Genomic DNA, 57671 nt, shown 5'->3' with positions numbered 1-57671 from the left:
TTGGTCATAAAGACATTCATATCACCGATAAGATATTCCGGATATTTTTCATGTGCTAATTTTACTGCTTTTGCGCTGGCAACAAACTGATGATGCAATGCCTGGAAACGAACCTTCGGGTCATCCGGAATCTCAGTAATTTTTCCCTCATAGCCTTTTACAGTTCCAAGGGAAAGCAGGTTGCCAAGCGGTGTGGTTCCACCATTGATTTCATTGAAAGTCAGCCAGTATTTTACTTTGCCCTGATATCTTTCGAAAATTGCCTTGCAGTAATTCAAGAAATAATCAATACATTCTCTGGCTTCCCAGCCATTGTATTTTTCAATCAGTGCATATGGCATTTCATAATGGGAAATGGTTACCAGCGGCTCAATGCCATATTTTAAACATTCATCAAATACTTTATCGTAGAATGCCAGTCCTGCTTCGTTTGGTTCATTCTCCATTCCGGTCGGGAAAATTCTTGTCCATGCAATGGATAAACGGAATACTTTAAATCCCATTTCTGCAAATAATGCAATATCCTCTTTGTAATGATGATAGAAATCAATTGCTTCGTGGCTCGGATAGAGATATTCCGGATGAATGGTTCTTGTTACCTTTTTCGGCTCGGTATGGGAACCATTCGTACACATATCAGAAACAGATGCTCCTTTTCCATCTACATCCCATGCTCCCTCAAACTGATTGGCTGCGGTTGCACCGCCCCAGAGAAAATCTTTACGAAATGTCTTCATTGCTTTTTCCTCCTGCTTCTTATTATTTTTATTTGTAAAAATTTATAATTTCTGTTTTTATATTTTTCTTTTCTCATTCTGCCCTGCAATAAGGCTTCTGATTTTGCTGGATAGAGCACGAGCCCTTTATCAGAGCCCGCACCCTTAGGTATAAAAAACTATGGAAAACTAATTTATAAAACGGTAATCAATGCGTCCAACGCTGCAACTTTCTTTGCATCTGTCGGAACTACATCTGCGTAATCTGCTGTGTTGCTGATGATAACCGGAGTCAGAACGGAATATCCTGCTCCTGTAATCTTTGCAATATCAAATTCCAATAAAAGGTCACCTTTCTTTACTTTGGCTCCCTGTGCTACCTTCGGTGTAAATCCTTCTCCATCTAATTTCACGGTATCCATGCCCACATGAATCAGGATTTCTGCTCCGCCATCGGATACTATTCCAATGGCATGACCGGTTGGGAAGAAGGTTACTACTTCGCCATCACATGGTGCATATAATTTGCCTTCGGACGGGAGAATAGCAACACCCTGACCTAATGCTCCGCTTGAAAATGCTTCATCTTCTACTTCTTCCAAGGCTTTTACTTCTCCGGTAAGAGGAGATGCAATTACCTGGTTTGCTGCGGTTTTTGTGTCTTTCTTTGCTATTTTTGCTTCATCATTCTGTGGAGCATCATCATGATAGGTAATGTAAGTTGCTACGAATGCAACTACCATAGCTACTGCCATACCGATTAATACCCAGATCAAACTGTAAACGCTCTTTGACTCACCATCGATGAATGCCGGAAGTCCGAAGAATCCAAGACCACCCATCATATAAGTTTTAACTCCGGCAAATCCTATGATTCCACCACCAATAGCGGATGCAATACAGGAAATCACGAATGGTTTTTTCTTTGGAAGTGTTATACCGTAAATACATGGCTCTGTTACACCAAAGAGTCCGGAGATAAATGCCGGTAATGCAATATTTCTAAGTTTCTTATCTTTTGTCTTTAATACAATTGCCAGTACAACCATGGACTGTGCAAAAGATGCTGCGAAATATGGAGAAAGGATGAAGTCATATCCTAAAGTTCCATAATTAATCATTGCCAGTGGAACAAGTCCCCAATGTAATCCGAAGATTACCAGTACCTGCCAGAATGCTCCGACTAAGATACCTGCTACAAGACCTCCTACAACCGGAAGGTTATAGATTGCTCCGAAAATAATACCGATAATGTTGCAAAGGAAAGTAGATACCGGTCCGATTACCAGATAGGTAAGTGGAACCATTACTGCCAAAGTTACAACCGGAACGATAAATGTTTTAATAACGTCCGGAATTACTTTCTTTAATCTCTTTTCCAGCCAGGCAGCACAAGCCACTGCAATAACAATTGGTACTACCGAAGAAGTATAACCACTGGATGGCATAATAACAGGAATTCCAAAAAAGGTTGTATAATAATTCATTTCAAAGGAAGTTCCTGCAAACAGGGAACCTATCAGTTCTCCTGAAGTCAGATTAACCAGTGCCGGATAGGTAAGTGATATACCAAGTGCCATTCCGATAAATTCATTCATCTTAAATTTCTTTGCTGCAGTATATCCTAAGATAATCGGCAGGAAATAGAAGAATCCATCTCCAATGGAATACCAGAGCTGATATGCTCCGCTTGTGGTAACATCAATTCCTGACTGACTTGCGATAAAAGACCACAGCGCCAAAAGACCTTTGATAATACCTGCTGCACAAAGCACACCAAGGAATGGCTGGAATACACCGGAAATCAAATCAATGAGTCTTGCACCAAGCCCCATCTTCTCTCCGCTGTCTTCTGCATCCTCGGAAACAGCTCCGTTTCCGGCCAGATGTGCATGTTCACAAACCACATCATAGACATCCGGTACATGATTTCCGATTACTATCTGATACTGTCCGCCGGATTTCATTACTGTCACAATTCCTTCCGTTGCTTTTAATACTTCGGTGTTAGCCTTGGACTCGTCTTTTAATTTAAAACGAAGTCTGGTAACACAGTGCGCAAGGCTTATAATATTCTCCCTGCCGCCTACGTTCTGGATAATAATTCTTGCCAGTCCATCATACTTACTTGCCATAACAATCCCTCCATTTTTATTTTTTTATAGCATGTTCATTTTTATCTAAAACACTCTTGTGTTTTATTCATTTTGTAAAAAACAACGAATGTGCCTTGGCACATTCTCGCACCTGCGGCGATCGCTTGCGACATCTACCTTATACGCCGCAGTGTGCATCCTCGCGGAGCGTTTTTTAATTTACAGGAAAGCAATTTCCTGTAAATTAAAAAAGCCCAAACAAATAAAACTCTTCCTATGAGTCTTATTCGTCTGGGTTTTGCCGTCTTAACGTAACAATCCCTTGCCGAAAGGGTATTTACTTATTCATACTGTGAATCACACGATGAATGTGTACTGCCAGATAGGAAATCTCTACATCCGAGACTTCATAATCAAGCTTCTTCTTCATGTAACTCTTTATCTTCTGTGCACATTCGTAGGAACGCGGGAAACGATCCGCAATCAACTGGTCAAATTCTTCATCATTACGTTCACTGTCTTCCCGACTGATTACCCGCTGTACAAAGAATCTTAAATGCGTTACAAAACGCTCATAGGACAGGCTCTTTTCATCCAATTCCACCTGAAAGGTATATCTGACTATATTGAGTATATCCTTTATCATTGCCGGCATGTTCCTGGACTGATTCATCTGACCGCCCATCTGTGCATTTACCAGATGCATCGCAATAAATCCAGCTTCATCCTCCGGCAGCTCCACGTCTAGTTCCTGTTTTACAATATCTAAGGCTTTCAATCCCACCTGAAATTCTGCATTGTAGAATTTCTTCATCTCCCAGGAAAGCTCATTCGCAACAACGATGCCCTGCTGCTTTCTCTCTATGGCGTATCCCAAGTGGTCTGTTAATGTCACATAAATATTTTTACTTAAATGATAACCTAATGTTTCTCTGGCATATGCGATAACCAGCTCGGCTGTCCGGATATATTCATACGGCATGTCCTTTACCACCTGCATGAACTGGCTGGTACTTTCGTCCGGAAGGGAGAATACTTTTTCTATCTTTGTCTCATCTATTTCTTCTCCGGCTTTCTTTCCGAAGCCTATGCCCTTTCCCATAACGATGATTTCTTTACCTTTATCGTCCTCGGAACTGATCACATTATTGTTAATTACTTTGATAATCTGCATTACGTTTCACCTGTTTATGATATAAAAAAAGCTGCATTACACTCTAAATAATCCGACCAAACAATTATCTTAAAGTGCAATCCAGTCTTGCCTATCTCTAGTAACAATCCGGTTTGCGTCCCTGCTTATTACATTACAAATGTACTATATTTTATCAGAAACGTCAAGTCCGGAATGTAAACTTCGTATATAATATATAATTTTATCATTTCATTTTTGTGCACAATTCACTATTTTCCTATAATGATTCCACCGCCTGCGACAAATTCCCCATCATAAAATACCACCGCCTGACCCGGTGTCACAGCACGGACCGGTTCTTCAAAATGACAGCGGATCCTGCCCTCTCCGATATTTTCCACGGTACACATGGCTCCTGCATGTCCATAACGGATTTTACCTAAGAGACGTCTGCCATCAAAATCGGTAAGTCCCATATAATTGACATGGTCTGCAACCAGTGTATCCGTAAATACATCCTCTGGCGAACCTACCACTACTTCATTGGTTTCCGGTCTGATCTCTGTTACAAAAATCCGTTTGCCATATGGTATATTCAAACCACGGCGCTGTCCTACGGTATAGTGGGTAATTCCTTTGTGCCGTCCGATAATTTCACCATCTTTTGTCACAAAGTTTCCCTCTCCCGGAACTGCATCTCCAACCTCACGGTCAATAAAACCTGCATAGTCATTATCCGGGATAAAGCAGATTTCCTGGCTGTCTCTCTTATGAGCCACCGGAAGTCCCACCTCTTCTGCAATTTTGCGGATTTCATCTTTATGATAAGCACCTACCGGCATCAATGTATGGGATAACTGCTCCTGTGTCAGGTTATATAATGCATAGGTCTGATCCTTGGCTGCTGTTACAGATTTTGCCACTGCGAAACGTCCGTTGTCACATTTTGCAATTCTTGCATAATGTCCGGTTGCAATATAATCTGCTCCGATGCTTAAGCTTCTGGCAAGAAGTGACTCCCATTTCACATAACGGTTACAGGCAATACATGGATTCGGCGTTCTTCCTGCCAAATATTCTGCCACAAAATAATCCATTACATACTGTTTAAATTCCTGCTTAAAGTTCATCACATAATATGGTATTTCCAACCGGTCAGCCACTCTTCTGGCATCATCCACGGCACTTAGACCACAGCAGCCACCATTTTCCTGCTGCTGTGTCTCTTCCTCATCCTGCCAGATCTGCATGGTTACACCAATCACATCATAGCCCTGTTCCTTTAAAAGATATGCCGCAACGGAAGAATCCACTCCGCCGGACATTCCAACTACTACTTTTTCCTTCATATATTTAATCCTATCCTACAGGTAAATTTTTAGCTGCACTCACAGTTTACCCACACTGTCAGCATCCGTCAAGTGAATTTTACGGTTTCCTTCTGTCCCCTTAGGATTGTGACATTCTTTTTGATGCAGGCAGTCACATAATCAATCTGCTCTGCCGTAATTTTTTCATTTAAAGTAAGCCGCAATGCTCCCCTTGCAATTTCCGGCGGTACACCGATGGCTGTTAACACATGGGATGGCTCATGTTCTCCGGAAGAACACGCTGAACCTGCCGATGCACAGATTCCATCCATATCCAGCATAACCAAAAGATTCCCACCTTCTAACTCATCAAAACAAAAGTCCACATTATTCGGAAGGCGGTTGTTCCATTCCCCATTCAGCCTTACCTTCGGCACCTGCTTTAATACTGAATAAATCAAGTAATCCCGCATCCTTGTCTCGATTTCCATCCGCTCTTTTAAGCTTTCCATTGCCATGGCTGCCGCTTTTCCCATGCCTACAATTCCCGGCACATTCTCAGTTCCCGCCCGGACACCGCTTTCCTGGCCTCCTCCATGGATAAAAGGAGGTATCCTCTTTTTCTTTCGTACATATAAAAATCCGGTTCCCTTAGGTCCGTTGAATTTATGTGCGCTGGCACTCATCATATCAATATTCATTCTGTTGACATCAATGGGAATATGTCCATATGCCTGTACGGCATCCGTATGAAAACAGATTCCATATCTCCTGGCAAGCATACCGATTCCTGCTATAGGTTCTATGGTACCAATCTCATTATTTGCCATCATAACAGAAATCAATATGGTATCCGGCCGGATTGCCCGCCGCACCTGCTCCAAGGAAACCGTTCCCTTGTCATTTACCGGAAGGTAAGTAATCTCATAACCATTCTGTTCCAGATATCCGCAGGTTCTTAAAATGGCATGATGCTCTATTTTCGTGGTAATGATATGCCGGCCTCGCATAACCATACTTTCTGCGGTACATTTCAATGCCCAGTTATCAGATTCACTTCCTCCGGCTGTGAAATATATTTCCTCCGGCTGCGCCCCGATGCTCTGCGCAATGATCTGCCGGCTTTCTTCTATGGCATCATGACTTTTTTGCCCCAGATCATACAGGGCAGATGGGTTTCCATAACGACGCTCATAAAAGGGCAGCATTGCTTCGATTACTTCCGGTGCTGTCGGTGTTGTTGCTGCATTATCAAGATAAATCATTTTCTTCATGCTTCTTTCCCTCTGAGAATAGTTCTTTCTGCCTCTGATTTATCATATACTTTTGACAAATCTGGTTTTTCATGGAGGCTCCAATTGAAACCGTTGAAATCCATTTCAAATCCACTGATTACCGGTACTCTCCTGCTTACTGTGACCGGACTTTCCAGCAGAGTAATCGGTTTCTTCTATAGAATATTCCTCTCCCGCATAATTGGTGCAGAAGGTCTTGGAATTTATCAGCTTATTTTTCCGGTTTTTGCCCTCTGTATTGCCTTAAGTTCCTCAGGCATCCAGACCGCTGTCTCCCGCTTTGTTGCTGCAGCCGACCATAAAAATACCGGCATGAGTTACCTCTATGCCGGTCTGGTTCTTTCTGTGGGAATTGCACTCTCACTTACTGTTATTCTGATTTCTTATTCTGATTTTATTGCCATTCATATTTTAGATGAAGCCCGTTGTGCTCCACTCCTTGTTATTCTTTCCTACTGCCTGATTCCTGCTAGTGTCCATGCCTGTATCAATGGTTATTATTATGGGAAGAAGAAAACTCTGGTGCCATCCGTAAGCCAGCTTATGGAGCAGGTTGTCCGGGTCTTAAGTGTCTATACACTTTATCTTATCTGCCTGGAAAAAAGTTATCCCATCACGCCATCCATTGCTGTCTGGGGTATTGTCTGCGGTGAACTGGCTTCTTCACTCTTTTCCGTAAGCTGCCTTCATTTCAAAAAGTGCAGCAGGCATATAAAAAGAATTTTTAAGGAACTTTCCCTCTTTGCGCTGCCCCTTACCACCAATCATGTAGCATACCACTTATTTTCCAGTATCGAAGCCATTCTGATTCCCATCTGCTTAAAAAAATATGGCTACAGCAATCAGGATGCCTTGAGCGTCTTCGGCATTTTTACCGGAATGGCAATGCCAATGATTCTTTTTCCCAATGTCCTTGTAAATTCTGTCTCGGTGCTGCTGATGCCTGCTATTTCAGAAGCCTATGCAAGAAAGGATTTTCACTTAATCCGCCTTACTATTAAAAAAACGGTGTTTTATTGTCTGCTTCTTGGCTTTTCCTGTACCTTCGGTTTTCTTCTGACCGGAAAATGGATTGGACAATTCATTTTCCAGAACACATTAGCCGGCAGTTTCATACTCATATTAAGCTGGATCTGCCCTTTCCTCTATCTGTCCACCACCCTTACTTCCGTTCTTCACGGTCTAGGGAAACCGGGGCGTGCGTTCTACATTAATATGAGCGGCTGCACTTTACGCATTTTCTTTATCTATGCACTGATTCCAACATATGGCATCCGCTGCTACCTCTATGGCATGCTTGCAGGCGAACTGCTGACTACTTTTTTATCCTTTCTTGCGCTCCTTCGGTTTGCCAGAAAAAAATCGCAAAAAAACAGTCTGCTTTAGTCTATTGATTTTAAGGATTCTGCCATGTTGATACGTTCTAATTTGCCTGTCATCATACAGTTTACAATCCATGCAAAGCCCATCGTCAGCAAAACACTAAAGAGATAACTTACTGCATTAATCTGTACATTAAAGGATACCATATCAATCTGTATCTCACCCATTACAAAACGATGGAACCATTTTCCTAAAATCAGTCCCAGTCCGCAGCCGATAGCAGTTAAGACCATATTCTCCCGAAACACATAAGATGCCGTTTCCTTTGGATAGAAGCCTAATACTTTAATGGTAGCTATCTCCCTCACCCGTTCCGTAATATTGATATTATTAAGATTATATAATACGATAAATGCCAGTGCTCCGGCACAGATAATAATGATAATGACAATATAATTCATACAGGACATCATCTGTGAAATCCGGCTTAACATATCGGAATTAACGGTTACTGCCGTCACACCATCTGCTTTCATCAGTGCCGCACTCACTTCATGAATATCTGACGCATCCGGCAGTCTCACATACACGTTTTTAAATACCACATCCCCAATCTGTTTTTCATAGGATTCCGGTGCAATGTATACATAATTATAAATATGATTCTCACAGATTCCGGTGACTTTTAAGTGCATCTCATTGTTGTCACTGTCACGCAGCAGAATCGTATCGCCTTTTTTGACTGCATAGGTTTCTGCTACTTTCTTTGAAAGTACTGCTTCTCCTTCTTTTGGATAAGCAATCGGCTCCTGTTTCTTTGTATGCAGTGAAATAAAGTCTCCTACTTCATCCGGATTTTCCACTGCCACCATATGAATCGACTTAGTTCCTTTATCTGTCACCAGGTCAATGGTCTTTTCCATGGCATACATGCCTGCTGCATTTTCCTTTTCCAATACAGAATCTAAAGATTTAAGACCGGTCTCTCCCGGCATCTTTCCATCTTTTAATGTAACTCCGATGTCGTAAAGCTGGATTTCTTCATACTGCTGGTCTGCCACTGCCACTACAGAATCCCTTACACCAAAGCCCATCACCAACAATGCCGTACAGCCGCTGATTCCGATTACCATCATAAAGAAACGCTTCTTATAGCGGACAATATTTCTTACGGATACCTTCTGCAAGAATTTAAGTCTCTTCCAGATAAATGGTACATGCTCTAAGAATACACGTTTTCCGGCTTTTGGTGCTTTCGGCCGCATCAAATCTGCCGCCACTTCTTTTAACTCTTTATGGCAGGACAGCCAGGTCGTCCCAACGGAGCAAAGTACTGCAACGGTAAGTGAAACCAGTGCCAGTGGCAGGTCAGACACATAATAAATCCCACCCATTTTATAGACAATTCCATAGGCGGTTATGATGACTAACGGGAAGAAATGGATTCCCAGCACATAGCCGATTAACGTTCCGCTGATGGCTGCAGAGCCGGAATAGAAAAGATATTTTTCCATTATCTTTCCTTCACTAAAACCCAGTGCCTTTAATACTCCAATCTGTGTCCGCTGTTCTTCTACCATACGATTCATGGTCGTCATGCAGATTAACGCTGCCACCAGAAAGAAGAATACAGGAAATACATTGGCAATTCCTTTTACTACACCGGAATCATTTTTCAGGCACACATAACCCACATTGGTATTCCGGTCCAGTACATAAGTCTCTGGTTTCTCGATTTCATCTATCTTACTCTGTGCATCTGCTATCTGGTCATCCGCATCCTGCATCTGCTCATCAAATTCACTCTGATTCTCCTGATACTGCAATAAGCCGTCTGCCAGCTCTGTTTCTGCAGCCTCAAGCTGATCTTCTTTTTCTTCTATCTGTTCTTTTGCTGCCGCAAGCTGCTTCTCCCCATCCGTAAGCTCTGCCTCGGCAGCTGCCAGTGCATTTTTTCCATCTTCTATCTGCTGCTTTGCGGCTGCCAGCTGGCTTTCCGCAGAAGAAAGCTGACCTGCGGCTGCTTCTAATTCCGCATTCTTTGCATTTAATTCTGCTTCTGCACCGGCAACCTCCGTTAAACCGGCTTCAATCTGTGCCAGCATCTCTTCATAGCCCGGAGTATTTTCCGTCAACTGTGCTTTTGCAGCCTCAAGGCTGTTTCTCTGATCTGTCACCTGCTGCTTTGCTGCCAAATAAGCATTCAATCCCTGCTCATACTCTGCCTTTTTTGCTGCCAGTGCACTTTCCTGCCCGGAAATCTGCTGCGATGCGCTCTCTAATTCTGCCGCCTTAGAAGACAATGCATCCTTCCCGGACTGCAGCTCCGATGCTTTAGCAGAAAGCTCGGTCTTTGCAGAAGCAATCTGATTTTTTCCATCGGAGATCTCTGTTTCTCCATCCGTAAGCTGCTGCTTTGCCGATTCTAATTCCGCTTCCGCTTCTGCCCGCTTTTCCTCTAACTCTTCCTTCTTCTCATCCAGTTCGTCCTGTGCGTCTTTTACAATCTTTTCATAACGGATATCTGCCTGTTCCTTTGTATAGGCCTCCCAGTCTGCTTCCTTTGCGTCCATATAGGAATCATACTCATCGGAATAGATGTCATAATCTTCATCAAATTTAATATAGATTTCTGTGTCATAATCTACTGCAAATCCATCTTTTAATATATAGGCAAATCCGCTGATTCTGCCATTTCCAATGGATGTATTGCCACGTTCAAACTGGATATAGCACGGTGACTGTACCAGTCCGGTAATCGTATATTCTTTGTATGCAAATTTATCTAAATCATCTGTTGTATTATTTTCCGAAAGAACCAGCTTGCTTCCAATGGCATCCTCTGAAAAAAGTGCGGAATCTACCACACATTCATCAGCAGACTGCGGCATTTCTCCGGCAATCAGCTTCAGTTTATTGACCTTCTCTGTGATGGAATGCATCTTGATAACGCGCTCATTTTCTCCGGCATCCTTATAAAGAACCTCTGCCGATATGGCACCCTCTGCCGCCCGGACATCTTCTTTTTCTGCCAGTGCTTCTACATTTTCTTCTGTAAAGCCAAGTGTGGATACCAGACGATAATCATAAAATTGCAAATCCTTTAAATAGACATCCGCAGAATGCACCATGACCGACTGGGTAATCTTAAGGCCGGAAAAAAATGCAACACCCAGTGCAATAATGGCAAGGATAGCAAAATATCTTCCAAAGCTTTTCTTTATCTCACGAAATGTATTTCTCTTCATCATGGATTTCATATTTCAAACCCTTTCTTTTCCACATGGACTACCATTCAATCTCATCGACATCCACGATATGTTCATTTTTCTCTATCTTTTGAATGGTTCCGCTCTTTACGGTAATGACACGGTCTGCCATTGCAGTCAGTGCCTGATTATGTGTAATTACAATGACGGTTTTGCCCTGTTTTCTGCAGGTGTTCTGCAGCAGTTTTAAAACGGCTTTTCCGGTATTATAATCCAGTGCGCCTGTCGGTTCATCACAAAGCAGCACCTTCGGATTCTTTGCCAGTGCTCTCGCAATTGCCACTCTCTGCTGTTCTCCACCGGATAGCTGTGCCGGGAAATTGGCTTTCCGTTCACTTAAGCCCACCTCATCTAAAACTGTTGCTGCATCTAACGGTTCCTTGCAAATCTGTGCTGCAAGTTCAACATTTTCCAATGCTGTAAGATTCTGCACCAGATTATAAAACTGGAATACAAATCCCACATCATATCTCCGGTAACTGGTAAGCTGCCGCTTATTATATGCAGAGACTTCTTCTCCATCCAGATATACTTTTCCGGTGGTCAGATAATCCATTCCTCCCAATATATTTAATATTGTTGTCTTTCCCGCTCCGGACGCTCCTACGATAACGCAGAATTCTCCCTTTTCTATCTCAAAATTCACATCATGTAATGCTTCTATCGTAACTTCTCCGGTTTTATATACTTTACTTACATTCTGAAAGGATACAAATGCCATTTGATAGCTTCCTCCTTTTATTCTGGTTATTCAGGTGATTGTGCAAACGGAAAGTTATAAAAACCGTCTTTCCGGTTGCTTTGGCTGAATCGCTGCACTGTCCGTCGAAGACAGATGCCACATAATGCCTGCAAGGGACACTGGGAATTTCGCTATCATATTAATTTCATCCGGCAACCGGCACAAATTCACATCCATGTTCAGTTGTGCCTCGCTGGTACATCCCTGTACCAGCGTTGCCTGTTTCCTGATGAAATTCCCAGTGTCCCTAACAGCCTTTATCAGGCATCTGTACTTCGACGAACCATGCAGCAATTCTTACAAACATCAGAAAGATAGTCCTGATAACAAAATCTATCTCCTTCACAATCACCTGTTACATGCTTATTGTAATGGTAGCACAATCTTTTCACTTTTTGAAATTAAATTTTTCTAAAGTCAGGAAGTACGCTTTCCAAATTACACCTACAAAACCTGCCACCAGCATTTTCTTATGAATGCCTGACAACGAAAAAATCCACTTTCTTAGAATCACAGTCAGAATCTGCTATTCTAAAAAAGTGGATTATACATTCAAATATCCGAAAAATTTTTTCTTATAACAACGGAGCTATCACTGCATCAAACATACAATTTAAACTCTCTTCATATATCTCCTGATACGTGCGGTGAAAAGTTTCAGTAATTGCCATTGCCTGCTTTGGTACTTCTTCGTAAAGTCCAAATGCCGCCTCATATACTTCCGGATTCTTATCGTAAAATGCTTCTGTCATGGCATTTTCAAATTCAAATCGTGCGCCCTTGGAAAGATGCTCTTTAAAATCCTCTTTCCGTACATTTTTCACATAATCATCCTGAAATATATTTAATCCTTCTGCCTTGACTAATTCCTCTAAGCCTTCTTTTACATCTTCGTAAGTCATGGTCTTGAAATTCTCTACAAAGAATTTGTCAAAGGTCTCCTTATCCGGAAACTGCTTTGTTAAGCTCTCCATCTCTTTTTCCTCCTGTCTTATACCGCATGCAAAATCATGCGTTCCCGATATACCACTTCCATATGGTCTAATACTCTTCTCGCCCGCTGATACTGGTTATAATGTGTGCTGATAACGCAGACTTCCTTCGCCCCATTATAAGCAACTCTCTTATAAAATGGAACTCTCACCCAGTTCTGTGTAAATGGAATCTCATGGCTTACCAGTGTCCGCATCATCTGACTGCTGACTCTGGCATTGGTAGTTCTGCATAATTCCACATCCCGGTCAATATTTTTCCCCATGGTCTTCGGTTTGTTCTTCTTCATAATAATACCCTGTCTCCTTCTATTTGTCCATAATCTGAATCTCTACGGTCTTCCCCAGACAGCCTGCTACCTTCACTAGAAAATCCAGACTTGGATTATATCTTCCGCTCTCCAATCTGGAAATATTGGATTTCTTCGTGCCTGCCCGCTCTGCAAGCACTTCCTGGGTAATATGCTGTTCCTTGCGCACCGCCTTCAACTGACGCACCACATCCGAACGCGTCGACTGCTCCCTGCTCTTATTCTTCTCCATTTCTCACCTCAACAACTGTCTCTATGTTATCATATATGATAACTTATTGTCAACGAAAAAGAGCCTCAAAAAGGCTCTTTTTGAACTATTCTTCTATCTGACGCAGCACCTTGCGGAACTGGAAATAGAACAGTACAGACGTAAAGCTTACCGCCAGCACATCCGCTACCGGCTCTGCCATATAAACTGCCATTGCCTGATTGCCGGTAAAAATGTGCGGCATAATATAAATAAGCGGCAGTAATAATACGAATTTACGCATGACCGCTACAATAATGGAAGATACTGCTTTTCCCAGTGATGTAAATGCCATCTGACACGCCATCTGGATTCCGAATATCATAATTGCCATAAGATAAATCCGGAGTGCATTTCCCGTATATGCAATCAGTGCCTCATCCGAGGTAAACATGGCTGCAAATGCTCTTGGAAATGCCATCACCAATGCCCACAAAACAAAGGAAAATCCAACATCAATTTTCAATAATAAAAAATAGGCTTCTTTTACCCTGTCTGCTCTTTTGGCTCCATAATTATAGCTGATAATCGGCTGCGCTCCCTGACCCAATCCCTGTAACGGAAGTAGTGCAAACTGCATGACACTGGTTAATATGGTCATGGCTCCTACTGCCATATCTCCGCCATATCGTAATAACGAAGAATTAAAGCAGACTGAAATCACGCTCTCGCTTGCCTGCATAATAAACATTGCTGTTCCAAGTGCAATACTCGGCCAAATAATATTTGCCTGCAAAACCATATTTTTTCCTTTCAGGCGAAGATGCGTTTTCTTTCCGCATAAGAAAGCCAGCACCCAGATACAGGAACATGCCTGGGAAAGAACCGTTGCCAGCGCTGCTCCTTTTACACCCATTCCAAATCCAAAGATAAATACCGGATCCAGCACAATGTTAATCACTGCACCAATCAGTACCGACAGCATACTGGTTCTGGCAAATCCCTGCGCCGTAATAAATGCATTCATCCCCAGGGTCAACTGCACAAAAATCGTTCCTATAGCATAAATATTCATATAATCAGCAGCAAAAGAAATCGTATTTTCGCTGGCTCCAAATGCCAGAAGAAAGCCTCTGTTTCCAGCCAGCAGAAATGCAGTCAGTATCAGCGATACAATAATCTGAGTGCAAAAACAGTTCCCCAGCGTTTTTTCCGCCTTGTCCTTCTCTCCTTTTCCCATAAATATGGTTGCCCGTGGAGCACCGCCATTGCTAATCAGTGCTGCAAACGCAGATACTACCATAATAAGCGGCATGCATACACCAACTCCGGTCAGTGCCATTGCACCATCCCCCGGAATATGGCCGATGTACATACGGTCTACTATGTTATACATCATATTAATCAACTGGGCTGCAACGGTAGGCAATGCCAGTTTTAATAACAGCTTTCCTACCGGTTCTGTTTCTAAAAATGTTCTGTCATTGGTCTGTTCCATGTAATCCTCCTTACCTTCTACTCGCGTGACTACGGGAAACACGCTTAGCGAGTTTCTCGAGTTATCGCGGTGCTCGCCAAATCTGAACAGAAAAGAAGTTCGCCAAAGCGAGCTTGGCTCCTCCTTTTCTCCCAGATTTTTCTCGCTACTCGCGTAAAAAAAGAACCGACCAGTAGTCGATTCTTTTTCAAAATATTAATGCCGGCAGCGGGACTTGAACCCGCACGTGGTTGCCCACAACAGATTTTGAGTCTGCCTCGTCTGCCATTCCGACACGCCGGCATTTATTCGGTTCAGTCGAACCGAACAAATGAAAGTTTATCATATTTTCTAATAGATTGCAAGTTTATTTTTCCGGGTCTTTCATATTTTTCAAAATATCAAAGCAGTCAAATGTTGCAAAATAATCCTTCGGTGTCTCTGCACGACGGATAAGCTGTACGGAACCATCTTCCTTCAGAAGTAACTCAGCGGATTTTAATTTACCATTGTAGTTATAACCCATGGAATAACCATGTGCTCCGGTATCATGAATTACCAGATAATCGCCCATGTCAATCTTCGGCAACATACGGTCCACGGCAAATTTATCATTGTTCTCACAAAGAGAACCGGTTACATCATATTTGTGGTCGCATACGTTGTTGTCCTTGCCCAGCACGGTAATGTGATGATATGCTCCATACATTGCAGGACGCATCAGGTTTACTGCACAGGCATCCACACCAATGTATTCCTTGTGTGTATGTTTCTCATGAATTGCCTGCGTCACAAGGCATCCATAAGGTGCTAACATAAAACGGCCCATCTCAGTATAGATAGCTACATCGCCCATACCTGCCGGAACTAAAATTTCATCATAAACCTTGTGTACGCCTTCGCCGATAACACGGATGTCGTTTGGTTCCTGGTCTGGTGTATAGTTCACACCAACTCCACCGGAAAGGTTGATAAAGCTGATATGGCAGCCTACTTCTTCTTTTAATTTAACAGCTACTTCAAAAAGCTGTTTTGCAAGCATCGGATAATACTCGTTGGTTACGGTATTACTTGCTAAGAATGCATGAATACCAAAATTCTTTGCACCTTTTTCTTTTAAAATCTTAAAGCCTTCAAATAACTGCTCTGTTGTAAATCCGTATTTTGCATCTCCCGGGTTATCCATGATACCGTTGCTCATTTTGAACACTCCGCCCGGATTATATCTGCAGCTGATGGTCTCCGGAATCTTACCGATTGTCTTCTCTAAGAAGTCGATATGGGTAAAGTCATCCAGGTTGATGATTGCGCCAATCTTGTCTGCAAATTTATATTCATATGCAGGGGTATCATTGGAAGAAAACATAATATGCTTTCCGTCAAATCCCTGGGAATCAGCTAACATCAGCTCTGTCTGGGATGCACAGTCGCAGCCGCAGTCATACTCTTTTAAAATATTTAAGATAAATGGGTTAGGGGTTGCCTTTACTGCAAAATACTCACGAAATCCCGGATTCCATGCAAATGCTTCTTTTACTGCCTTTGCATTTTCACGGATGCCTTTTTCATCATAAAGGTGAAACGGGGTTGGATATGTCTTTACAATTTCTTCAATCTGTTCTTTTGTCACAAATGGTTCTTTCTTCATAATAGTTAGTCTCCTTCTCGCCTGCAGGCTTCCCGCCGCAGACCTCTTGCCTCAGCTAAGTAGTATTCTAAAATTCCCATTGTGACTTGTCAACCCGTCATTATCATTTTTATATTGTATCTTAAGACTTTTTCTCAATTATGATTCATTTCCCACATGATGTGGAAATGTCAGCGTCACTTTAAAGAAATCCCCATCGATAAGCAGCCCGAACGTTCCATTCATAAGTTCTGTCAGGCTCCGTGCGATAGATAATCCAAGTCCGCTTCCTTCCGTATTTCTTGAGCTGTCTCCCCGGACAAAGCGTTCCTGTAATTCCTCTCCGCTCATATGCAAAGGATTCTTAGAAACATTACGGAATATGATGGAAACATTTTTCTCATCCTGCTCCAGGTCAAGATATACTCTGGTTCCCGGCTGTGCATATTTATAAATATTGCTCAGCAGATTATCAAAAACCCTCCACAGATGTCTTCCATCTGCCAGAACAACAAGCTCTTCCTGCGGATGATGAATCACCAGTTCCAGATTCTTTTGTTCCAGCCGTTCTTCATATTCGCCTGCTGCCTGTGTCAGCAATACCTCCGGTACACATTTCTCCCAGTTCACCTTCAGCACTCCGGATGAAGCTTTGGATGCCTCAATCAGATCTTCAATCAATTTCTTCAGGCGGGCAGACTGTCGTGTCAGCACTTCTAAGTATTCCTGCACCTTCGGATTTTCCACATCCTCTTTGGTCAGCAAATCCACATAATTAATAATAGAAGTAAGCGGTGTTTTAATGTCATGGGATACATTGGTAATCAGCTCTGTTTTAAAATGCTCGCTCTTCATCCGCTCATCCAGTGCTGTCTGCATTCCGCTTCCAATCTGATTCAGATGCTCTGCATAATTTTTAAATTCTCCACGCATATGGCTGGTGTCCATCTGATAATCATAGTCACCCTCTGCAATCTTCTCACCACCCTGCTTCAACTGATTGAGATTTGCCAGTATGATGCAGAATATCAGGAAAAGTGCTGCCTTTTCTACCAGAAATACCAGAAAAATCCACTCCCAGTTGTAACTGTCTTCCAGCATCAGAATACCGATAAATTCTATGAAAGTAATGCCCAGTGCAATCACTACACCTTTATAAATAAACGGCATATGCTTTTTAATATAAGACAATGCCTGTTTCAGCCATTTTACAAACCGGCATAACAGCGTGTTGCTCCACAGCGTCTTTGTCTTATGCCTTACTGAGCAGCTCATGAGAAATACTAAAAGCAGGGTTGCTGTCAATACTGCCAGTATCACAATGGCAGCAAAGGAGCCTATGTCCGTTCCGTAAAATCCCCATATGTTTCCAAAAAATCCTGCCACACAGGCTGCAACGATATAAAGCATCAGTCCATAGAGTTCCAGCGGAATCTTATCGATAAAACTTCTCTGTATTCTGCCCTCTTCATCCTTCTTTCCGGCAGTCCGTACCAGCGTAACTAGTAAAATAACTGCTCCAATTGTACTTACTGCAAGTACCGCAAAGATTGCATAGCGGGTCTTATATGCAAAATCAATATATTTCATTTTAAAATACAAATCATCATGATAAGTCAAATCCCCCAGCGGGAAGAATGCCACTGCATAAATATCACCTCTTGAAAGATTTGCATCCTGTTCTTCTACTTCCGTAAATATCTGCTCCGGACTGTTTAAAACATCTATGGTAATTCCCGGATAACAATAACTGTCATAATTTCCCACGATTGCCATGTATTCCGGAATGACGCTTGCCAGATTTCCGTTTTCTATGGTACAGATTCGTTCCACGGAAGTATCTACACTCTTTTTAAATACATAAAAATTAAAGTTCGTCTCATCAGCCAGGCTGTATGCACAAGACCGCGCATCCTCTATATCATAATTTACAAAGTCTGAAAAAATTTCTGCTGCCAGATAGGAACCAACCTGCTCCTGAAAGTCTGCCGCTGTTTCCTCCTGGCTGTTTCGATAGATCTGGCTGTCTATCATTTCCAGCGTAAATACTGCAGATAAAAATGCAATTGAAGTCAGTAAAATAAATGCAATGACTGCGCTTGCTCTTTTGATGCTTCTTTTTTTCTTTTTCATGGTGTGTTTCCTCTTTCCATCTTATAGCCCTGTCCCCACACCACTTTTAAATATCGTGGATTTGCAGGGTCATACTCTAATTTTTCCCGAAGATGGCGAATATGCACTGCCACTGTACTTTCTGAACCAAACGGCGCATCTTTCCATACTTTGCGATAGATATCCTTTGGAGAAAATACAACTCCGGGCTGTTCCATAAACAGTTTCAAAATATCATACTCTGTAGGGGTAAGACTCACCGCATCTCCGTCCAGCGTCACAACCTTGGCACTGTCATCTAATTCAATGCCACCGATGGCAAGATTCTTCTTTGTCATGTTTCCACCTCCCAGCTGCATATAACGGCGCAGCTGGGATTTTACTCTTGCCTGGACCTCCACCGGATTAAATGGCTTAGTAATATAATCATCTGCTCCCACCATAAGTCCTAAAACCTTATCGTTGTCTTCACTTTTTGCAGTCAGGAAAATCACAGGGACATTGCTGTTCTCACGAATCTTCACCATGGTCTGGATGCCGTCCATTTCCGGCATCATAATATCCATGAGCACAAGATGTATCTCTGTTTTCTGCATCATTTCAATTGCTTCCCGACCGTTATAAGCCTCGTAAATTCCATAGCCATCCGATGCAAGATAGATTTTTAACGCGGACACGATATCCGGTTCATCATCACATATCAATATGTTATACATTTTCTTTTCCCCTTTCCAAGTACACCATTATTGTATCGAATGAACCTTTAAGAACCAAGGCACCAAGTCTTTAAGATTTCTTTAACATCACGCAAATACTGTCTGTATTAACACCATATAAAGCACGGTTCCCACACCGATGCTCAGTAAATTATTTCTTTTCCACACATGTAAAACGATAACTACGAAAACTGCAATAAATTCTGGCAGACCAAATGGAAACTTCACTACATTTACTGCCTTTAAGCAATAAATAACAAGCATTCCCACAACTGCAGGCGGCAGCACTTTTCCAAGATATTTTACGATTTCCGGGATTTCTTTTTTCCCACTGAATAATACAAACGGAATTGCCCTTGTTGTAAATACAACCAATCCGCAAACCACAATAATTAATAATGACCGTTCCACGCTAATCGGCATTTTCCGCTACCTCCTTTTCTTCCATCACCTTACGACCGGATAACAGAATTATCATAATACAAATCATGGATGGCAGAATGAAATTATCACTGCCAAAGATAAGCAGGCAGATAAGGGATGCTGCAATTCCGGTCAGCGCCGGCAAATGATTCCTGCTGGTCAGCCACTGCTCCACAAAAATTACGACAAACAATGCTGTCATGGCAAAATCAATACCCGTTGTGTCAAACGGAATCAGCGTTCCGGCAATGGCTCCGATGGCAGAGCCAATAATCCAGTAAAGCTGGTCTAACAACGCAATGGAAAATAGGAATTTGTGTTCATCCACGCCCTCCGGCACTTTTGTAATAAAGAATAAGGAATAGGTCTCATCTGTCAGGGAAAAAATCATATATAATTTCTTTTTTCCCATATCACGGAATTTTTCTATTAAAGACAGTCCATAAAAGACATGCCGGATATTTACCATAAATTCTAAGAATATAATCTGCAGGAAACTGACTCCCGGTGCAAAGAAATTAACCGCCAGATACTGTCCGCTTCCGGCGTACACCAAGATACTCATCAGGATTGCCCAAAGAAAATTGTAGCCTTTTTCCTGATACATCACGCCAAATGCAATTCCTATAAAAAGATAACCTGTCAATACCGGTATCGTATACGGAAATGCTGCTTTCACTGCTTTGACATAGCCATTTTGTTTCATTCTGTAATCCTTCTTTCTAATTCGCCCTTTCTACATCAAACACAATAACTCTACAATATGAGACTTCAAAAAACAAGTTTTTTATGCTATACTAGAATAAATTGTAATTTTAATACACAGCCTGGAATTCGCATCTTAATGAGAAAGAAGAATTTCAGATTATGAAAGGAGTTCTATCCATGCAGATTGATCCGATTACCGCTGCGCTTGGAAGTACCGCTGCTTCCACAACCTCTGTAAACGGTGTAAATAATTTTGAATCCTATTTAAATAATGCAGGCAACAATTCCCTTGCATCTATCTTTCAAAAAGCCTCCGATACCTATGGTGTCTCTGTTTCTCTTCTGACCGCCATGGCAAAGCAGGAATCCAATTTTCAGGCAAATGCCACTTCCAAATCAGGAGCCATGGGCATCATGCAGCTAATGCCTTCCACTGCTTCTTATTTTGGCTGTACCGACCCTTATGACCCGGAACAGAATATTATGGCAGGTGCCAAATATATCAGCGAGCTTTTAAATAAATACAACGGAGATACCTCCCTTGCTCTTGCCGCCTACAATGCAGGCAGCGGCAACGTAGCAAAATACGGTGGAATTCCTCCATTTAAAGAAACCCAGAATTATGTAGCCAAGATTACCGGCTATATGCAGGAAGGTGTCACTCTTCCGGACGGAACAGCCGTTGCTGCAAGTGCAAACAGCAATACTGCCTACAATGCAGGCACTGCAGATAATTCCCTTTCTGTTGACCAGTGGGATTCCCTTGAACAGGATGCCCTGCAGGATATTCTTGACCGCTTCTTTAATTATGATGACTATTTACGGTTTTTGAATATGTTTATGAAATTTATGTAAGATGACTGCAAAAATGCAACCCGGATATTTGTTGCTTCCTAAAAAGCATAGTTTTAGGGGCATTACAAATATCCGGGTTGTATTTTTTTTGCGGATTCCTGGAGGAGCTGGGAATTCTGGCTTCGCTGACTCTTGTCAGGGTAAAAGGCTGGCATTTCTGCGGTTTTTTACCCAATTCAAAGATTCTTACAGCTCCTTCATCATTTCCTGTACTAACTTTGCACAATGCTCTGCTGCTTTCTTTTCAAAAGTTGGATAATCCTCCTGTGCAGAGCCATCTGCTTTATCTGAAATTGCACGAATGACTACATATGGGATGTTATTTAAAGTTGCTGCCTGCGCGATGGAAGCTCCCTCCATTTCCGTGCAGTCCGGATGAAATTCTGCAATCAATGCATCCTTTATCTCTTTGCTGGAAATAAACTGGTCTCCACTTACTACGCGGCCTTCTGTTACATGAATATCCGGATTTACTTTTTTACATACCTCTACAGCAGTCTTACACAACTTTTCATCTGCCACAAAAGCAAGCTGCTCTAATCCCGGAATCTGTCCTTTTGCATAGCCTAATGGTGTCACATCCATGTCATGCTGAATAGCATCCTTAGATACTAAAATATCTCCGATATCCAATGCAGGATTCAAAGAGCCTGCTACACCGGTATTGATAATATGTGTTACATCATATAAATCTGCAAGGATCTGCACGCACATTCCTGCATTTACTTTTCCTACACCGCACTGTACCACTACTACCGGCATTCCGTTTAAATTACCCTCATGAAATTCCATGCCGGCTTTTTTTGTAATCTGGTCTGTATCCATATTTTTCTTTAATGTTGCTACTTCTAATTCCATCGCTCCGATAATTCCGATTTTACTCATGTTTTCTTTCCTCTTTCTGCTGATTTCCTACTTATGCATTACGCAATACATTTTTCATATCTGCTTTAAAGCAAATTTTCCAAGCATCCTCTACGCCGGATAATTCAGGTGTGCATCATCAATATGATAAAGCACATTGTTTAAATAGCGGTCTGCCAGATAGTTTGCCATACCAAGGTTCATATCAAGATAGTTGCCGCAGTCTTTTGGACTTGCGCCCGGTACCTCGCCTTTAAAGTCACGGATGAACTCAAACATGCGAATCATCAGTGGCACGATATCTTTGGATGTATAGTCTCCCGCCAGCAATAAATAAAAGCCTGTCCGGCAGCCCATTGGTCCAAAGTATACGGTCTTGCTGGCATACTCTGTGTCATTTCTTAAAAAGGTTGCGCCAAGATGCTCTATGGTATGCACCTCTGCGGTATTCATAACCGGTTCATCATTTGGTGATGTCATTCTTAAATCAAAGGTTGTTACTGTACTGTCTCCTACTGCATCCTTTCTTGATACATAGACACCCGGCTGCAGTTTAATATGGTCAATTGTAAAGCTTGCGATTTTCTCCATGTGCTTCTTCCTTCTTTCTCTTTTTTCAGAGTAAATTTATCATGCATTTTCTATTGTGTCAAATTTTCTAACAGTCCCCCCAGATTTCTCGCTACTCACCTGCAGAACCTGCCACCGGCAGCTTCTTACGGATGCGTTGCAGCGTAAAAAAGTAAGATGCATACCCAATACCCGCTGTACGCATCTTACTTTTTATCTCCACAATCCTTTATGCGGTAATATTTTTTCCGTTTTCCTGAATGCACTTTGCATACCAGTAATAGCTGTCTTTTGGGATTCGCTTAAAATCTCCGCTGCCATCATCATGTCTGTCCACATAGATGAGTCCGTAACGCTTCTTCATTTCGCCGGTTCCGGCACTGACAAGATCCATGGCTGACCAGATGGTATAGCCGAACAGGTCTACACCGTCCTTGATTGCCTCGCCCATTGCTGCGATATGGTCATTGAGATAGGAAATACGGTAATCATCGTGGATGCTTCCATCTGCATCGACTTCATCCGGTGCCCCAAATCCATTTTCCACTACCATCATCGGAAGATGATATCGGTCCCACAGCTCATTTAGTGTATAACGCAGTCCCTTCGGGTCTATCTGCCAGCCCCATTCACTGGCGGTCAGATACGGATTCCTGGCTCCCTCCAAAAGATTTCCATCGGTCTGCTCTGCTGCGACATCTATCGTAGCGCAGTTTGTCATATAATAACTGAAGGTGTAGAAGTCCACGCAGCCGGCTTTTAATATTGCATCATCCTCCGGCTCCTTCTGAAGCGTAATTTGATGTTCTTTAAAATAACGGTTCATATAAGACGGATAACTGCCGAACACGGCTACATCTCCGGCAAATTTATTTAATAGCCGGTCTTTGTGCTGGCACTCTAACATATCTTCCGGCCGGCAGGTCAGCGGATACTGCGTAATGTGTCCAATCATACAGCCCACTTTTATTTCCGGGCTGATTTTCCTTGCTTCTATCACCGTTTTTGCTCCGGCAACAAACTGGTGATGTAATGCCTGGAATCTTACTTTTTCGTCTACGGTCATGGATTTAAGAGAAATAAATGCTTCCCCGCCGAGATATTTTCCATCAAGCAGCCCCAGCGACTTATAAGCACCCATTGGCATTACGCCAAAGTTAATCTCGTTAAATAAAAGCCAGTAATGTACCTCCTCTTTAAAATAATTCATTACACAACAGGCATAACGAACAAAATCATCAATTACTTCCCGGTTTGCAAAACCGCCCTTTTCTTTTACCAGATACCATGGCATTTCAAAGTGGCTTAAGGTCACCACCGGCTCTATGCCATGGGATTTGCACAGGGTAAAGATGTTTTTATAAAAAGAAAGTCCTTCCTGATTTGGCTCCTCTTCGCATCCGGTTGGAAAAATTCTTGCCCAGCTGATACTCATGCGATAACATTTGCAGCCCATCTCCGCCAAAAGGCGGATATCTTCCTCATAATGATGATAATGGTCTACCGCATCATGGCTCGGATAGAATGCTCCTTCTTCCATGGTACTGCGAAACATCCGTGGCTTTCCGATTCCACCACCTTTGACATAGTCCTGTATGGTAAGTCCTTTTCCTCCTTCTAAATATCCTCCCTCGCACTGGTTCGCAGCCGTCGCCACGCCCCACAAAAAATTGTCTGGAAATTCCACTTACACTCCCCCTATCGCTCTATTTTCCTTCCGAGGAATTCACCCAGCCGCTCATCAGAATATATGAGATTTACAGTCTGATAAAAATGCTGATAGCCGTCTCCTGCAAAAGAATGGAATGGTGCATCCTTTTTATAATTCTCCTGCAGTTCCCATTCGAAACAGTCTATCAAATCTGTCAGATAATTTTTCTGAATCGGAATAATGTCATGTGCCGGATAAATTTTATAATCCTCTGTTACTTTTAATGCCAGCTCCTTCAAACTGTGAAGTGTACTCCGGAAGGGAGCCTGCACATCATTTCCCTGAAAATGCCAGATGTTGTGTGCAGATATCTGATCTCCGGAAAAGAGCCATTTTTTCTCCTCTTCCAGAAGCATAATATGTCCATAGCTATGTCCCGGCGTATGTAATACCGTAAATTCAATATCTCCCAGCGAAATCTTGTCTCCATGACAGAGAAAATGAGGTTTCGTCTTACTGCTGATTCTCCACTCTGGGAACTCTTCCGGTATCAGTTCTTTTGTCCAGGGCATTTTATTTACCCTGTAATCCATTGCTTTTTTACGCATCTCTGTAGTGTCATTCCAAAGAAGCTTTCCCCAGTCCAGCGGATGTATCCACACTTCATCAAACCATTTGCTTCCAAGACCATGATCCGGATCACCGTGGCTTAACACCAGCATAACCGGCAAATCTGTAATTGTACGAACCAGTGGCATGATATTTTCATAGCCATATCCGATGTCAAAGAGCATTGCCTTATCACTTCCTATAACAAGATAACAATGCACACTCTCTGTCTCCGTAATCACATAAAGCTGATCCGATATTTTTTCCACTACATTCAGACTTTTTTCCATTAAGCTGCTTCCTCTCCATAAATGCTGTCATCAAATCCTAACACCCAGGTTGATACAAAGCTTACTACAATGGTAATTGCTGCTGCTGCAATTGCAAAATAGAAGTTACTCATCGTTCCATCCGGATTTAAGAAAATCGGCATTGTAAAGAAGGATGGAGCGCCGAAGCTGTATACTCTTACGCTGAAGATCGCACAGAAGATTGCGTTTACGATACATGCAATCCAGGTAGCAATCAAAGGTTTCTTCATTCGTACACAGATTCCATAAAGGGTAGGCTCTGTAACTCCTGCCAAGAATGCTGTAATTGCACAGGAAGATGCCAGTGTACGAAGGTTTTTATTTTTAGTTTTTAACATACAAGCTAATGCTACACCGAACTGTGAGAAGTTCATTCCGATAAATGCAACGAATAACATATTATCATATCCTGCTGTTGCAAACATGGACATTACAAGCGGAATCAATGCAAGATGCATTCCGGTTAATACTAAAAGTGGTGCAAGACAGCCAACAATTAATACAGAAGACCAAGGTGCTACGTTATTGATTGCGGTCAGTGCTTTGCATAAAAGGTCTCCACAATAGCTTCCGATTGGTCCGGTAATACATAACATAACTGGAATCATGATAATAACAGACAGTAACGGTTTAAATACAAATTTAACTGCTGCTGGAACAATTTTAACTACCAGCTTCTCTACATAGCTGAAGATCCAGATGGTTAAAATAATTGGAATTACGGTAGAGCTGTAATTTACTGTTTTCACCGGCAGTCCGAAAAGTGATACAAAGCTTCCCTGCTCCGTTAATCCAATCAATGTCGGACTAATCATAATTGCGCCAAGGAAAACACTGGTCATAATATCACAGCCGAATTTCTTGGCAGAAGTATATGCCAGTAATACCGGCAGGAAATATAATGCTGCATTTCCAACCATGCTGATGATGGTATAGGTTGTGCCTTCTGTACTCAGTCCGCACTTGGTTAAAATAATCAGTAATGCTGAAATCAATCCACTACACATAATCAGTGGAATTGCCGGTCCTAAAATGGCAGAAAGCACATTGAGAATTTTTGATACAATTCCATTTTTCTCCGGTGCTGCATCTGCTTTTTCAACCATCTTGCCATCACCGCTGTTTTCAATCTTATGCTTTGCTACAATTGCAGCATAAGCGGATGCTACATCATTTCCAATGATAACCTGAACACCGCCAACACTTTCTACTACGCCCATGACATCCGGCAGCTTCTTGATTCCTTCCAGGTCTGCCTTAGACATATCTGCAAGCTGAAAACGAAGTCTTGTAGCACAGTGAAACAGCTTGGTAATATTTTGTTCTCCTCCCAGCCGGGTAATAATTTCATCTCCCAGCTTCTCATAATTTTTTCCCATAAACATTCTCCTTTCATAAATGACCCGCATTTATTTTGTTAAGCTTATTATACCGTGCTTTTATGTTTCAGGAAATTTATACTTTTGCGTCACTAATAGCGAAATCCTCTGCCTAGCTCTGTCCACCTAACAGCTCTTTTACATAGTCAAAGAATTCTATCATATCCCCTTCTCCGCCATAATGTGCTGCAATAACTTCTGTAATCTGCTTACCACCATAAGAAAATGGCTTTTTAAGATAAATGCGATAAATCTTATTTCTGCCATCCTGCTCATGGTCAATCATAGAAAGACGGTTGCTTCCGATGGTCTCCTTCGACACCTTCTGTTCCTGATATTCATAGCCGATTCTTTTCTTTAAATCATCAAAGTCTGCCACTTCTTCTATCAGATACAGACTGTCCTTTGTGCCATATTTTTTCCGGAGCTTTTCTTCCGTTTCCTTCCAGTAGTTATTTTCAAGCTTATCAACATTTCTCCCCAGCCGCATAATCTGCTCATTGTCTGCAAAGAGGTCGAGATAAGTAAAGGAAGCATCCTTTAATACCAGCTCCTTTTCCGATGTAATCCGAAGCTGGTAATTCCGGCAATACCACTCCTTTCTCTGTTCAAATAAATATTCCGGGATAACTGTTATCTCACTGATTCGCTCCCCTAAGAAGCCTTTTAATTTATTCTGCACATTATAAATGCTGCTGGCACTCTGGTCACTGATAAATAAAATATCCGGCTTTCTTCTGTTCCGTTCAATGGCAGATGCAAAATAAAGCACCAGATAGCCCATTTCCGCATCCGGAATCTCTGTATTTAAAACAGGACTTAAACAGGTTCTTAAAAGATGCATTTCCAGCGGATACCGCTTCGCCATTTCTTTGGTATGATTACCGATATTATTACGTCCATTCTGAATCCGGAGTTCCATTCTTGACACATGGTCTGATAAAACCTCTAAAAGGTCCCGCTCCACCTGCAATTTAAGTCCGGTTTCCTCCTGCACCCGCTGGATAAATTCTTCCAATTTCTGCAGCATATCCAGTTGAATGTCCGTCTCCTTACAGACCATATTCAATTCCTTTAAGCGTGCCTCTACATTCTGCATTTCCATTTCCTGAAAATGATATCCGCAGACTTTCTCTATCTCTTCCACCAGCTCCATTGCCAGTCTGCCCGGGCAGTTGCTGCCGTCCTCCCCTTCTGTTACTAAAAATCCCATCCGGCTTCGCATCATGCACACTGCCAGATAACGTGCAAAATCATGATAAGCTTCTCCTGATACGATAAACTGATTTCTGGTAAATATTTCTGCCAGCACTGCCTGTAACTTCTTCTGATTTTCTGCAAACTGCTCCATCTCTTCTTCCGAAAACAACATATGATAATCCTGTCTGCTCTGCATGGTCTTCATGCACATGATTCTCTTTACATTCTCCGATGCCTGAATCTTAAGTCCATATTGTCCGGATACCAAAAGATTTGCCCCCGGCGTGCGGCTTATAATCCGCTTTACCTGCGGCAGGTCAGAAGTTACAGATGACCGGGAAAAAAATAATCGCTCAGAAATCGTTCCAATACTGGTATACTCCTTTTCAAACAGCAGCAAAGTAATAATCTGCTTGGAATGCACATAGTTCTCCTGTCCGTAACTTTTCTGTTCCTGCTCTAATGCAATCTTATTTTTCAAAAGATACCCCAGCCGGTTATTAGACTGTATCAGAGGCTCTCCTGACTGTTTCTCATTGATTGCCCTAATATCCATCTGCAGTGTCCTGCTGCTCACCCCGATATTTTCCCGCAGAAGGGAACCGCTCATCCAGTCATCTGCGCTTTTTAAGATCGCTATAATCTTTAACTGTCTGTCTGTATACATTTCATCCTATCTCCTGATTTTCTTCCATTCTTCTATCAGCCGCTCCAGACTCCATGCAGCATTGGCAGGACTGGTGGACGGCAGCTTGCAGATTTCTGCCTTATCCTTACAGGAACAGTATTTCATAAATAATTCGTAGGCTTTTGCGCCATTTAGGAAAACAGCCTCGATGGGAGCCTCCGTTAACAGCCGTTCAATATCATTTGCCACAACATTTGTTATGCTGCTGTCTGAAGATCCTGCTATGTCGCAGGATGCAATAACATCCCAGATAGCAATATGATTTTCAAGAAGAAATGCCTTCTTTTCTTCTATCGTCTCTGGGACCTCACAGCCGCATACTGCCGCCGTTACTTTCCAGAAGCGGTTTCTCGGATGGCCGTAGTAAAACCGCTTCTCTCTTGACTTGACCGACGGGAACGTGCCTAAGATTAATACTCTGGATTTTTTATCGTATACCGGGGCAAAAGTATGCATAACATGTTCTGTCTCCATCTTGTTTTCTCCTTTATAAAATGCTACACTAAAAAAGTTGAATTACCTTTACTATAAAATAGAATGACAAAATAATCAATTTTAAAGGACGATAATCATTATGTATATTCAATTAAATGGTCAGATTCTCTATTATGAAAAATATGGCGAAGGGCAGCCTTTCCTGCTGGTGCATGGAAATGGCGAAACCCACGAAATTTTTGATGTACTGATTCCGGAGCTTGCCGAACATTACACCGTTTATGCCATCGATTCCAGAGGTCACGGTCTTTCTGCTTCTCCAAAAGAACTTCATTACATGGATATGGCAGATGACATGGCAGCTTTTATTGATGCCTTAGAATTAAAGGCCCCTCTCTTTTATGGCTTCAGTGACGGCGGTATCGTCGGACTTCTCTTAGCTTCGAAATACCCGGATAAGCTCTCCAAGCTTATGATCAGCGGTGCAAACCTGACGCCAAAGGACATCAAAGGAAGAGACTACCGCCGCATCCGCAGGGAATGCAAAAAGAATCCGAATCCTTTTTCCACAATGATGCTCAATGAGCCAGATATCCAGCCGGTGGACTTACATAAAATCAAGATTCCAACCCTTGTCTTAGCCGGCGAAAAAGATTTAATCAAGAAAAAGGTTACAAAAAAGATTGCAGAAAATATTGAGCATGCCACTCTGGTTATTGTTCCGGGAGAAGGTCATGGAAGTTATATTGAACACAGTGATAAATTATATCCGCTTCTGTACTCTTTTTTAAACAAATAATCCATTGCAAACTCGAATTGCTGTGCTATAATAATTGCAGACTAAAATGAAAAAGGAGCTATTATGGAACATCTGATTATACCAAAAAATTATCAGTCTCAACTTAACCTGCATGATACACAGATTGCGATTAAAACAGTGAAAGATTTCTTCCAGAATCTGCTTTCCCTGCGTTTAAACCTTTCCCGTGTTTCAGCACCACTTTTCGTTGACCCTGATTCCGGATTAAATGATAACTTAAATGGTGTGGAGCGTCCGGTTACGTTCACCATCAAAGAACAGAATGAGCGTAAAGCAGAAGTTGTTCACTCTCTTGCTAAATGGAAACGTTATGCCTTAAAGCATTATGATTTCAAAGAGGGCGAAGGTCTTTACACCGATATGAATGCTATCCGCCGCGATGAAATCGCAGATAATATCCACTCTATCTTCGTAGACCAGTGGGACTGGGAAAAAGTCATTGCAAAGAAAGACCGCAGCATGGAAACTTTAAAAGATACTGTCCGTACTGTATACAAATGTCTTCGTAAAACAGAAAAATATATGGCTATCCAGTACGATTATATTGAAGAGATTCTTCCGCATGATATCTTCTTCATTACCACTCAGGAATTAGAGGATATGTTCCCTGAAAATACTCCAAAGGAGCGTGAATATTACATAACCAAGGCAAAGGGTGCTGTCTGCATCTTACAGATTGGTGATGTCTTAGAATCCGGCGAGCGTCATGACGGACGTGCCCCGGACTACGATGACTGGTCTTTAAATGCCGACATCTTAGTATACTATCCTGTCCTTGATATTGCACTGGAATTATCTTCCATGGGAATCCGTGTAGACAAGGCTGCACTGCTCTCACAGCTTGATAAAGCAGGCTGCCCGGAACGTGCTAAGCTTCCTTTCCAGAAAGCAATCATTGATGGCAAACTTCCATATACCATCGGTGGAGGAATCGGACAGTCCCGTATCTGTATGTTCTTCCTTCGTAAGGCCCATATCGGAGAAGTCCAGTCTTCTCTCTGGCCGGAAGACATGTGCAAGGCTGCAGCAGATGCAGGTATCCAGTTATTGTAAAACGAACTATGCGTAAATATTAAATCCCCGGTATCATATCTTTTTCGGATATGATACCGGGGATTTCTTATTTTGTAATTATATGCGTGCCCAACTCTACTCTGCACGGATTACATCATGCATATCATACATTCCGGCAGGTTTTCCCTTTAAGAACTTTGCTGCTTCTACAGCTCCTTTCCCAAAGATTGCCTTAGAATATGCCGTATGCTTAAATTCAATCACTTCATCAGTTCCTGCGAAGATTACTTCATGTTCACCAACAATGCTTCCTCCACGGACTGCCTGAATACCGATTTCTTTTGCATCTCTCTTCTTCCGTTCACTGCTCCTGTCTAATTTATAGGAATAGGTATTGTCCATAGCTTCATTCATGGCATCTGCTAATGCAAGAGCAGTTCCACTCGGCGCATCCAGCTTCTGGTTATGATGTTTCTCTACGATTTCCACATCAAAGCCGGCAGGTGCAAGCTTCTTTATAGCAGTCTGCAATAAATCCATTAAGGTATTGATTCCAAGTGACATATTGGCAGATTTTAAAATTGCAGTCTCTTTGCTGGTCTCAGTAACTTTCGCCAGCTGGTCTTCGGATAAACCAGTGGTGCAAAGTACCAGCGGAAGCTTCTTCTCGCCACAGTAATTTAACAGTTCATCTACTGCCTTCGCATTTGAAAAATCAATCACAACATCTGCTGCAATCTGGCATTCCCGGATGGTCTTATATACCGGATAATCATTTTTCTTTTCATCATAGGTATCAATTCCGGCTACAATTTTCACATCTTCGTCCTGCGCAATCAGGCCGGTTATTACCTGACCCATTTTTCCATTACAGCCATGCATGATTACTTTTGTCATCTCTATCATCTCCAGTTTCTTATACTAATTTTAATCCATATGTACGCATTGCCTGAATCAGTCTCTCTTTATTGGCTGGCTCCATCTCGCAAAGCGGGGAACGAAGCGGTCCGACGTTCTTGCCCATAAGATTTAATGCTTCTTTTACCGGAATCGGGTTTACTTCACAGAATAATGCATCAATCAATGGAAGGGCTTCTCTCTGTAACTGATTTGCTGTTGCAAGGTCTCCTTTGAAGAAGCTTTCACACATATTATGCACTTTTGTCGGAGCAAGGTTTGCCCACACGGAAATTACTCCGATTCCACCAATGGACATAAGCGGTACAACCAGTCCGTCTTCTCCGGAATATAAATCAAGCTTTCCATCGGTTAAGTACATGGTCTTAGATGCCTGTGCAAGGTTACCGGTTGCTTCTTTTAATCCAACAATATTTTCCTGGGTGCGGAATAATTCTGCAACTGTCTCCGGCAGAAGGTTACATCCGGTTCTTCCCGGTACATTATACATAATAATCGGAAGTCTTGTTTCCTGTGCAATCTTAGAATAATGTCCGATTAAACCTTTCTGTGTTGCCTTATTATAATATGGAGTTACGATAAGTGCTCCGTCTGCTCCTGCTTCTTCTGCTTCTTGGGTCAACTGGATTGCTGTCTCCGTTGAGTTAGAACCGGTTCCTGCTACTACTGGAACTCTGTGTTTTGCAAATTCTACTGCTGCACAGATTACTTTGTGATGTTCTTCCATGGATAAGGTAGAACTCTCTCCGGTTGTTCCTGCGATTACGATACAGTCTGTACCTTCAGAAATCTGTTCTTCAATTAATTCTGCTAATTTGTCATAGTTAACTTCTTCATTTGCTTTCATTGGGGTTACAATTGCAACTCCGGAACCTTTGTAAATAGACATGTTCTTTTTCCTCCACTTTATAAGTATCTTATTTATTGTATGAAGATATCGTTTGTTTTGCTTTTATTACCAGCATAACAAAGAATGTGCCTTGGCACATTCCCGCGCCTGCGGCGGTCGCTTGCGACATCTACCTTATACGCCGCAGTGCGCATCCTCGCGGAGCGTTTTTTTCTTTACAGGAAAGCAATTTCCTGTAAAGTAAAAAAACCGGCTCACAGGGAGCCGGTTGATATTCCACTTAAATTATTATGGATCATACCGATAGCGCCCCATCTTATTACAAGATGACAGTCATGAACTTCTTCAATCCATGCCCAAGATTATTCTTTGCAGGAAAAATAACCTTTCGGCGTGTTCCCCTTTCCTTATGTCTTCTTCTATGTCTGCCATATCCGACCAAGTACTCTTGTCTCACGCAACCTCTACCTTCATATATTAAATTTCTTACCTCAATATAGCACCGCTGCTACTATCTGTCAACGTCCTATGCAGACATTTTACATTTTCTTTCTTATTTTTCCGCAGTAATCTTATAAATCTCATCTGCATAACTGCGAATGGATTCTTCTAATACCCTTCCGGTCATAATAACCTCTGTTTCATCCATCTTTGCTTTTAAAACAGCTTCTAATTCTTCCGACGAAATTACTCCGGCATCTATAAGGCCCAGAACTTCATCCAGAATCAGTACATTGCATTCACCGGTAACCAGCACTTTCTTGGCAAAATTCAGTCCGTTTTTCATATTGAGTTTCTCTTCTGCCTGTCTTTCTTCCGGCAGTTCATCATAATTCTCTTCTGATTTTTCAAAACGGAATACCTTGATTTCCGGTTCTAACTGCTTCATATAAGCAATCTGATCATCTGTTTTTCCTTTTAAAAACTGGATAATAATTACACTCTTATTCTCTCCGGCTGCCCGCAACGCATTGCCCAGTGCAGCATTGGTCTTTCCACGACCTGCACCATAATAAATCTGTACGAAACCCTTTTCCATGACAAACCTCCATGCCAATTCTTACAGGGACTCTTAATCCCAGATTTACTTACGATACCACAATTTCCAATAAAAAGCAATGTCTGTATGTTTCATGCTTTCTCAATTATTCTTTATTTCTACTATTTTATTCCATATATTCAATTTTGCTCACGGATACTTCATAGGCGGTACGCTTCTCTACCTCATCCTCATTTAAGCGTTTGACATACTCCCTGCTCTGGATTCTGCCCCAGATCTGCACATGCACACCCACCTCAAATCTTGCGGCAAATCTTGCATTTCTTCCCCAGCAGATGCATGGGATATAATCAGATTTTCCATAGGAACGGTTTACCGCCACCAACAGGTCTGCAATTTCTCTTCCAAGAGGAGTCTTACGGTAAATCGGGTCTTTACAGATATAGCCATCAAGAAGAATCTGGTTGCTCTTCATCTCCTCCGTCTCTTCTTCAATAAACTCAATCTCCCGGACGAATACGGAGAGAACCAGCCGGTTCTTAAGTTCCTCATGTCTGTTATAGGAACGGAACTGTCCGGTCACATATACCTTCTGTCCTATGTAACTCTGTGAAGTGTCAATCAGACGCTCTGAAATCATCAATGGAATGTAGTCGGAAAAATTACTTAATCTGCTGACCGCTACCTCTACCATATAAAAGCCTTCCCCATACACTTCATGACTGTATTGGAAATCGGAAATAATCTCCCCTACAATGGATACCTGGTTGTTTTCTAAAATCTTATCTGCCATGAATCTTTCTCCTTTATTTAGTGTGTTTTCGAACGTTTTTACAGTACCATTCCAATGAGATGAAACTCATCAAAATCTGTCGATAACATTTTGGATATATTATGCATAAAGCCACTTTTCCATGCATATGCGCTGTGTCCTTGAACAAAGAATGTGCCTTGGCACATTCTCGCGCCTGCGGCGGTCGCTTGCGACATCTACCTTATACGCCGCAGTGCGCATCCTCGCGGAGCGTTTTTTTCTTTACAGGAAAGCAATTTTCTGTAAAGAAAGAAATACTTGCGTATTTTTCAATATGTGATAGAATAAAAACGCCGGTCATTTATAGACAGGCATATATATAAGAAGAAACTGAATTTTATGCACTGATAGAAGGAAGGATTTTATATGAAAACAACAAGAGACGATATTAGAAACATAGCTATCATCGCCCACGTTGACCACGGTAAAACTACTCTGGTCGATGAGCTGTTGAAACAGAGTGGTGTATTCCGTGCCAATCAGGAAGTCCAGGAACGTGTCATGGATTCCAATGATATTGAGCGTGAACGTGGTATTACCATTCTTTCTAAGAATACCGCTGTATTCTACAAAGATGTAAAAATTAATATCATTGATACTCCTGGCCACGCCGACTTCGGTGGTGAGGTTGAGCGAGTTCTGAAAATGGTAAACGGTGTTATTCTTGTAGTAGATGCATTTGAAGGTGCTATGCCACAGACCAAATTCGTTCTTATGAAAGCACTGGAACTGAATCTGCCGGTTATCGTATGTATCAATAAAATTGACCGTCCGGAAGCAAGACCAGAAGAAGTTATTGATGAAGTATTAGAGCTTTTCATGGATTTAGACGCTTCTGAAGAACAGTTAGACTGCCCCTTCATCTTCGCTTCTGCAAGAGATGGATACGCCATGAGAGATTTAAACGATGAGCGCAAGGATATGACTCCTTTATTCGAAACCATTATCGACTACATCCCGGCTCCTACCGGTGACCCGGATGCAAACACCCAGGTTCTTATCAGTACCATTGATTACAATGAATACGTTGGACGAATCGGTGTTGGTAAAGTAGACAACGGTGTCTTAAAGGTAAACCAGGATGCTATCGTTGTAAACCACCACGAGCCTGATAAACAGAAAAAAGTCAAAATCAGCAAATTATACGAATTTGATGGTCTGAATAAAGTAGAAGTAAAGGAAGCAAAAATCGGTTCCATCGTTGCTATTTCCGGTATTGCAGACATCCATATCGGTGATACCATCTGTGCAACAGACGACCCGGTTGCCATTCCTTTCCAAAAGATTTCCGAGCCTACGCTTTCCATGAACTTCATGGTTAACGACAGTCCGCTTGCCGGACAGGAAGGTAAATTCATCACTTCCCGTCACTTAAGAGACCGGCTGTTCCGTGAGTTAAATACGGATGTCAGTCTTCGTGTAGAAGAAACTGACAGTGCAGACTGCTTCAAGGTTTCCGGACGTGGTGAGTTACATCTTTCCGTATTAATCGAAAATATGCGTCGTGAAGGTTATGAATTTGCAGTCAGCAAGGCTGAAGTTCTTTACCACACCGATGAAAACGGCAAGAAATTAGAGCCTATGGAATTAGCTTATGTTGACGTTCCGGATGAATTCACCGGTACTGTTATTGATAAATTAAGCCAGCGTAAAGGTGAAATGGTAGATATGCGTCCAATCAGCGGCGGCTATACCCGTATGGAATTTAACATTCCATCCCGTGGTCTTATCGGTTACCGTGGAGACTTCTTAACCGACACCAAGGGAAATGGTATCATCAATACCATTTTCAATGGCTATGCTCCATACAAGGGAGATATTGCTTATCGTAAACTTGGTTCCCTGATTGCTTTCGAATCCGGCGAATCCGTAACTTACGGTCTGTTCTCCGCTCAGGAACGTGGTACTCTCTTCATCGGAGCTGGTGTAAAGGTTTACTCCGGTATGGTCATCGGTTCTTCCTCTAAACCGGAAGACATTGAATTAAACGTATGCAAGAAGAAACACTTAACCAATACACGTTCTTCTTCCGCAGACGAAGCTCTGACCCTGGTTCCACCGAAGATACTTTCCTTAGAGCAGGCATTAGACTTTATCGATGTTGACGAGCTCTTAGAGGTTACTCCGGAATCCTTACGTATCCGTAAACGTATTCTTGACCCGACCTTAAGAAAGAGAGCTAACTTCAAGAAATAAAAGTATCTCATGATATAGCATAAGAACTCCCCCGGATATTGAAATTTCTTCCAATATCCGGGGGAGTTTTCGATTACTATAAATGCCTAGTACGCACCATCTTTGCCATATTATTGCAGATATCCGTCCTTTATAATATCAGAAACCACACTGGTCGGAATCGTAAATTCTACAATTCCCATATAACCCGGTGCTACTTCATATTTATCAAAAACAATGGTCAACTCTCCTTCTTTGTTGACATAGAAATTTACATCATTCTTAATTCCATCAAAGCTGTAGCCATCTACATCCCTGTCTAAGAAGTATTGCAGGTTACTGTCTTTTTCCATATTTTCCTTCATCTGCTTTTCTATTTCCTCTGAAATCCGGTCCAGATAATCGGAATCCTTCTGAAATAAATCATTTAATGTAATGGTATTTCCGGTTTTCTTATCTATATTATAGATTTTCGTATACTGGTTCGATCCTGCCATTACAATGGAAGTATCAATTCTTAAAGCAAACAGCCGGTCGTTATCTGTCACTACCTGATAAGACGAATTCACTGCCTCATTACCATTCTCACCATCTTCAATGGAAGCTACATCAGACTGATAAGACTTAATAATACCACCGGCATACTTTTTCACTTCCTGATTCAGCTCGTCCGTCTCATCCGATAATACTTCCCCATCCTGATTTGTCACTGCCACCTGGGGAATGTCTACATTTGCTTCCATATTCTTATCATCCTGTACATCAGAATATGTAGAAAAGTTCACTACCTTTACAATTGTGCCAAGTAATGGAACCTCTTCCATGGCATGGGCTATTGTCGGGCTTACATTTACCGAAATCACCAGTGCAACCATAGCTGCCGCTACCGTTGCTGCTCCTTTTAAAAAGCGGATACTGCCTTTCGTGTTATCCCTCTTTCCTTTTCTGATTCCGGCTTCCACCTGCGTTTTCAATGCTTCCGGGACTTCTATCTGCTCATATTCCTGCTTCATCCTGTCTATTTTCTCATGGTTCATGCTATTTCCTCCCTGGACATCTTTATCTTTAATTTCTTTAAGCTGCGATACAGGATTGATTTTACGGTGTTTGGATTTTCTTTCAGAAGATCTGCAATATCATCTATTTTCCATTCTTCAAAATATTTTAATATCACAATGGTTCTTTCCCGTTCTTCTAATTCTTCCAACGCTGCCAGCATATCCCAGTCTTTGTATACATCTTCTTTTGCTTCTTCCGGGATAAATACTCCACTTACGATACGCTTCTGTTTCTTGCACATATCCAGTGACGTATTTATAACAATCCGCCAGAGCCAGGTCTTAATATAGGTTTCTTCCTTCACCTGACCGGCATTTTTCATTGCCTTATATGCACTTTCCTGCACTACATCCATTGCGTCCTGTTCGTTCTTTACATAGGTAATTGCCAGCCGGTAAAGCTGTTCATAGGATGCAAGGATTTCCTGCTCCACCGCTTTTGCGATTCCTCTCTTCTTCATTCCTGTTTCCTCTTCTCTTTCCGAAAACCTGCATATGCAAAGAAAGCCTTTCAACCTTTGCTTTCTGTAAATTAGACGTTCCAGCCGGAAAAATAGTTTCATCTTTTTTATTATAACCCGCACAACTTACTGCCGGCAACTCCTTACCTGTGCTTTGCACCTAGAAAATGCTTCCTATCTTTCATAAATCTCTCTTCTTTTTTGTACTTTTTATTTAGGGAAATGCATAGATTACTACAAAAAATGAATTGAGAATTGCTATGTGCGGTATTTCCGGTTTTTGTAATTTACATACTGATTTTTTAGAAAGGGAGCCTTATTATCGTAACATTCTATCTGATATGAGTGACGCACTTTATCACCGCGGGCCGGACTCCCATGGTATTTATTTAACCTCTCATACAGGGTTTTCCCACACCCGGCTTGCCATTATTGATCCTCATGGTGGACTTCAGCCTATGACCAGACATTATTGTGACGCAGACTTCACCATCGTCTATAATGGAGAACTTTATAATACGAAAGAACTCCGTGAGGAACTGGTTTCCCATGGCATGACCTTTCGTACTCATTCCGATACAGAAGTCATTTTAAATGGATTTCTTTTTGAAGGACCGTCCTTTGTCCGGAAAATGAATGGTATTTTCGCTTTTGCCATTTATGATGAGGCTCATCAGCTTCTCTATCTCTTCCGGGATGCCTTTGGTGTAAAGCCGCTCTTTTACCGGCTTTTTCATGACACACTTATCTTTTCTTCCGAGCCGAAGGGAATTTTCTGTTATCCCGGCTGCATCCCTTCGGTAAATAAAACAGGACTCTGCGAAATCTTCGGGCTTGGTCCTGCCAGGAACCCCGGCAACGCAGTTTATGAGCATATGGCAGAATGTCTGCCGGGACATTACCTCACTTTCAGTGCTTCCGGACTGAAAGATTACTGTTACTTCCGATTAGAAAGCCATCCACATACAGACAGCTATGAAGAAACTGTTGTCCACACAAAAGAGCTGCTGTTACAGTCCATCCGCCGGCAGATGGTTTCCGATGTTCCTATCTGCACCTTTCTTTCCGGCGGGTTGGATTCCAGTCTTGTCTCTTCGGTCTGTGCGGAAGAATTAAGAAAAGAAGGGCAGACTCTTTCTACCTATTCCTTTGACTTTACAGATAATTCCCGTTACTTTAAGGCAAATGATTTTCAGCCCTCCGAAGACCGTCCCTTTGTGGATATTATGAAAGACTATCTTAAGAGTGAGCATCAATATCTGACCTGTGACAACCGCTCCCAGGCTGACTTACTTTTTGCTTCCATGAAAGCCCATGACCTTCCATGTATGGCTGACGTTGACTCATCCCTGCTCTTCTTCTGCCGGGAAGTCAGTAAGCAGCATAAGGTAGTCCTGACCGGAGAATGTGCCGATGAAGTTTTCGGCGGCTATCCGTGGTTTCACCGGAAGAATTTTCTTTCCTGCAACACGTTTCCATGGACACCGGATTTGTCTTTCCGCAAGTCCTTCTTAAAAGACGAAATTGCAGATGCACTGTCCTTAGATTCCTATGTGCAAAGTTCTTATGAAAATGCCATTGCAGAGGTCGATATTCTGCCATCGGACAATGATACGGAATGCAGCCGCCGGCGTATTTCCTATCTTAACATCCGCTACTTTATGCAGACTCTGCTAAACCGCATGGACCGCACCAGTATGTTCTCCGGTCTGGAAGCCCGCGTTCCTTTTGCAGATAAAAACCTGGTTTCCTATGTCTTTAATGTGCCATGGGAAATGAAGGCCAAAGATGGTCTTGTGAAAAACCTTTTGCGGCAGTGTGCAAAAAACTATCTTCCGGACACCATTACTTTCCGCAAGAAAAGTCCTTATCCTAAGACCTACCATCCTTACTATGAACAGCTCCTGCGTCAGCGTCTGAGTGTGCTGCTGACCACCGGGGAAAGTCCCCTTCTTGCACTGATTGATAAAGAAAAGACTATGCAATTCTTAAATCAGGAAGGAGACTATGGCAAACCATGGTATGGCCAGCTTATGGCAGGTCCTCAGATGATTGCTTATCTCCTGCAGATTCATTACTGGCTCAGTGAATATAAGACTGACATTCATTTATAATCTACCGGCATTGGAGACAGTACCACCGGCTGCAGCTGTCTTCCTTTCATGGCTGCAGCTATGGTATCCTCTAACTGTCCAAAATCTGCCACCAGTGAATGGGGCTTCTTCTGATAATCATCCTGCCGGAAAGGTACAAAATAGATATGCTTCATATTCATCAGCAGTCCGATATTTCTAAGATTCATGGACAAAGCATCATTGGTAGAAATTGCCAGCACCAACGGCTTTTCATTTCTAAGATGCGCTTTGGCTGCCATAAGCACTGTGGTATCTACAATGCCCTGCTGCAGCTTTGCCATGGTATTTCCGGTACATGGTGCAATTGCCATCACATCAAAAAGTCCTGACGGACCGATGGTTTCTGCCTGTACGATACTTTGAATTCCCCTTTCTCCTGTAATCTCCTGCATTCTGTTTTGAAATACTTCCGCTGTCATAAATCTGGTATCCAAAGTTCCTGCATGTCTGGAGTATACCGGAATAACTTTTATTCCTTTTTGCACCAGTGCTTCTGTCGTCCGGAGTATCTTCCCAAAAGTGCAGAAAGAGCCGGTAATTCCAAGTCCTAATGTAAGCTTATACTCTTCCATAATCTGCTGCTCCTCTTTCTATCATCCGTGCAAGAATGATTCCTGCACTTTCTGTCAGTATTCTTCCAGGAACGGCAGTAAGATGTTCCACATGAATACCTTTTTCTTCTAACTCCTCTGCCGGAAGTCCGCCACCAGTTGTAATATCCCATAGATATGTTTTCTCATCGCACCATTTTAAGACTGTGTCTATTGGACATGGTTTATCTGCCATATAAAAAATCCACTCAAAGTTCTGCTCCTCTGCATTCTCCTGCCACAAGCTACACCCCATTTCCATTGCCACCCGCTGGCAATCTTCCTTTATATCATAAACAGTTACTTCCGCTTCCAAAGATAAAAGCAGCTTTGCCATGGCTCTTCCACAATAACCAAAACCTGCCACCAGACAGTTTCTTCCTTTCACGCAGCACCTGCTCTTTGTCATTGCTTCTACAAGGCAGCCTTCTGCTGTCAGTCCGGCATTCTCATTTCTAAAGACTTCATCTTCCATATAATCAACCAGCCGTATCCGCCGCCCTGATGGTCTTCGTGTCAGAACCTCCGGGAAACAACCTCCATAAATAACACTTCTCTCCGCTGCATAGGATAATACCATTCCTATTTTTACCCTGCTTCCTCTGATTCTGCCATCCTCCTCCAGTGCCCGCAACGGTAATACAATAATCTGACTCTGCATCAGTCGCCGGATATTCTGCTCCGTTATTTCTATGATTCCAATTCCTGATTCCGTCAGACAACGTTTCAATGCCGGTGTTCTTTCATCTGCTCCAATGATTGCGATTTGCATTTCATCCCTCCTTGCCTTGCAATCGTCTGTTATTACTATATGCGGATGCTCCATTTTGTTACCGACAGCAAAAGAAAACAGAACCGGTTTGCACCGATTCTGTTTTCCTTTATCTGTTTTCTTTTTATCTGCTATTTTTTAAACTGCTACAATAACACCGCCATTATTGGCATACATGGTGCTGACTCCTGCAGTATCTACAATTCTGATATCTTTAAATTTTGCCAGCTTTTCCAATTTTTCTTTTACCTGTTTTGCACGTTCCGGACAATTGCAATGTGCGATGGATAAAATCTTCTTTTCACACTCTTTCGTTCTCTTTACAATTTCATTAACCATATAGTCCAATGCCTTTGCCATTCCTCTTGCCTGTCCCAGCTGACAGATTGTACCCTCGGGCGTGGCCCCCATTACCGGCTTGATATTTAATGCCCCGGCAACCCAGGCTTTCAGGTTACTGAGTCTGCCGTTTTTACGCAGAGTCTCTAAAGTCTCTAATACAAAGAAGGTCTGCTGGTCTTTAATATATTTTTCTGTCTCAGCAACCACTTCTTCAAAGCTCTTTCCGGCTTCCTCTGATTCCTGTATCTTTTCTGCAATCAGAGTCTCTCCAATGGATGCGGAACAGGAATCAAATACATGAATCTGTTTTGCCATATGTTCTTCTAAATAAAGCTTCTTTGCCAGCTCTGCACTGTTATAAGAACCGCTTAATTTACCGGAAAGTGTTACTACATATACATGCTCTGCTTCTCCTAAATATGCTTCCACATATCTCTGTGGAGATGGGCAGGATGACTTCGGGCTATGCCTGCTTTCCTTTACCCTGCGAATAAACTCCAGTTGATCAAAGGATTCATCATCCACCACATGGTATCCATCTACCTCAAGCTCTAACGGAACAGACTGGAATCTTCCATCTGCTTTCATATCATCAAATAACTCTCCACAGCTGTCTACTATGATTTTGTAGCTCATTTTCTATCCTCCTGATTGCGTAGTCATCTCTCTTATAGTATGTACGCAATGTTTAAAATTATATGTTATGTTTTTCTTTGTAATAACAAGTAGTTTTCATTACTATGTCATATTATCATAAATATTACGTTTTGAAAAGAGGATATTTAAATTTTTATAATATTTCACAAATATTTTATTTTTTCAGGAAAGTAAGTACCCGCATTGTCTCATTTTTCATATAAAATAAGGAACTATCCACGGTATAATAATCCCCGATATGCCCTTCTTCAATGAAAAACTGCTGTGCCTGCCCATAAACTGCCTCATCCTCAAACTTCATCTGTACAGGGTGGCTGTCAAGCTCTGTAAATAATGCTCCGATGTCTTCCGGATACCAGTCCTTAAAATAACAATTTTCCTGCACAAAATAACTGTCATCCAGGCAATTGCATTCCGGCAATGAAAAATTCACATTGGGGCTGTGGGTCTGAAATAACTCTTCTGTAGTTGCAGTAAAAGAGCAATAATCTACCACTTCAGCTACATCTCCGAAGTCATCCGGACTGTTGGAAGTTGGATTACCCCAGGTAGTATCCATATAATAATAGGCTCCATCCAGTTCGATGAGATTCCATGCATGTGGTTCTCCATTGGCAGTTCCTGTCACTATCGTACATGGAATATCTAATAAATCCATCAGATATTTTGTGGCACAGGCATAGCCCTGGCACACCGTTCTTCCCTCTAGAAATACACTGATGATATTCTGATTATTCTCTGCATTAAGGTCATAATTTACCGTACGCACCAGCGTATCAAATATAAACCGCGCTTTCTGGTAATCACTGTCCTCGGATGAAATGCCGCCAAGCAGTACATCGACCTTTTCATCAATTGCCGCCTGTGTCTCCTGTCTTGCAGCTTCATCCATTGTATACTTCGGTGCAAACTTAAGCCCGGTCAGTACACCCGCACGGGAATATTCCGTATAGGAATAGCCATCCACCCAGAAGAGTCCGCCATAGTCTGCCATAATTGCTTCATACATTTTTGCCAGTACGTCTTTATCTAATGTAGCAACTGCCACCTCTTCCCGATGATTTAAAATAGCATCCAGCATCTCATCATAAACAAGCTGTTCTTCTTCCGTAAGCTGGCCATATACATATTTTTCCTCTGAAACAGACTCTACCGGAAGCAAGGTATTATCCGGTATCTGTCCATTGATATCTTCTACTACTTCATCTACCCATTCTTCAACGGATGACGTATTACAGCCGGTAAACAGAAACGCCATAAGTATTCCTGCAATACCGGTTAATAATCTTTGTTTTCTCATATCATTTCCTTTCGATCTGCTTCTTTTCATAGACATTCTACAATACTTTCTCTGTTTTTTCTATCCGGTTTGTGTTACACTTTAAAAATGAGGAGGATACTATGATTGCAATACAACTTTTACAGGTAAAGGATTTTATGAATAAATTACTTCGCACGGATTTATTTGACCACTTCTTATTATCAGAAGCTACCATCCGTGGAAAAGGTTCCTATGAAATCGACGGACATCTTGTACCGGATTTCTACAGTCCGGAAGAACTGGATGAACTGGAACTAACCGGTTTAAGCTGCCTGCCTTTTGGCATGCTGCGTGAAAACTGCTTCGCCCTGATCAAGGGAAAACATACCCCCTCCTATTTCCGCTTTATCTTTCAGCTTTCTCCAAAGAATCTTAAAAATACTCTGGAAGTAAGCAAAAGTGGTCTGACCCCCCAGGATTTGAACGGAGTTTTCTTAAACATCAAATTTCAGGATGGTATTCTTTCCTGTACCAATGGCGTATCTTACCGCAGTTTTACCTTAGACCACACCTTCGACCAGGAATGGGATATGCTGATACGCAAATTTTTTGCCGGGCATGATATCCCCTATACCGATATCAACTAATTTTCTTTACTTTTAAAATAAATTATGCTATTCTAAGCATAGCCATATGGCTAGATAATTTTTGTGGAGGTACTATAATGAACGGTACAGTTAAATGGTTTAATAACCAGAAAGGTTACGGATTCATCTCTGATGCAGAAGGTAATGATGTATTCGTACACTACTCAGGACTTAACATGGATGGTTACAAATCCTTAGAAGAAGGCGCAGCAGTAGAATTTGACGTAACAGAAGGCGCCAAGGGTCCTCAGGCAACTAACGTAACAGTAATTAAATAGTTGCAATAATCAAGGTTTTTCAATGTACCTTTCTCAGATATAGAATTTGATTTTTAATAATGATTTTTTATGTTGATTAAGATATAACGAACGAATTTGATTAAGAAAAATGGGATTGCTCCCTTCGGTATTACTACCGTTGGCTGCAATCCCGTTTTCTTACCTGTATGCAAACAACATAGAAACTGCTGCTCCGATAAAAATAAAGAAATCGGAAATATTAAATACAATTCTTGAAAAGCGTTTCCACGGTGTATCAAAGCGGATATAATCCACCACATGCTTCTTATGAATTCTGTCCCAGAGATTGCTTAATCCGCCGCCAACCATCATACTCATACCGGTTTTCAGTCCTGTATTTCCTCTTCTTAATACAAACCCATATATGGTCATCAGTCCTGCCATGCATGCACTGTGTAACCCCAGCATAATTTTCGGTTTCTTCGCCAGAAAGTTCAATGCAGCTCCATTGTTATAATATTTTTCAATTACAACCGGAAGCTTTGGAACTCTTTTTTCTTTTCCCAACGGCTCCTTCTTATCAACCCGCTGCTTGATTCCTTCATCCAGCCCGAAAATGGATGCCACCAGTAATAAATATTTCATGGAAACTCCTCCTTCTTTTGTTCTACCTGATTCCTTCTGTCCTTTTCTTTCTCTCTTTCTGCTCCGCCTGCTCTATAATTCTATGTCAGCAATCACATCCCGCAGTGCTTTTGCTGACGCATGAAGCCTTGCCCGCTCTTCTTCGTCTAATGACACCGGAAGAATCTGCTCCACGCCACCGGCATCCACCACTGCCGGCATGCTCAGCACGATATCGAAAATGCCATATTGCCCATGCATCAGACTGGACACCGGAAGCACCGAATGTTCATCCCGGACAATACATTCACAAATCCGCTTAATCGCCATTGCAATCCCATAATAGGTTGCCTGCTTACGCTCTATGATTTCATAAGCACTGTTCTTTACTTCTTCATATATACGCTTCGTATGACTTTCATATTCCTCATAGCCACGCAGCTTATAAATCTGTTCCAACGGAATGCCGGATACGTTGGCAGAACTGAATACCGCCACCTCGCTGTCTCCATGCTCTCCTACAATAAATGCATGCACACCACGATTGTCGATGCCAAGCTGTTTTCCCAGCATATTTTTTAACCGGGCAGTATCTAATACTGTTCCGGAACCGATTACCCGATTTTCCGGAAAACCGGATAATTTCAATGCTGCCAGTGTCAGTATATCCACCGGATTTGATACGATGAGTAATATGCCACGACACCTTCTGCTTGCAATTTCCGGGATAATATTTTTGTAAATGGCTACATTTTTCTTTACCAGCTCAAGCCTTGTTTCTCCCGGTTTCTGGTTTGCTCCTGCCGTAATGATAATAATGTCGGCATCCACAATGTCATCATAACTGCCGGCATATATTTTCATCGGTGCGGCAAATGGCATTCCATGGCTGATATCCATGGCCTCTCCTTCCGCTCTTGCTTTATCCACATCAATTAGAACCAGTTCGGAAAAGAGCTTGCTCTGCATCAGTGTAAATGCAGTGGCAGAGCCGACAAACCCACATCCGATAATGGCTGCCTTTCGTAAATCAATTGCATGTTCCTGCTTCATCTTTACCCTCCTGCTTCGTGTTTTCTATATAGAATCCCACAGAAGCAGTTATTCTATGCAAACAAGAACCTCCTATGTCCGGCGCAACTGTTCGAAGGTCTGATAGAGATTTAAGGTTCCATATCCCCATTCCCGGTTCGGATAAACTCTGCTTTCTAACCGCACCGCACCGCGGATAAAATCATTTTTAATTTCTGCATTTGTAATATCAGTATTATAACCACGCTCTACTGCCCATTCCAGATACAGTGCTGCAGCTCCTGCAGTAATTGCCGCTGCAATGCTGGTACCACTTCTTGCCTCAAACCGGTTGCCCGGTGCCGGTCCAATCACATTGACACCCGGTGCTGCAAAATCCGGCTTTACCAGTCCCGATGCAGTGTATCCTCTGCTGGAATTCAGATAAATACTGTCATTTCCTGCATTGTATCCACCTACTGTCATCGGTGCAGCTGCATTTCCCGGCATGGTAATTGTCGTATCCGGATTAGAACGAATAAAAGAAATATCACCGGCAATCAGTCCGGTAATCGGAAGCCACATGTGATATCTTCCTTCTATACTGTAATCGCCATTTACCTCAATCGTCCAGATGCCTCTGGTGGGCCGGTCAAACCGGATATAAATAAGCTGATCTCCTGTGGCAGTGCCAACAATGTGGTAATCAATGATAACCTGTGTATTTTCAAATACAAAACGGTATACCTCTCTGCCATCCTGCTGCACCCGGACACCTGCCGTCCGCTCTCCCGTTGGCGATATAATCCGCACCGAATAAAGCTCCGGAGCCTTTGCCCACATTTCAATATGGAAACCCGCCACTGCATCTTCCACATTTACTTCTACCACATCACTCTGCTGCCCGAATGCAACTTCTCCGTAATAATGATGTCTGGCAGTAGCTTCATTCCCTGCTGCTACCACAACTGCCGTATTCCGCTTGAAGGAAACATAATTAAGATAATACGAAATCACACTGTTTCCACTGTGATCCCCGGAATTGCTTCCAAGCCCAAGATAAATCACCAGAGGGCGGCGATATCGTTCCGCCAGTCTGGTCAGATATGCCACCCCCGCCATAATATCATTTTCCTGATAAGCCTTTGCAGCTTCCGGAATATAATAAAAACGCCTTAAATATTTCTTTGCCGGCTTCAGCTTTACCATGGCAATCTGTGCATAGGGTGCTACTCCGGCAAATTTCTCCGAAAGTTTTTCGCTTCCTGCCGCAAGACCTGCCATAAAGGTACCATGTCCTTCTTCATCCCGGTGAGGTACTACCCGAAGAGGTGCATCTGTTAACAATGCCATATCGATCTGTTCTTTTGTATATTCCGTTCCATAGAGGAATCCCTCTGGTGTATCTTCACTTCGAATGCTCTGATCCCAGATTCTTAATATACGGCTGCTGCCATCGGAATTACGGAATACTTCATTCTGATAATCAATTCCGGTATCCACAAATCCAATCAGAACACCCTGCCCTCTCAAAGCAAGATTTGGCTGACTCTGTACCCTTATGATTCCGCCTGCCTGCAATGCCTCTTCGTCTAATGTGGTAAAACATTTTGGAATTGCCGAATAGGTATACTGGTCAATATCCAGCTTCGGCAAGCCTGCACTCTGCAAATAGACTACATTAAAATCTTTATCAATATTCTGGATACAGCCTCCCGGAAGATATTCATTTTCAAGGCTCAGATAGGAAACCAGAAGGTCGTAATATTCTTCCGAGTATGGTGCGTCTTTACAATCTTCCATATAAGCTCCGGCACTTATTTTCTTTTATTTTATTCGTTTACCGGTAATGCTGCCACTCCACGCATAGTAATAAGCGGTCCGCCCTTTTTTTCAATATAATCTCTTGTAATCGTTACCTGGCCGATGTTTTCGTCCTTTGGAATCTCATACATGATATCTAACATAAATTCTTCGATAATGGAACGAAGTGCTCTTGCTCCGACCTTCTTCTCCTTTGCTTTCTCTGCAATTGCCCGCAGTGCATCCTCTTCAAATACCAGATTGACTTCGTCTAATGCCAGAAGCTTCTGATACTGCCTGATGATAGCATTTTTCGGCTCCTTTAGAATACGGACCAGCATATCAACAGTAAGTGATTCCAGGGTAAAGAGAATCGGAAGTCTTCCGATAAATTCCGGTATCATTCCAAACTTCTTTACATCTTCTACCGTTACTTTCTGTAACAGATTCTCATCATTATCATATTTATCCTTTAAATCTGCCTGGAATCCAATGGATGCCTGCTTATTGAGACGTTCTTTGATAATCTCTTCAATATCCGGGAAAGCTCCGCCACAGATAAAAAGAATATTCTTAGTGTTAACGGTAACCATCGGAACCATGGCATTCTTGCTGCTGGCTCCCACCGGCACTTCCACTTCTGCTCCTTCAAGAAGCTTTAACATTCCCTGCTGTACGGATTCTCCGCTGACATCACGCTGGTTGGTGTTCTTCTTCTTGGCAATTTTATCAATCTCATCAATGAAAATAATGCCATGCTCTGCCCGCTCTACATCATTATCTGCAGCTGCAAGCAATTTACTGACAACGCTTTCGATATCGTCTCCGATATAACCTGCCTCAGTTAAGGAAGTCGCATCTGTAATTGCCAGCGGCACATCCAGAAGTCTTGCCAGTGTCTTCACCAGATAAGTCTTACCACTTCCGGTCGGTCCAATCATTAACATATTGGATTTCTCGATTTCAATATCATCCATCGTATCGGTTGCCACACGTTTATAGTGATTGTAAACTGCCACAGACATTACCTTCTTGGCATATTCCTGTCCAACCACATATTCATCCAGGCTTGCTTTAATCTTATGTGGTGCCGGAATCTTCTTTATATCTAATTTCGGAGCTTCTGCTTTCTCCTCTTTGGTTTTCTTTTTCTTAATCTTCTGGCTCTGCGGCATAAAGCCCTGCAAATCCGAAAGATTAATCATGCTGATATTGGGCATCTGACCATTTGGTATAAAATCACCCATTGGAAATCCGGAGTTATTCATGCTGTCGAAGGTTCTCTGCATACAGTCTTTACAAATGCAGATATTATTCGGAATCTTTATCATCTTACCGGCAACACTTTCCGGTCTGCGACAGATGTAACAGATTTCTTCGTATTCATCCTTCTTCTCATCTGTGGTCTCTTTCTTTGTCTCTTCTACAGTATCTATATTTTCAAGTTCTCTCTTGTCTTCATTCTCTGTCATATCTGATTCTCCTATTCTCTCAAATCTGTTTTAAGATTCTAAAACATTGCTTTTATTATAATTCAAGCCGGTTTTAATCTCAACCTTCGCAGCCATAATTTTATAAAATCTTCATATATGACAGAACCTGATATTTTTTACTATTTTTCAAAATTTGCAACCAATATTTGACAGTCTCCCTATTAAATGCTAAACTTTCAATGTAATTTATTAGATTTTTATAAACCAAGGAGGACATGAAAATGGGTGTCGCAGCATTAGTTTTAGGAATTATTTCCATCGTTGTTGACGTAGTTACAGTAGGTGTTTATGGCTGGATCGGAGCAATCTTAGGTCTTATCGGTACTATCTTAGGCGCTGTTGGACATAAGAATCAGGCTAAATGTGCTACAGGTGGTCTTGTATGCTCTATCATCGGATTAGTATTAGGCTTACTGCTTTACATCGCATGTGTTGCATGTGTTGCATCTGTTGCAAGCGCATTCTAATATTTGTTTTTTGAAAGGATACATGGAAAAAGATGGCACTTTATCTGAATATTCTGGGATTTCATATCCCATCTTATGGATTTATGATCACACTTGGAGTGATTACGGCAAATCTTTTTGCCCTGTATCCGCTCAGAAAATATAAGCTTAACTTCGATGATATGCTTATATTAGAAGCTTACACATTACTTGGCGCCTTCTTAGGCGCCAAGCTTTTGTATCTATTCATTTCTTACCGGGACATTGACTGGTCCCGTATGTTAGAACCCCAGTATTTTAATTACATTATGCAGAGTGGCTTTGTATTTTATGGCGGACTGATTGGAGGACTGCTTCTTTTTCTGCTGGCCGGAAAAATACATCATATTGACTGGAAGCCTTTTATCATTCACCTGATTTATCTGATTCCATGGATTCACGGTTTCGGACGTATCGGATGTTTTCTTGCCGGCTGCTGTTATGGAATTCCATACGATGGACCTTTTGCAGTACAGTTCCCGGAGCATTCCATTGCGCCATCTGATACTACGCTGTTTCCAGTTCAGCTGGTGGAAGCAATCTGTCTTCTGATTCTTGCTGTCGTACTTGCAATACTGGATTTAAAGAAATCTTATCCGCACACGATTGCCATATATTTTATTGTCTATGGTATTCTGCGGTTTCTGTTAGAATATGTCCGCTATGATGCCGTCCGCGGTCATCTCTTTGCCTTATCCACCTCCCAGTGGCTCAGCATTGGATTTGTAGTTGGAACCATATGCTATCTTATCAGAACTTCTGTTTCCAGAAAAAAGGCATAAGTTTGGCTTCTCTTTATTGACAGACTACAGTAAAAACATAAAAATCCTGCAACATGACAGGTATTTCTGATACCTTCATACTGCAGGATTTTTTATACATATAAGGAAAAGCTTGCATGCATTCCCTGTTATTTATAACAGTTCTTTCAATATCTTATTTACCATTCCAGGATTTGCTTTGCCCTTCATGGCTTTCATGGTCTGACCTACTAAGAAACCGATTGCCTTTTCTTTCCCATTGCGGTAATCTTCTACCGACTGAGGATTCTCTTCGATGACTTTGGCAATGGTATCACGCAATGCACCTTCGTCATTTACAGTCTTTAATCCATGCTCTTCTACATATTTATCCGGGTCGATATCCTCTGCAAAAATCTGCTCAAATACTTCTTTTGCCACATTGCCATTGATGGTTCCGGCATCGGTAAGCTCGATTAATTTTGCCAGATTTTCCGGTGAAAATGCGATATCCTCCGGGTCTTTATTCTGCTCCTTTAAGATTCGCATGGTCTCACCCATCAGCCAGTTGGATACTTTCTTTGGCTTATTGCAGATTGCAGTTGTTGCCTCAAAAACATCTGCCATTTTCTTTGCAGATGTTAAAATGTTGGCATCATATTCCGGCAGACCGAATTCTTCCTGATAACGCTGACGTTTTGCTTCCCGAAGCTCCGGCTGGCTGTCTTTTATGCGCTGTAACCATTCATCACTGATGACGATTGGAACCAAATCCGGTTCCGGGAAATAACGGTAATCCTGTGCATCCTCTTTGGAACGCATGGCATAGGAATATCCCTGGTCATCATTCCAGCGTCTGGTCTCCTGAACCACCTTTTCGCCAGACTCAATCAAATCAATCTGTCTTGCTGTCTCTGCTTCAATGGCTCTTGCAATTGCTTTAAAGGAACCGATATTTTTCATCTCGGTACGGGTACCAAATTCTTTTGCTCCTGCTTCACGGACAGATAAGTTGACATCTGCACGCATGGAGCCTTCCTGCATCTTACAGTCGGATGCACCAAGATACTGCACAATCATTCTTAATTTATCAAGATAAGCAATGACTTCCTCTGCAGAACGCATATCCGGCTCAGATACAATCTCAATCAGTGGAACACCGGAACGGTTATAGTCCACCAGGGAAACATCTTCCCAGTCATCATGGACTAATTTTCCCGCATCCTCTTCCATATGAATCTCGTGGATTCCAATGGTTTTCTTTCCTTCGGAAGTCTCAATCTCAATGCCGCCATCGTGGCAGATTGGAAGATAAAGCTGAGAAATCTGATAGTTCTGAGGATTGTCCGGGTAGAAATAATTCTTCCGGTCAAATTTACAATACTGGTTGATTTCACAATTCATGGCAACACCTACTGCCATGGCATATTCTACCACCTGTTTATTTAAAACCGGAAGAGAGCCCGGCATACCGGTACAGACCGGACAGGTGTGTGTATTTGGTGCACTTCCGAATGCAGTAGAACAGCCACAGAAGATTTTGGTCTTAGTTGCCAGTTCCACATGGACTTCCAGTCCGATGACGGTTTCATACTGTTTACTCATAATCTTCTCCTCCTAATCTGCTGCTAACGGGCTGTGCTGATATGGTCTTGTCTGTTCAAATGCATAGGCTGCACGAATGATATTTTTCTCTTTGAAGCAGTCTCCAATCAACTGCATGCCAATCGGAAGCCCTTTGCTGTCAATTCCGCAAGGAAGACTGATTCCCGGAAGTCCTGCCAGGTTCACCGATACAGTATAGATATCGCCTAAATACATTTTCAGCGGGTCGCTTAAGGACTCTCCTAGCTTCGGAGCGGTGGTCGGTGCTGCCGGTCCTAAAATTACATCATATTTTGCAAATGCTTTATCAAATGCCTGCTTAATCAATGCTTTCGTACGCAGTGCTTTTAGATAATATGCATCATAATAACCAGAACTTAAAACAAAGGAGCCTAACATGATACGACGTTTTACTTCTGCTCCGAAGCCTTCGGAACGGGATTTCTTATACATGTTGTGAAGTCCTTCGTAGTCTTTCGTACGATAGCCATATTTTACGCCATCAAAACGGGCAAGGTTGGAGCTTGCTTCTGCATCTGCAATTATATAGTAAGCAGGGATTGCATATTCTACCAGGCTCAAATCGAACTCTTCTACGATAGCACCTTTTTCTTCTAATTTCTTAGCGGCTGCTAAAATAGCATCCTTTACTTCTGCATCCAGTCCTTCTCCAAAATAATCTCTTGGAATACCGATTTTCATTCCTTTCACATCATCGACCAATGCACTGGTAAAATCGGTCTCTTCTCTCTGAATGGAAGTAGAATCCTTTTTATCATAGGAAGTAATTGCCTCTAAAATGGTTGCGCAGTCTGTCACATCTTTGGCAACCGGTCCTATCTGATCCAAAGAAGAACCATAGGCAATCAGTCCATAACGTGATACGGTTCCATATGTTGGTTTGATGCCGGTCACACCACAGAATGCACTTGGCTGACGGATAGAACCACCAGTGTCTGAACCCAATGCATAAAAGCATTCTTCTGCTGCTACTGCCGCACAGCTTCCACCGGATGAACCGCCCGGTACATGCTCGGTATTCCATGGATTTTTGGTCTCTCCAAAAGCAGAGGTCTCTGTGGTACTTCCCATGGCAAACTCATCCATGTTGGTCTTTCCAAGAATTACTGCTCCGGCTTTTTCCAGATTTAATACTGCTTCTGCGGTATAAGTCGGAATAAAGTTATATAAAATTTTAGAACTGCAGGTAGTCAGCATTCCTTTGGTACACATATTATCTTTAATTGCTACTGGCACTCCTGCCAGAGGTCCTGTTAATGTTCCATCGTCAATAAGCTTCTGCACTTCTGCCGCCCGCTTCATAGCGCCTTCTTCATCTACGGTAACAAAACTGTGTACCGCATCCTCTTTTGCTGCAATGGCTTCTAAGGCGGCTCTTGTAGCTTCTTCTACTGATACTTCATGGGCTTTGATTTTCTTTCCAAGCTCTACTGCTGTCAGTGATAACAAATTCATCTTCTGCCGCCTCCTTTACTGATCTACGGTCTTTGGTACAACAAATGCCCGGTCTCTGCGCTCCGGCGCGTTGGCAAGGGTATCCTCGCCGCCGTCACCATTGGTTACTACATCTTCCCGGAATACATTATGTACCGGAAATACATGGGACATCGGTTCTACACCGGATGTATCCAGTTCGTTTAATTTATCAATATAATCTAGCATGCTTTCCATGTCTTTTTTTGCTGCTGCTTTTTCCTCTTCGGAAAGCTCAAGCTTTGCAAGGATTCCAACGTATTCCATGGTTTCATCTGAAATCACATTTGCCATTGTTTTTCCTCCTTAATCACGTACTTTGATATGAACTTCTCTTAACTGCTGCTCGGTTACTTCGTTTGGTGCTCCGCACATCAAATCCTGTGCATTTCCATTCATCGGATAAGCAATGACTTCACGGATGTTATCCTCGTTACGCAGTAACATAATCATACGGTCAATGCCAGGAGCCATTCCTGCGTGTGGCGGTGCTCCAAACTGAAATGCATTGTATAATGCTCCGAATTTATTTTTCAGCACTTCTTTATCATAACCTGCGATTTCAAAAGCTTTCTCCATAATCTGCATATCATGGTTACGGACTGCACCGGAGGAAAGCTCCACACCGTTGCAGACGATATCGTACTGGTATGCTAAGATGTCCAGCGGATTCATGGTATTGAGTGCCTCTAAGCCGCCCTGTGGCATGGAGAATGGGTTATGGGTAAATCCGATTTTCTTGGTCTCCGGGTCACGCTCGAACATTGGGAAATCATTGACATAACAGAAACGGTATGCATCTTTCTCAATTAAATCCAACTTCTCGCCTAATTCATTTCGAATCATGCCTGCATAATATGCGGCACGCTCTTCTTTATCTGCCATGAAGAAAATGGTATCTCCTACTTCAAGGCCTGCCAGCTTTCTGAATTCTTCTTTCATGTCATCCGGGATAAATTTATCAATCGGTCCCTTATAGCTTCCATCTTCTAATACTTCCAGATATCCTAAGCCGCCCATACCGATTCCGGTTGCAAATTTCAAAAGTTTCTCATGGAAACCTTTGGACATCTCTGCATGTACACGGATGGCTCTTACGGTCTTTCCGATAAATGGCTTAAAGGTACATCTCTGGAAGAACTCTGTCACATCGATGATACGAAGTGGGTTCCGAAGGTCCGGTTTGTCACTTCCGAACTCTAACATTGCCTGCTTATAACTGATGATTGGATACGGTGCTTTCGTTACTTTGCTGCCTTCCGGTGCGAATTTCTCAAAGGTTGCAGAAAGTACTTCTTCACCAATCTTAAATACATCTTCCTGGGTTGCAAAGCTCATTTCAAAGTCAAGCTGATAGAACTCTCCTGGTGAACGGTCTGCTCTTGCATCCTCATCACGGAAACATGGTGCAACCTGAAAATATTTATCAAATCCGGATACCATCAGAAGCTGTTTGTACTGCTGTGGTGCCTGTGGCAATGCATAAAATTTTCCTTTGTATTTTCTGGATGGCACGATGTAATCTCTTGCGCCCTCCGGAGAAGATGCGCAAAGAATCGGTGTCTGAATCTCTAAGAATCCCATTTCTGTCATTTTCTCTCTTAAAAATGAAATTACCTTGGAACGGAAAATAATATTGTCTTTTACTTTCTGGTTTCTTAAATCCAGATAACGGTATTTCAAACGGACATCCTCGCGGACTTCCTTACTGGTCATTACTTCAAATGGAAGCTGTGTATAGACCTCTCCCAAAATATCTACGCTCTTTGCCTCTAATTCAATGGTTCCGGTTGGAATCTTTGGATTGTAGGTCTCTTCATCTCTTTTTTCAATCAGACCTTCTATGGAAACTGCCTGCTCCTTGCGGATTCCCTCTAACAGTTTTCCATCCCGGATTACAATCTGCATTACTGCATACATATCTCTTAAATCAATAAAGGATACGCCGCCATGGTCACGGATATTCTCTACCCAGCCTGCTACCCGAAGTGTCTTTCCAATGTCGTTTTCGCTTACCTGATTTAAGGTTACGTCTCTGTAAATGTTGCTCATCTTATCTACTCCTTTTCTGATATGATTGTCAGCCCGGAGTATAAAAATAACCCCGGAATACTGACTCGTATTCCGGGGCGAATAATCTTCTTATCCGCGGTACCACCCGCATTGGAAAATGAATGCTTCATCTTCCCTCTCTTCGTGCGTAACGTGCACTACGTACTGACCTACTGTAATTCAGCCAGTCGGCTCCAGAGTGTTCCCTTTGCTTTCTCTTCCAAACAGCGCTCTCAGTCGGTGACGCTGTATTCCTGTCGGCCTCTAAAAGTAAGAGTCTCTTTCCCAGCTTTTGCAACTATATCTCCTAGTTGTTGACTATGATAGCACTGCTTTTTTTGTTTTGCAAGTATTTTTTACAAATCTGATGCTATTTTTTCACTATGTCCTTTATATTATCCAGATTTATTTTATATAATGAACATAATCTGTTTTTCTCGGAGCGGCGTCTTTTGCCGGTTCTTTTGCATAGCCAATGACACAGTTTCCAATGCCTTCGTAATCTCCTTCAATGCCAAGTTCCTTTAAAATTGCTTTTCCCTCTTCCCGCTCAAAAGTTTCTTTTGCACGGTGAATCCAACAGCTTCCAAGACCTAAGGAATGTGCTGCCAGCATCAGATTGCCCATAACGAGGCTTCCATCATAAAGATAGGTAGGACGGCTCTTATCTGCTAACACCACCAGTACCACCGGTGCTCCATAAAACGGATCGCCGGTTGTTCCCATAATCTCAGCATTTACCTTGGAAAGTCTGTCTCTTACTTCTTTATTGGTAACTGCAAGTATAATCGGTGACTGCCTGCCCATTCCGGTAGCCGCATAAGTTCCGGCTTCCACTACTTCTGCAATCAGCTCTTCCGGCACCATATCTTCCTTATAACCTCTGATACTTCTTCTTGTCTCCATTGCTTTTATGATCTCATTCATTTCTTACTGCTCCTTTCTGATGCTCCGGCGGAAAATTTCATCCGCCTCTTTCACTACTTCTATCTCTCCGGTCTCAATCATATGTTTGATGCGGTTCATATACCAACTGTCACTGATTCCAAGTGGATATTTTAACAACAGATTTCCAATAAGTCTTGCCTGTATGATTTCGCCCTCCGGCAGTTCTCTTCGAATCAGGAAATCATAAAAATCATCTTTTACGCCCACCAGACAGCCATTTATCAGAACCCGAAGAGGTGCATCTTCTTCTTTAAGTTCGTCCCATCTGGATGCAAATACTTTCTGCTCATGCTCTGAAAGTTCCTTTTCCAATGGGAGGAATCGATAAAACTGTCCGGCATCTACTTCTCCCCAGGAAGAATAACGTACCGTCGTATTTTCCTCTTCTCTTACATAATCCGGTAGACGTACCACGGATATCGCGCATTCATATTTCCGCAGCACACTGACTGCATGGCAGAGTCCGCACAGGGAATAAGGCTTGTTGCTGTACCAGATACGGAAAGATTCTCCCTGCTTTGCAAACTGCTCCATCCGCTGCAGCTCTTTCCCATAGGTTTCCACTGCCTGCTCTAATTCTTCCCGCTCCTCTTTCTCATCCTCATTCCAATAGACACCATACTGCTCTAAGATTATCTTCTTCCGATATGTACCATCCA

At 42.2% G+C, this 57671-nt stretch carries 53 protein-coding genes, 1 tRNA gene and 1 riboswitch (2 of these 55 cut by a window edge); of the genes, 10 read left to right on the top strand and 44 right to left on the bottom strand.

The genetic code is table 11. The features are described from left to right. The 5 genes from DWW33_RS03500 to DWW33_RS03480 form a co-directional block, all read right to left on the bottom strand. Window positions 1-737, bottom strand: the 5' portion of a protein-coding gene (locus tag DWW33_RS03500; protein WP_022242409.1) for a glycoside hydrolase family 1 protein. Its footprint begins 700 nt before the window's first position; 737 of the gene's 1437 nt are visible here — the first part of the coding sequence; it begins with the start codon at window positions 735-737; its stop codon lies off the left edge, out of view. A gap of 173 nt (window positions 738-910) precedes the next feature. Then, entirely contained in the window at window positions 911-2851 is a 1941-nt protein-coding gene (locus DWW33_RS03495) for a beta-glucoside-specific PTS transporter subunit IIABC (protein WP_118638851.1), read from the bottom strand. A gap of 298 nt (window positions 2852-3149) precedes the next feature. Further along, window positions 3150-3986, bottom strand: coding sequence for a BglG family transcription antiterminator LicT (gene licT, locus DWW33_RS03490; protein WP_022242411.1), 837 nt, complete (start codon window positions 3984-3986; stop codon window positions 3150-3152). Between the two features lie 230 nt (window positions 3987-4216). After that, window positions 4217-5296 (bottom strand): tRNA 2-thiouridine(34) synthase MnmA, encoded by a 1080-nt coding sequence (gene mnmA, locus DWW33_RS03485; protein WP_022242412.1) that lies wholly within the window; start codon window positions 5294-5296, stop codon window positions 4217-4219. Between the two features lie 68 nt (window positions 5297-5364). Beyond that, window positions 5365-6531, bottom strand: a complete 1167-nt coding sequence (locus DWW33_RS03480) for a cysteine desulfurase family protein (RefSeq protein WP_118638850.1) — start codon at window positions 6529-6531, stop codon at window positions 5365-5367. Window positions 6532-6615: 84 nt separating this feature from the next. On the opposite strand from DWW33_RS03480, the gene DWW33_RS03475 reads away from it, so the two are divergent. Further along, the gene (locus DWW33_RS03475; RefSeq protein WP_118638849.1) at window positions 6616-7938 is read left to right on the top strand and encodes a polysaccharide biosynthesis protein; all 1323 of its coding nucleotides are present in this window, start codon (window positions 6616-6618) and stop codon (window positions 7936-7938) included. Here the strand turns inward: DWW33_RS03475 and DWW33_RS03470 are convergent. The 12 genes from DWW33_RS03470 to DWW33_RS03415 form a co-directional block, all read right to left on the bottom strand. Beyond that, a complete protein-coding gene (locus DWW33_RS03470) occupies window positions 7935-11135 on the bottom strand; it encodes an ABC transporter permease (RefSeq protein ID WP_243088519.1) in 3201 nt (1066 codons plus the stop codon). The two genes, DWW33_RS03475 and DWW33_RS03470, sit on opposite strands and share 4 nt — an antisense overlap. Before the next feature lie 28 nt (window positions 11136-11163). Next, a complete protein-coding gene (locus DWW33_RS03465) occupies window positions 11164-11865 on the bottom strand; it encodes an ABC transporter ATP-binding protein (protein ID WP_117840773.1) in 702 nt (233 codons plus the stop codon). A 596-nt stretch (window positions 11866-12461) separates the two neighbouring features. Next, window positions 12462-12860 carry a hypothetical protein gene (locus DWW33_RS03460; protein WP_022242417.1) on the bottom strand — a complete coding sequence of 133 codons (399 nt, stop codon included), beginning with the start codon at window positions 12858-12860 and terminating at the stop codon, window positions 12462-12464. A 17-nt stretch (window positions 12861-12877) separates the two neighbouring features. Then, window positions 12878-13168: a hypothetical protein gene (locus DWW33_RS03455; RefSeq protein WP_022242418.1), complete on the bottom strand. Its 291-nt coding sequence runs from the start codon at window positions 13166-13168 to the stop codon at window positions 12878-12880. Window positions 13169-13187: 19 nt separating this feature from the next. Further along, on the bottom strand, window positions 13188-13421 hold the full coding sequence (locus DWW33_RS03450) for a helix-turn-helix domain-containing protein (protein ID WP_022242419.1): 234 nt from the start codon (window positions 13419-13421) through the stop codon (window positions 13188-13190). A gap of 85 nt (window positions 13422-13506) precedes the next feature. Continuing rightward, window positions 13507-14877: an MATE family efflux transporter gene (locus DWW33_RS03445; RefSeq protein ID WP_117696893.1), complete on the bottom strand. Its 1371-nt coding sequence runs from the start codon at window positions 14875-14877 to the stop codon at window positions 13507-13509. A gap of 199 nt (window positions 14878-15076) precedes the next feature. Beyond that, a tRNA-Leu gene (locus tag DWW33_RS03440) sits at window positions 15077-15159 on the bottom strand. A gap of 64 nt (window positions 15160-15223) precedes the next feature. After that, window positions 15224-16504: a diaminopimelate decarboxylase gene (locus DWW33_RS03435; RefSeq protein WP_118638848.1), complete on the bottom strand. Its 1281-nt coding sequence runs from the start codon at window positions 16502-16504 to the stop codon at window positions 15224-15226. A gap of 138 nt (window positions 16505-16642) precedes the next feature. Continuing rightward, window positions 16643-18616 (bottom strand): sensor histidine kinase, encoded by a 1974-nt coding sequence (locus tag DWW33_RS03430; RefSeq protein ID WP_118638847.1) that lies wholly within the window; start codon window positions 18614-18616, stop codon window positions 16643-16645. After that, complete coding sequence (locus DWW33_RS03425; protein WP_022242694.1) at window positions 18613-19311, bottom strand: response regulator transcription factor; 699 nt, start codon at window positions 19309-19311, stop codon at window positions 18613-18615. The genes DWW33_RS03430 and DWW33_RS03425 overlap by 4 nt, the downstream gene beginning before the upstream one ends. 87 nt (window positions 19312-19398) lie before the next feature. Next, window positions 19399-19734, bottom strand: a complete 336-nt coding sequence (locus DWW33_RS03420; RefSeq protein ID WP_022242693.1) for a branched-chain amino acid transporter permease — start codon at window positions 19732-19734, stop codon at window positions 19399-19401. After that, complete coding sequence (locus DWW33_RS03415; protein ID WP_022242692.1) at window positions 19724-20440, bottom strand: AzlC family ABC transporter permease; 717 nt, start codon at window positions 20438-20440, stop codon at window positions 19724-19726. The genes DWW33_RS03420 and DWW33_RS03415 overlap by 11 nt, the downstream gene beginning before the upstream one ends. Before the next feature lie 161 nt (window positions 20441-20601). On the opposite strand from DWW33_RS03415, the gene DWW33_RS03410 reads away from it, so the two are divergent. Further along, on the top strand, window positions 20602-21297 hold the full coding sequence (locus DWW33_RS03410) for a lytic transglycosylase domain-containing protein (protein WP_118638846.1): 696 nt from the start codon (window positions 20602-20604) through the stop codon (window positions 21295-21297). Window positions 21298-21483: 186 nt separating this feature from the next. Here the strand turns inward: DWW33_RS03410 and DWW33_RS03405 are convergent, their stop codons facing one another. The 7 genes from DWW33_RS03405 to DWW33_RS03375 all read right to left on the bottom strand — a co-directional run bounded on the left by DWW33_RS03405 (window position 21484) and on the right by DWW33_RS03375 (window position 29043). Then, the gene (locus tag DWW33_RS03405) at window positions 21484-22182 is read right to left on the bottom strand and encodes a 5'-methylthioadenosine/adenosylhomocysteine nucleosidase (RefSeq protein ID WP_118087246.1); all 699 of its coding nucleotides are present in this window, start codon (window positions 22180-22182) and stop codon (window positions 21484-21486) included. Between the two features lie 90 nt (window positions 22183-22272). Beyond that, a complete protein-coding gene (locus DWW33_RS03400) occupies window positions 22273-22752 on the bottom strand; it encodes an S-ribosylhomocysteine lyase (protein WP_118638845.1) in 480 nt (159 codons plus the stop codon). Window positions 22753-22960: 208 nt separating this feature from the next. Next, window positions 22961-24418, bottom strand: a complete 1458-nt coding sequence (locus tag DWW33_RS03395; protein WP_118638844.1) for a glycoside hydrolase family 1 protein — start codon at window positions 24416-24418, stop codon at window positions 22961-22963. 11 nt (window positions 24419-24429) lie between these two features. Beyond that, a complete protein-coding gene (locus DWW33_RS03390) occupies window positions 24430-25281 on the bottom strand; it encodes an MBL fold metallo-hydrolase (protein WP_117696761.1) in 852 nt (283 codons plus the stop codon). After that, window positions 25281-26681 carry a PTS transporter subunit EIIC gene (locus tag DWW33_RS03385; RefSeq protein ID WP_158564690.1) on the bottom strand — a complete coding sequence of 467 codons (1401 nt, stop codon included), beginning with the start codon at window positions 26679-26681 and terminating at the stop codon, window positions 25281-25283. Before DWW33_RS03385 ends, DWW33_RS03390 begins: the two co-directional genes overlap by 1 nt. Window positions 26682-26793: 112 nt before the next feature. Continuing rightward, the gene (locus DWW33_RS03380; protein WP_118638843.1) at window positions 26794-28548 is read right to left on the bottom strand and encodes a BglG family transcription antiterminator; all 1755 of its coding nucleotides are present in this window, start codon (window positions 28546-28548) and stop codon (window positions 26794-26796) included. Window positions 28549-28554: 6 nt separating this feature from the next. After that, window positions 28555-29043 carry a DNA-deoxyinosine glycosylase gene (locus tag DWW33_RS03375; protein WP_118172783.1) on the bottom strand — a complete coding sequence of 163 codons (489 nt, stop codon included), beginning with the start codon at window positions 29041-29043 and terminating at the stop codon, window positions 28555-28557. A 100-nt stretch (window positions 29044-29143) separates the two neighbouring features. Between DWW33_RS03375 and DWW33_RS03370 the strand changes: the two genes are divergently transcribed. Both DWW33_RS03370 and asnA read left to right on the top strand, forming a co-directional pair. Then, on the top strand, window positions 29144-29803 hold the full coding sequence (locus tag DWW33_RS03370) for an alpha/beta fold hydrolase (RefSeq protein WP_022242683.1): 660 nt from the start codon (window positions 29144-29146) through the stop codon (window positions 29801-29803). Between the two features lie 63 nt (window positions 29804-29866). Continuing rightward, window positions 29867-30877: an aspartate--ammonia ligase gene (gene asnA, locus DWW33_RS03365; RefSeq protein ID WP_022242682.1), complete on the top strand. Its 1011-nt coding sequence runs from the start codon at window positions 29867-29869 to the stop codon at window positions 30875-30877. 96 nt (window positions 30878-30973) lie between these two features. Here asnA and dapB read toward each other — a convergent pair whose 3' ends face one another. The 4 genes from dapB to DWW33_RS03345 all read right to left on the bottom strand — a co-directional run bounded on the left by dapB (window position 30974) and on the right by DWW33_RS03345 (window position 34399). After that, window positions 30974-31735 (bottom strand): 4-hydroxy-tetrahydrodipicolinate reductase, encoded by a 762-nt coding sequence (dapB, locus tag DWW33_RS03360; RefSeq protein ID WP_022242681.1) that lies wholly within the window; start codon window positions 31733-31735, stop codon window positions 30974-30976. 19 nt (window positions 31736-31754) lie between these two features. Beyond that, window positions 31755-32645, bottom strand: a complete 891-nt coding sequence (dapA, locus tag DWW33_RS03355; RefSeq protein ID WP_118638842.1) for a 4-hydroxy-tetrahydrodipicolinate synthase — start codon at window positions 32643-32645, stop codon at window positions 31755-31757. Between the two features lie 257 nt (window positions 32646-32902). Continuing rightward, window positions 32903-33081, bottom strand: a riboswitch (Lysine riboswitch). 78 nt (window positions 33082-33159) lie between these two features. Continuing rightward, window positions 33160-33645: a cob(I)yrinic acid a,c-diamide adenosyltransferase gene (locus tag DWW33_RS03350; protein ID WP_117840760.1), complete on the bottom strand. Its 486-nt coding sequence runs from the start codon at window positions 33643-33645 to the stop codon at window positions 33160-33162. Window positions 33646-33772: 127 nt separating this feature from the next. Further along, window positions 33773-34399, bottom strand: a complete 627-nt coding sequence (locus DWW33_RS03345; protein ID WP_022242678.1) for a single-stranded DNA-binding protein — start codon at window positions 34397-34399, stop codon at window positions 33773-33775. A gap of 387 nt (window positions 34400-34786) precedes the next feature. On the opposite strand from DWW33_RS03345, the gene typA reads away from it, so the two are divergent. Next, window positions 34787-36616 (top strand): translational GTPase TypA, encoded by a 1830-nt coding sequence (gene typA / locus DWW33_RS03340; RefSeq protein WP_118638841.1) that lies wholly within the window; start codon window positions 34787-34789, stop codon window positions 36614-36616. 110 nt (window positions 36617-36726) lie between these two features. On the opposite strand, the gene DWW33_RS03335 is transcribed toward typA, so the two are convergent. Both DWW33_RS03335 and DWW33_RS03330 read right to left on the bottom strand, forming a co-directional pair. Next, entirely contained in the window at window positions 36727-37632 is a 906-nt protein-coding gene (locus DWW33_RS03335) for an RsiV family protein (RefSeq protein WP_118638840.1), read from the bottom strand. Next, window positions 37629-38114 (bottom strand): sigma-70 family RNA polymerase sigma factor, encoded by a 486-nt coding sequence (locus DWW33_RS03330; RefSeq protein ID WP_117698937.1) that lies wholly within the window; start codon window positions 38112-38114, stop codon window positions 37629-37631. Before DWW33_RS03330 ends, DWW33_RS03335 begins: the two co-directional genes overlap by 4 nt. Window positions 38115-38374: 260 nt before the next feature. On the opposite strand from DWW33_RS03330, the gene asnB reads away from it, so the two are divergent. Continuing rightward, on the top strand, window positions 38375-40228 hold the full coding sequence (gene asnB / locus DWW33_RS03325) for an asparagine synthase (glutamine-hydrolyzing) (protein WP_118638839.1): 1854 nt from the start codon (window positions 38375-38377) through the stop codon (window positions 40226-40228). Here asnB and DWW33_RS03320 read toward each other — a convergent pair. From DWW33_RS03320 to DWW33_RS03305, 4 genes are all read right to left on the bottom strand, one after another. Then, entirely contained in the window at window positions 40219-40821 is a 603-nt protein-coding gene (locus tag DWW33_RS03320; RefSeq protein WP_117840754.1) for a dipicolinate synthase subunit B, read from the bottom strand. The genes asnB and DWW33_RS03320 overlap by 10 nt on opposite strands. Continuing rightward, a complete protein-coding gene (locus tag DWW33_RS03315; RefSeq protein ID WP_158577447.1) occupies window positions 40808-41611 on the bottom strand; it encodes a hypothetical protein in 804 nt (267 codons plus the stop codon). The genes DWW33_RS03320 and DWW33_RS03315 overlap by 14 nt, the downstream gene beginning before the upstream one ends. A 138-nt stretch (window positions 41612-41749) precedes the next feature. Beyond that, window positions 41750-42589, bottom strand: a complete 840-nt coding sequence (locus DWW33_RS03310; RefSeq protein WP_118056932.1) for a DegV family protein — start codon at window positions 42587-42589, stop codon at window positions 41750-41752. 175 nt (window positions 42590-42764) lie between these two features. After that, entirely contained in the window at window positions 42765-43910 is a 1146-nt protein-coding gene (locus tag DWW33_RS03305) for a transglutaminase domain-containing protein (protein WP_158577446.1), read from the bottom strand. Between the two features lie 101 nt (window positions 43911-44011). Between DWW33_RS03305 and DWW33_RS03300 the strand changes: the two genes are divergently transcribed. Both DWW33_RS03300 and DWW33_RS03295 read left to right on the top strand, forming a co-directional pair. Next, window positions 44012-44518, top strand: coding sequence for a DUF5721 family protein (locus tag DWW33_RS03300; RefSeq protein ID WP_118638836.1), 507 nt, complete (start codon window positions 44012-44014; stop codon window positions 44516-44518). A 77-nt stretch (window positions 44519-44595) separates the two neighbouring features. Continuing rightward, a complete protein-coding gene (locus DWW33_RS03295; RefSeq protein ID WP_022242668.1) occupies window positions 44596-44796 on the top strand; it encodes a cold-shock protein in 201 nt (66 codons plus the stop codon). A 159-nt stretch (window positions 44797-44955) separates the two neighbouring features. Here DWW33_RS03295 and DWW33_RS03290 read toward each other — a convergent pair whose 3' ends face one another. From DWW33_RS03290 to clpX, 4 genes are all read right to left on the bottom strand, one after another. Beyond that, window positions 44956-45402 (bottom strand): signal peptidase II, encoded by a 447-nt coding sequence (locus DWW33_RS03290; RefSeq protein WP_117698943.1) that lies wholly within the window; start codon window positions 45400-45402, stop codon window positions 44956-44958. A gap of 72 nt (window positions 45403-45474) precedes the next feature. Beyond that, window positions 45475-46434: an L-lactate dehydrogenase gene (locus DWW33_RS03285; protein ID WP_118638835.1), complete on the bottom strand. Its 960-nt coding sequence runs from the start codon at window positions 46432-46434 to the stop codon at window positions 45475-45477. Between the two features lie 72 nt (window positions 46435-46506). Further along, a complete protein-coding gene (locus tag DWW33_RS03280) occupies window positions 46507-48195 on the bottom strand; it encodes a S8 family peptidase (RefSeq protein ID WP_118638834.1) in 1689 nt (562 codons plus the stop codon). Window positions 48196-48224: 29 nt separating this feature from the next. Further along, a complete protein-coding gene (gene clpX, locus DWW33_RS03275; RefSeq protein WP_117698946.1) occupies window positions 48225-49667 on the bottom strand; it encodes an ATP-dependent Clp protease ATP-binding subunit ClpX in 1443 nt (480 codons plus the stop codon). A 242-nt stretch (window positions 49668-49909) separates the two neighbouring features. On the opposite strand from clpX, the gene DWW33_RS03270 reads away from it, so the two are divergent. Further along, window positions 49910-50155, top strand: a complete 246-nt coding sequence (locus DWW33_RS03270) for a hypothetical protein (RefSeq protein WP_117699110.1) — start codon at window positions 49910-49912, stop codon at window positions 50153-50155. A 32-nt stretch (window positions 50156-50187) separates the two neighbouring features. Further along, window positions 50188-50955, top strand: coding sequence for a prolipoprotein diacylglyceryl transferase (locus DWW33_RS03265; RefSeq protein ID WP_118172792.1), 768 nt, complete (start codon window positions 50188-50190; stop codon window positions 50953-50955). Between the two features lie 132 nt (window positions 50956-51087). Here the strand turns inward: DWW33_RS03265 and gatB are convergent, their stop codons facing one another. From gatB to DWW33_RS03235, 6 genes are all read right to left on the bottom strand, one after another. After that, the gene (gene gatB / locus DWW33_RS03260; RefSeq protein ID WP_118638833.1) at window positions 51088-52518 is read right to left on the bottom strand and encodes an Asp-tRNA(Asn)/Glu-tRNA(Gln) amidotransferase subunit GatB; all 1431 of its coding nucleotides are present in this window, start codon (window positions 52516-52518) and stop codon (window positions 51088-51090) included. A gap of 12 nt (window positions 52519-52530) precedes the next feature. Continuing rightward, a complete protein-coding gene (gene gatA, locus DWW33_RS03255) occupies window positions 52531-53994 on the bottom strand; it encodes an Asp-tRNA(Asn)/Glu-tRNA(Gln) amidotransferase subunit GatA (protein ID WP_118638832.1) in 1464 nt (487 codons plus the stop codon). 15 nt (window positions 53995-54009) lie between these two features. Next, window positions 54010-54306, bottom strand: a complete 297-nt coding sequence (gene gatC, locus DWW33_RS03250) for an Asp-tRNA(Asn)/Glu-tRNA(Gln) amidotransferase subunit GatC (RefSeq protein ID WP_022242659.1) — start codon at window positions 54304-54306, stop codon at window positions 54010-54012. Window positions 54307-54318: 12 nt separating this feature from the next. After that, entirely contained in the window at window positions 54319-56064 is a 1746-nt protein-coding gene (gene aspS / locus DWW33_RS03245) for an aspartate--tRNA ligase (RefSeq protein ID WP_118087233.1), read from the bottom strand. 405 nt (window positions 56065-56469) lie between these two features. Next, on the bottom strand, window positions 56470-56991 hold the full coding sequence (locus DWW33_RS03240; protein ID WP_117699105.1) for a nitroreductase: 522 nt from the start codon (window positions 56989-56991) through the stop codon (window positions 56470-56472). Between the two features lie 3 nt (window positions 56992-56994). Continuing rightward, window positions 56995-57671, bottom strand: partial view of a DUF3658 domain-containing protein gene (locus tag DWW33_RS03235; protein ID WP_118638831.1) — the 3' portion only. The gene runs 220 nt beyond the window's last position; only the last 677 of its 897 coding nucleotides appear in the window; its start codon lies off the right edge, out of view — the gene reads right to left on this strand; the stop codon is at window positions 56995-56997.

The sequence above is a fragment of the Roseburia sp. AF15-21 genome (assembly GCF_003479505.1).
Taxonomy (GTDB): domain Bacteria; phylum Bacillota; class Clostridia; order Lachnospirales; family Lachnospiraceae; genus Roseburia_C; species Roseburia_C amylophila.
The sequence above is the reverse complement of the archived record's forward strand: the minus strand, read 5'-3'. Positions and strand labels throughout refer to the sequence as shown.

Bases quoted from the DNA above. Each gene is read 5' to 3' on its own strand.
- DWW33_RS03495 (WP_118638851.1), bottom strand. From the start codon at position 2,851: ATGGCAAGTAAGTATGATGGACTGGCAAGAATTATTATCCAGAACGTA.
- licT (WP_022242411.1), bottom strand. From the start codon at position 3,986: ATGCAGATTATCAAAGTAATTAACAATAATGTGATCAGTTCCGAGGAC.
- mnmA (WP_022242412.1), bottom strand. From the start codon at position 5,296: ATGAAGGAAAAAGTAGTAGTTGGAATGTCCGGCGGAGTGGATTCTTCC.
- DWW33_RS03480 (WP_118638850.1), bottom strand. From the start codon at position 6,531: ATGAAGAAAATGATTTATCTTGATAATGCAGCAACAACACCGACAGCA.
- DWW33_RS03470 (WP_243088519.1), bottom strand. From the start codon at position 11,135: ATGAAATCCATGATGAAGAGAAATACATTTCGTGAGATAAAGAAAAGC.
- DWW33_RS03465 (WP_117840773.1), bottom strand. From the start codon at position 11,865: ATGGCATTTGTATCCTTTCAGAATGTAAGTAAAGTATATAAAACCGGA.
- DWW33_RS03460 (WP_022242417.1), bottom strand. From the start codon at position 12,860: ATGGAGAGCTTAACAAAGCAGTTTCCGGATAAGGAGACCTTTGACAAA.
- DWW33_RS03455 (WP_022242418.1), bottom strand. From the start codon at position 13,168: ATGAAGAAGAACAAACCGAAGACCATGGGGAAAAATATTGACCGGGAT.
- DWW33_RS03450 (WP_022242419.1), bottom strand. From the start codon at position 13,421: ATGGAGAAGAATAAGAGCAGGGAGCAGTCGACGCGTTCGGATGTGGTG.
- DWW33_RS03445 (WP_117696893.1), bottom strand. From the start codon at position 14,877: ATGGAACAGACCAATGACAGAACATTTTTAGAAACAGAACCGGTAGGA.
- DWW33_RS03435 (WP_118638848.1), bottom strand. From the start codon at position 16,504: ATGAAGAAAGAACCATTTGTGACAAAAGAACAGATTGAAGAAATTGTA.
- DWW33_RS03430 (WP_118638847.1), bottom strand. From the start codon at position 18,616: ATGAAAAAGAAAAAAAGAAGCATCAAAAGAGCAAGCGCAGTCATTGCA.
- DWW33_RS03425 (WP_022242694.1), bottom strand. From the start codon at position 19,311: ATGTATAACATATTGATATGTGATGATGAACCGGATATCGTGTCCGCG.
- DWW33_RS03420 (WP_022242693.1), bottom strand. From the start codon at position 19,734: ATGCCGATTAGCGTGGAACGGTCATTATTAATTATTGTGGTTTGCGGA.
- DWW33_RS03415 (WP_022242692.1), bottom strand. From the start codon at position 20,440: ATGAAACAAAATGGCTATGTCAAAGCAGTGAAAGCAGCATTTCCGTAT.
- DWW33_RS03410 (WP_118638846.1), top strand. From the start codon at position 20,602: ATGAAAGGAGTTCTATCCATGCAGATTGATCCGATTACCGCTGCGCTT.
- DWW33_RS03405 (WP_118087246.1), bottom strand. From the start codon at position 22,182: ATGAGTAAAATCGGAATTATCGGAGCGATGGAATTAGAAGTAGCAACA.
- DWW33_RS03400 (WP_118638845.1), bottom strand. From the start codon at position 22,752: ATGGAGAAAATCGCAAGCTTTACAATTGACCATATTAAACTGCAGCCG.
- DWW33_RS03390 (WP_117696761.1), bottom strand. From the start codon at position 25,281: ATGGAAAAAAGTCTGAATGTAGTGGAAAAAATATCGGATCAGCTTTAT.
- DWW33_RS03385 (WP_158564690.1), bottom strand. From the start codon at position 26,681: ATGGGAAAAAATTATGAGAAGCTGGGAGATGAAATTATTACCCGGCTG.
- DWW33_RS03380 (WP_118638843.1), bottom strand. From the start codon at position 28,548: ATGTATACAGACAGACAGTTAAAGATTATAGCGATCTTAAAAAGCGCA.
- DWW33_RS03375 (WP_118172783.1), bottom strand. From the start codon at position 29,043: ATGGAGACAGAACATGTTATGCATACTTTTGCCCCGGTATACGATAAA.
- DWW33_RS03370 (WP_022242683.1), top strand. From the start codon at position 29,144: ATGTATATTCAATTAAATGGTCAGATTCTCTATTATGAAAAATATGGC.
- asnA (WP_022242682.1), top strand. From the start codon at position 29,867: ATGGAACATCTGATTATACCAAAAAATTATCAGTCTCAACTTAACCTG.
- dapB (WP_022242681.1), bottom strand. From the start codon at position 31,735: ATGACAAAAGTAATCATGCATGGCTGTAATGGAAAAATGGGTCAGGTA.
- dapA (WP_118638842.1), bottom strand. From the start codon at position 32,645: ATGTCTATTTACAAAGGTTCCGGAGTTGCAATTGTAACCCCAATGAAA.
- DWW33_RS03350 (WP_117840760.1), bottom strand. From the start codon at position 33,645: ATGGAAAAGGGTTTCGTACAGATTTATTATGGTGCAGGTCGTGGAAAG.
- DWW33_RS03345 (WP_022242678.1), bottom strand. From the start codon at position 34,399: ATGGCAGATAAGATTTTAGAAAACAACCAGGTATCCATTGTAGGGGAG.
- typA (WP_118638841.1), top strand. From the start codon at position 34,787: ATGAAAACAACAAGAGACGATATTAGAAACATAGCTATCATCGCCCAC.
- DWW33_RS03335 (WP_118638840.1), bottom strand. From the start codon at position 37,632: ATGAACCATGAGAAAATAGACAGGATGAAGCAGGAATATGAGCAGATA.
- DWW33_RS03330 (WP_117698937.1), bottom strand. From the start codon at position 38,114: ATGAAGAAGAGAGGAATCGCAAAAGCGGTGGAGCAGGAAATCCTTGCA.
- asnB (WP_118638839.1), top strand. From the start codon at position 38,375: ATGTGCGGTATTTCCGGTTTTTGTAATTTACATACTGATTTTTTAGAA.
- DWW33_RS03320 (WP_117840754.1), bottom strand. From the start codon at position 40,821: ATGGAAGAGTATAAGCTTACATTAGGACTTGGAATTACCGGCTCTTTC.
- DWW33_RS03315 (WP_158577447.1), bottom strand. From the start codon at position 41,611: ATGCAAATCGCAATCATTGGAGCAGATGAAAGAACACCGGCATTGAAA.
- DWW33_RS03310 (WP_118056932.1), bottom strand. From the start codon at position 42,589: ATGAGCTACAAAATCATAGTAGACAGCTGTGGAGAGTTATTTGATGAT.
- DWW33_RS03305 (WP_158577446.1), bottom strand. From the start codon at position 43,910: ATGAGAAAACAAAGATTATTAACCGGTATTGCAGGAATACTTATGGCG.
- DWW33_RS03300 (WP_118638836.1), top strand. From the start codon at position 44,012: ATGATTGCAATACAACTTTTACAGGTAAAGGATTTTATGAATAAATTA.
- DWW33_RS03295 (WP_022242668.1), top strand. From the start codon at position 44,596: ATGAACGGTACAGTTAAATGGTTTAATAACCAGAAAGGTTACGGATTC.
- DWW33_RS03290 (WP_117698943.1), bottom strand. From the start codon at position 45,402: ATGAAATATTTATTACTGGTGGCATCCATTTTCGGGCTGGATGAAGGA.
- DWW33_RS03285 (WP_118638835.1), bottom strand. From the start codon at position 46,434: ATGAAGCAGGAACATGCAATTGATTTACGAAAGGCAGCCATTATCGGA.
- DWW33_RS03280 (WP_118638834.1), bottom strand. From the start codon at position 48,195: ATGGAAGATTGTAAAGACGCACCATACTCGGAAGAATATTACGACCTT.
- clpX (WP_117698946.1), bottom strand. From the start codon at position 49,667: ATGACAGAGAATGAAGACAAGAGAGAACTTGAAAATATAGATACTGTA.
- DWW33_RS03270 (WP_117699110.1), top strand. From the start codon at position 49,910: ATGGGTGTCGCAGCATTAGTTTTAGGAATTATTTCCATCGTTGTTGAC.
- DWW33_RS03265 (WP_118172792.1), top strand. From the start codon at position 50,188: ATGGCACTTTATCTGAATATTCTGGGATTTCATATCCCATCTTATGGA.
- gatB (WP_118638833.1), bottom strand. From the start codon at position 52,518: ATGAGTAAACAGTATGAAACCGTCATCGGACTGGAAGTCCATGTGGAA.
- gatA (WP_118638832.1), bottom strand. From the start codon at position 53,994: ATGAATTTGTTATCACTGACAGCAGTAGAGCTTGGAAAGAAAATCAAA.
- gatC (WP_022242659.1), bottom strand. From the start codon at position 54,306: ATGGCAAATGTGATTTCAGATGAAACCATGGAATACGTTGGAATCCTT.
- aspS (WP_118087233.1), bottom strand. From the start codon at position 56,064: ATGAGCAACATTTACAGAGACGTAACCTTAAATCAGGTAAGCGAAAAC.
- DWW33_RS03240 (WP_117699105.1), bottom strand. From the start codon at position 56,991: ATGAATGAGATCATAAAAGCAATGGAGACAAGAAGAAGTATCAGAGGT.